Source organism: Salsuginibacillus kocurii DSM 18087 (assembly GCF_000377705.1).
Lineage (GTDB): Bacteria > Bacillota > Bacilli > Bacillales > Marinococcaceae > Salsuginibacillus > Salsuginibacillus kocurii.
In genome coordinates, this window is sequence record NZ_KB898623.1 from 346,029 (window position 1) to 402,583 (window position 56,555).

At 42.4% G+C, this 56,555-nt stretch carries 51 protein-coding genes, 1 tRNA gene and 3 other annotated features (1 of these 55 only partly in view); of the genes, 3 read left to right on the forward strand and 49 right to left on the reverse strand.

Features of this window, described 5'->3' with window-relative positions; genetic code table 11:
* The 24 genes from tig to D469_RS0101875 all read right to left on the reverse strand — a co-directional run.
* On the reverse strand, positions 1-443 hold the 5' end (the start) of the coding sequence (tig, locus tag D469_RS0101755; RefSeq protein ID WP_018921638.1) for a trigger factor. Its footprint begins 874 nt before the window's first position; 443 of the gene's 1,317 nt are visible here — the first part of the coding sequence; it begins with the start codon at positions 441-443; its stop codon lies beyond the left edge, outside the window.
* A 134-nt stretch (positions 444-577) separates the two neighbouring features.
* The gene (locus D469_RS0101760) at positions 578-1,615 is read right to left on the reverse strand and encodes a tetratricopeptide repeat protein (protein WP_018921639.1); all 1,038 of its coding nucleotides are present in this window, start codon (positions 1,613-1,615) and stop codon (positions 578-580) included.
* 324 nt (positions 1,616-1,939) lie between these two features.
* A complete protein-coding gene (gene leuD, locus D469_RS0101765) occupies positions 1,940-2,527 on the reverse strand; it encodes a 3-isopropylmalate dehydratase small subunit (protein ID WP_018921640.1) in 588 nt (195 codons plus the stop codon).
* 40 nt (positions 2,528-2,567) lie between these two features.
* Entirely contained in the window at positions 2,568-3,983 is a 1,416-nt protein-coding gene (gene leuC, locus D469_RS0101770) for a 3-isopropylmalate dehydratase large subunit (RefSeq protein WP_018921641.1), read from the reverse strand.
* A gap of 44 nt (positions 3,984-4,027) precedes the next feature.
* A complete protein-coding gene (gene leuB, locus D469_RS0101775; protein ID WP_018921642.1) occupies positions 4,028-5,119 on the reverse strand; it encodes a 3-isopropylmalate dehydrogenase in 1,092 nt (363 codons plus the stop codon).
* A 35-nt stretch (positions 5,120-5,154) separates the two neighbouring features.
* Positions 5,155-6,702 carry a 2-isopropylmalate synthase gene (locus tag D469_RS0101780; RefSeq protein ID WP_018921643.1) on the reverse strand — a complete coding sequence of 516 codons (1,548 nt, stop codon included), beginning with the start codon at positions 6,700-6,702 and terminating at the stop codon, positions 5,155-5,157.
* Positions 6,689-7,711 carry a ketol-acid reductoisomerase gene (ilvC, locus tag D469_RS0101785; RefSeq protein ID WP_018921644.1) on the reverse strand — a complete coding sequence of 341 codons (1,023 nt, stop codon included), beginning with the start codon at positions 7,709-7,711 and terminating at the stop codon, positions 6,689-6,691. The genes D469_RS0101780 and ilvC overlap by 14 nt, the downstream gene beginning before the upstream one ends.
* Positions 7,712-7,755: 44 nt before the next feature.
* A complete protein-coding gene (gene ilvN / locus D469_RS0101790) occupies positions 7,756-8,277 on the reverse strand; it encodes an acetolactate synthase small subunit (protein ID WP_018921645.1) in 522 nt (173 codons plus the stop codon).
* Entirely contained in the window at positions 8,274-10,004 is a 1,731-nt protein-coding gene (gene ilvB / locus D469_RS0101795) for an acetolactate synthase large subunit (protein ID WP_018921646.1), read from the reverse strand. Before ilvB ends, ilvN begins: the two co-directional genes overlap by 4 nt.
* A gap of 94 nt (positions 10,005-10,098) precedes the next feature.
* Positions 10,099-10,353 (reverse strand) — a binding site (T-box leader).
* A 16-nt stretch (positions 10,354-10,369) separates the two neighbouring features.
* Positions 10,370-11,272, reverse strand: a complete 903-nt coding sequence (gene ilvE, locus D469_RS0101800) for a branched-chain-amino-acid transaminase (RefSeq protein ID WP_018921647.1) — start codon at positions 11,270-11,272, stop codon at positions 10,370-10,372.
* Positions 11,273-11,966: 694 nt separating this feature from the next.
* Positions 11,967-12,042 (reverse strand) — tRNA-Arg (locus D469_RS0101805).
* 129 nt (positions 12,043-12,171) lie between these two features.
* Positions 12,172-12,684 carry a metallophosphoesterase gene (locus D469_RS0101810; RefSeq protein ID WP_018921648.1) on the reverse strand — a complete coding sequence of 171 codons (513 nt, stop codon included), beginning with the start codon at positions 12,682-12,684 and terminating at the stop codon, positions 12,172-12,174.
* Between the two features lie 58 nt (positions 12,685-12,742).
* A complete protein-coding gene (locus tag D469_RS0101815) occupies positions 12,743-13,330 on the reverse strand; it encodes an XTP/dITP diphosphatase (RefSeq protein WP_018921649.1) in 588 nt (195 codons plus the stop codon).
* The gene (rph, locus tag D469_RS0101820; protein WP_018921650.1) at positions 13,327-14,100 is read right to left on the reverse strand and encodes a ribonuclease PH; all 774 of its coding nucleotides are present in this window, start codon (positions 14,098-14,100) and stop codon (positions 13,327-13,329) included. Before rph ends, D469_RS0101815 begins: the two co-directional genes overlap by 4 nt.
* A 305-nt stretch (positions 14,101-14,405) precedes the next feature.
* Positions 14,406-15,521 (reverse strand): GerMN domain-containing protein, encoded by a 1,116-nt coding sequence (locus D469_RS0101825; RefSeq protein WP_018921651.1) that lies wholly within the window; start codon positions 15,519-15,521, stop codon positions 14,406-14,408.
* A 144-nt stretch (positions 15,522-15,665) separates the two neighbouring features.
* Positions 15,666-16,475: a glutamate racemase gene (gene racE / locus D469_RS0101830; RefSeq protein ID WP_018921652.1), complete on the reverse strand. Its 810-nt coding sequence runs from the start codon at positions 16,473-16,475 to the stop codon at positions 15,666-15,668.
* Positions 16,476-16,510: 35 nt separating this feature from the next.
* A complete protein-coding gene (locus D469_RS0101835; RefSeq protein ID WP_018921653.1) occupies positions 16,511-16,960 on the reverse strand; it encodes a MarR family winged helix-turn-helix transcriptional regulator in 450 nt (149 codons plus the stop codon).
* A 434-nt stretch (positions 16,961-17,394) separates the two neighbouring features.
* A complete protein-coding gene (ptsP, locus tag D469_RS0101845) occupies positions 17,395-19,119 on the reverse strand; it encodes a phosphoenolpyruvate--protein phosphotransferase (protein ID WP_018921655.1) in 1,725 nt (574 codons plus the stop codon).
* Positions 19,119-19,382, reverse strand: a complete 264-nt coding sequence (locus D469_RS0101850; protein WP_018921656.1) for a phosphocarrier protein HPr — start codon at positions 19,380-19,382, stop codon at positions 19,119-19,121. Before D469_RS0101850 ends, ptsP begins: the two co-directional genes overlap by 1 nt.
* 598 nt (positions 19,383-19,980) lie before the next feature.
* Positions 19,981-20,196, reverse strand: coding sequence for a helix-turn-helix domain-containing protein (locus D469_RS0101855; RefSeq protein ID WP_018921657.1), 216 nt, complete (start codon positions 20,194-20,196; stop codon positions 19,981-19,983).
* 269 nt (positions 20,197-20,465) lie between these two features.
* Complete coding sequence (gene sdhB, locus D469_RS0101860) at positions 20,466-21,224, reverse strand: succinate dehydrogenase iron-sulfur subunit (RefSeq protein WP_018921658.1); 759 nt, start codon at positions 21,222-21,224, stop codon at positions 20,466-20,468.
* Positions 21,221-23,002 (reverse strand): succinate dehydrogenase flavoprotein subunit, encoded by a 1,782-nt coding sequence (sdhA, locus tag D469_RS0101865; protein WP_018921659.1) that lies wholly within the window; start codon positions 23,000-23,002, stop codon positions 21,221-21,223. The genes sdhB and sdhA overlap by 4 nt, the downstream gene beginning before the upstream one ends.
* Before the next feature lie 14 nt (positions 23,003-23,016).
* Positions 23,017-23,646 (reverse strand): succinate dehydrogenase cytochrome b558 subunit, encoded by a 630-nt coding sequence (locus D469_RS0101870; protein ID WP_018921660.1) that lies wholly within the window; start codon positions 23,644-23,646, stop codon positions 23,017-23,019.
* A gap of 501 nt (positions 23,647-24,147) precedes the next feature.
* A complete protein-coding gene (locus D469_RS0101875; RefSeq protein WP_026286057.1) occupies positions 24,148-25,500 on the reverse strand; it encodes a TrkH family potassium uptake protein in 1,353 nt (450 codons plus the stop codon).
* A 116-nt stretch (positions 25,501-25,616) separates the two neighbouring features.
* Here D469_RS0101875 and D469_RS0101880 point away from each other — a divergent pair, with 116 nt between their 5' ends.
* Positions 25,617-26,048: a DUF2507 domain-containing protein gene (locus D469_RS0101880; RefSeq protein WP_018921662.1), complete on the forward strand. Its 432-nt coding sequence runs from the start codon at positions 25,617-25,619 to the stop codon at positions 26,046-26,048.
* A gap of 125 nt (positions 26,049-26,173) precedes the next feature.
* Here D469_RS0101880 and uvrC read toward each other — a convergent pair whose 3' ends face one another.
* The 16 genes from uvrC to D469_RS0101965 form a co-directional block, all read right to left on the reverse strand.
* A complete protein-coding gene (gene uvrC / locus D469_RS0101885) occupies positions 26,174-27,952 on the reverse strand; it encodes an excinuclease ABC subunit UvrC (protein ID WP_018921663.1) in 1,779 nt (592 codons plus the stop codon).
* A 186-nt stretch (positions 27,953-28,138) separates the two neighbouring features.
* Positions 28,139-28,453 (reverse strand): thioredoxin, encoded by a 315-nt coding sequence (gene trxA, locus D469_RS0101890; RefSeq protein ID WP_018921664.1) that lies wholly within the window; start codon positions 28,451-28,453, stop codon positions 28,139-28,141.
* 227 nt (positions 28,454-28,680) lie between these two features.
* A complete protein-coding gene (locus D469_RS0101895; RefSeq protein WP_018921665.1) occupies positions 28,681-29,658 on the reverse strand; it encodes an electron transfer flavoprotein subunit alpha/FixB family protein in 978 nt (325 codons plus the stop codon).
* 16 nt (positions 29,659-29,674) lie between these two features.
* On the reverse strand, positions 29,675-30,448 hold the full coding sequence (locus D469_RS0101900) for an electron transfer flavoprotein subunit beta/FixA family protein (RefSeq protein WP_018921666.1): 774 nt from the start codon (positions 30,446-30,448) through the stop codon (positions 29,675-29,677).
* 81 nt (positions 30,449-30,529) lie between these two features.
* The gene (locus D469_RS0101905) at positions 30,530-31,303 is read right to left on the reverse strand and encodes an enoyl-CoA hydratase (RefSeq protein WP_018921667.1); all 774 of its coding nucleotides are present in this window, start codon (positions 31,301-31,303) and stop codon (positions 30,530-30,532) included.
* Positions 31,304-31,336: 33 nt separating this feature from the next.
* The gene (locus tag D469_RS0101910) at positions 31,337-31,930 is read right to left on the reverse strand and encodes a TetR/AcrR family transcriptional regulator (RefSeq protein ID WP_018921668.1); all 594 of its coding nucleotides are present in this window, start codon (positions 31,928-31,930) and stop codon (positions 31,337-31,339) included.
* A 123-nt stretch (positions 31,931-32,053) separates the two neighbouring features.
* Positions 32,054-33,766 (reverse strand): long-chain-fatty-acid--CoA ligase, encoded by a 1,713-nt coding sequence (locus tag D469_RS0101915; RefSeq protein ID WP_018921669.1) that lies wholly within the window; start codon positions 33,764-33,766, stop codon positions 32,054-32,056.
* A gap of 464 nt (positions 33,767-34,230) precedes the next feature.
* Complete coding sequence (locus tag D469_RS0101920) at positions 34,231-35,943, reverse strand: long-chain-fatty-acid--CoA ligase (RefSeq protein WP_018921670.1); 1,713 nt, start codon at positions 35,941-35,943, stop codon at positions 34,231-34,233.
* 543 nt (positions 35,944-36,486) lie between these two features.
* Positions 36,487-36,897, reverse strand: a complete 411-nt coding sequence (locus D469_RS0101925; protein WP_018921671.1) for a DUF350 domain-containing protein — start codon at positions 36,895-36,897, stop codon at positions 36,487-36,489.
* Between the two features lie 19 nt (positions 36,898-36,916).
* A complete protein-coding gene (locus tag D469_RS0101930) occupies positions 36,917-39,277 on the reverse strand; it encodes an endonuclease MutS2 (RefSeq protein WP_018921672.1) in 2,361 nt (786 codons plus the stop codon).
* A gap of 60 nt (positions 39,278-39,337) precedes the next feature.
* Positions 39,338-41,047, reverse strand: coding sequence for a DNA polymerase/3'-5' exonuclease PolX (polX, locus tag D469_RS0101935; protein WP_018921673.1), 1,710 nt, complete (start codon positions 41,045-41,047; stop codon positions 39,338-39,340).
* Positions 41,048-41,168: 121 nt separating this feature from the next.
* Positions 41,169-41,732 carry a CvpA family protein gene (locus D469_RS0101940; RefSeq protein ID WP_018921674.1) on the reverse strand — a complete coding sequence of 188 codons (564 nt, stop codon included), beginning with the start codon at positions 41,730-41,732 and terminating at the stop codon, positions 41,169-41,171.
* Between the two features lie 3 nt (positions 41,733-41,735).
* Positions 41,736-41,999, reverse strand: coding sequence for a cell division protein ZapA (zapA, locus tag D469_RS0101945; RefSeq protein ID WP_018921675.1), 264 nt, complete (start codon positions 41,997-41,999; stop codon positions 41,736-41,738).
* Positions 42,000-42,490: 491 nt separating this feature from the next.
* Positions 42,491-44,917 (reverse strand): phenylalanine--tRNA ligase subunit beta, encoded by a 2,427-nt coding sequence (gene pheT, locus D469_RS0101955; RefSeq protein WP_018921677.1) that lies wholly within the window; start codon positions 44,915-44,917, stop codon positions 42,491-42,493.
* A gap of 14 nt (positions 44,918-44,931) precedes the next feature.
* Entirely contained in the window at positions 44,932-45,966 is a 1,035-nt protein-coding gene (pheS, locus tag D469_RS0101960) for a phenylalanine--tRNA ligase subunit alpha (protein ID WP_018921678.1), read from the reverse strand.
* Positions 45,967-46,443: 477 nt separating this feature from the next.
* Complete coding sequence (locus D469_RS0101965; protein WP_018921679.1) at positions 46,444-47,202, reverse strand: TrmH family RNA methyltransferase; 759 nt, start codon at positions 47,200-47,202, stop codon at positions 46,444-46,446.
* A gap of 117 nt (positions 47,203-47,319) precedes the next feature.
* Between D469_RS0101965 and sspI the strand changes: the two genes are divergently transcribed.
* A complete protein-coding gene (gene sspI / locus D469_RS0101970) occupies positions 47,320-47,526 on the forward strand; it encodes a small acid-soluble spore protein SspI (RefSeq protein ID WP_018921680.1) in 207 nt (68 codons plus the stop codon).
* A 308-nt stretch (positions 47,527-47,834) separates the two neighbouring features.
* Here sspI and D469_RS0101975 read toward each other — a convergent pair whose 3' ends face one another.
* Entirely contained in the window at positions 47,835-48,920 is a 1,086-nt protein-coding gene (locus tag D469_RS0101975; RefSeq protein WP_018921681.1) for a M42 family metallopeptidase, read from the reverse strand.
* A gap of 98 nt (positions 48,921-49,018) precedes the next feature.
* Positions 49,019-49,498, reverse strand: coding sequence for a dUTP diphosphatase (locus D469_RS0101980; RefSeq protein ID WP_018921682.1), 480 nt, complete (start codon positions 49,496-49,498; stop codon positions 49,019-49,021).
* A 415-nt stretch (positions 49,499-49,913) separates the two neighbouring features.
* On the opposite strand from D469_RS0101980, the gene D469_RS0101985 reads away from it, so the two are divergent.
* Complete coding sequence (locus tag D469_RS0101985) at positions 49,914-50,288, forward strand: hypothetical protein (RefSeq protein WP_018921683.1); 375 nt, start codon at positions 49,914-49,916, stop codon at positions 50,286-50,288.
* Between the two features lie 101 nt (positions 50,289-50,389).
* Here the strand turns inward: D469_RS0101985 and D469_RS0101990 are convergent, their stop codons facing one another.
* The 7 genes from D469_RS0101990 to ytxC all read right to left on the reverse strand — a co-directional run bounded on the left by D469_RS0101990 (position 50,390) and on the right by ytxC (position 56,323).
* On the reverse strand, positions 50,390-50,968 hold the full coding sequence (locus D469_RS0101990) for a TVP38/TMEM64 family protein (RefSeq protein WP_018921684.1): 579 nt from the start codon (positions 50,966-50,968) through the stop codon (positions 50,390-50,392).
* Between the two features lie 37 nt (positions 50,969-51,005).
* Positions 51,006-51,263 carry a DUF1294 domain-containing protein gene (locus D469_RS0101995; RefSeq protein ID WP_018921685.1) on the reverse strand — a complete coding sequence of 86 codons (258 nt, stop codon included), beginning with the start codon at positions 51,261-51,263 and terminating at the stop codon, positions 51,006-51,008.
* A gap of 160 nt (positions 51,264-51,423) precedes the next feature.
* Positions 51,424-51,780, reverse strand: a complete 357-nt coding sequence (gene rplT / locus D469_RS0102000) for a 50S ribosomal protein L20 (RefSeq protein ID WP_018921686.1) — start codon at positions 51,778-51,780, stop codon at positions 51,424-51,426.
* 37 nt (positions 51,781-51,817) lie between these two features.
* Entirely contained in the window at positions 51,818-52,015 is a 198-nt protein-coding gene (gene rpmI, locus D469_RS0102005; RefSeq protein ID WP_018921687.1) for a 50S ribosomal protein L35, read from the reverse strand.
* 51 nt (positions 52,016-52,066) lie between these two features.
* The gene (gene infC, locus D469_RS0102010) at positions 52,067-52,612 is read right to left on the reverse strand and encodes a translation initiation factor IF-3 (protein ID WP_018921688.1); all 546 of its coding nucleotides are present in this window, start codon (positions 52,610-52,612) and stop codon (positions 52,067-52,069) included.
* Between the two features lie 117 nt (positions 52,613-52,729).
* Positions 52,730-52,859: a sequence feature (ribosomal protein L20 leader region), on the reverse strand.
* 129 nt (positions 52,860-52,988) lie between these two features.
* On the reverse strand, positions 52,989-54,938 hold the full coding sequence (thrS, locus tag D469_RS0102015; protein ID WP_018921689.1) for a threonine--tRNA ligase: 1,950 nt from the start codon (positions 54,936-54,938) through the stop codon (positions 52,989-52,991).
* A gap of 188 nt (positions 54,939-55,126) precedes the next feature.
* Positions 55,127-55,354: a binding site (T-box leader), on the reverse strand.
* Positions 55,355-55,414: 60 nt separating this feature from the next.
* Entirely contained in the window at positions 55,415-56,323 is a 909-nt protein-coding gene (gene ytxC, locus D469_RS0102025; RefSeq protein WP_018921691.1) for a sporulation protein YtxC, read from the reverse strand.
* Between the last annotated feature and the right edge of the window lie 232 nt (positions 56,324-56,555).

Below are 56,555 nucleotides of genomic sequence, written 5' to 3' on the forward strand. Positions count from 1 at the left end.
TTTTCCTGCTGCTTTTGCAACTCTTCTTCTACTTCTTCATCAGCAACTGTAGTATCGAACTCTTCAACTTCAAGTCCTTTATACTCACCTAACTCAACTTCAGGTTTTACAGTAACTGTTGCTTTAAAAACGACACCTTTTCCTTGTTCAATTTCCTCTATGTCAATTTCTGGCTGGTCAACTGGATTAATGTCAGCTTCTTGAACAGCATTGGAATAAGCTTCTGGTAAAACAATGTCGACAGCATCCTGGTAAAGCGACTCGATACCGAAACGCTGTTCGAATAATTTACGAGGTACTTTCCCTTTCCGAAAACCAGGTACATTTACTTTTCCTCGTACTTTTTGAAAGGCTTGCTCTAGAGCCTCGTCAAGTTTCTCTGAGTCAACCGTAACGGTGAGGACTCCTTCATTGCCTTCTTTCTTTTCCCATTGTGCAGTCATTTATACGTTCCCTCCAAGTTTCATAGGTTATTAACGGGTTTCAATCTTTACAACCATTACATTATAACATACACGATTTGCTTTTCAATCAGCGGATTTTAACCCAAGCTTGACAACTGTTACTTTCGTAAAGGTTAAAATGGAAAACCAGTTTCATCAAGTGAAGTGACCATTTCTAAACATTCTTCCGTTTCCTTTTCTTCGGTTTGATGATAGCGACATAAATCATCAAAGCACGGCATCTGTCCTAAATACATTTTTGCTTCATAGTGAAGAGCCGCTCCCCAAGCTTCGACGGAATAGGCAGGAGGCTCAAATGGATAAGCGTCCAACACCACCTGCTGCCATATTTGTTTGGCTGCATCCAATAAACTCGGATCCATTTGTCCGAGTTGATCATTTAAATAGGAAGAAACACGTTTCACCGCCGGTATTTCTTCCATCGCAGGCAAATGACCGGGAGATTCTTCTGTTTTCTTTTCACCCTTTTGAATTGTGACCTTTTGGGTGATATTCCAATCCTTTAGCAAGAATAAAATAAAGGATTTCAATACTGAATTGATGTCGAGGTCAACCAACATATCTTTTAATCGTTGAATTACTGCTTCAGAGTGATAATCTTTTAGCATTGACAAAGCTTGAAACTGACGAGGGAGATCTCCAGTCTCCAGTTGATGCATAATTTCTTCAGGGAAAACAATATCTCCTTCTGGAGGAGGAGAATTTTTCTCCAAATGATACCCCTGGTCTTCCTCCTCAGCCATCGTTCTTGCCAAATGAAGTAATTCAAAAAAATGTTCGGCTAAATGAGGTGGAAATTGACTCTCTGATTGAACGGCTTCAAGCGTTTGAACTACCCCATGATAATCGCCAAGTTGGGTAAGCAAGGTAATGTACATTTGTAAAACTTCAAAGTAATCGCCTCGCCCTTCATGAAGAAGTTGCTCAGCCCATTCTTTTCCTTCATATAGACGGCCGATTTGCGTGTAAGCAACTAATAGGCCTGTTGCCGCAGGTTCATTGTCTGGAGCTCGATTAAGGGCAAGTTTAAACTTTTCAATACTTTCTTCATACTTGTTTTGTTTTAAAGCATCTAGCCCTTGTTCGATTAGCTGTTTAACAGCACCAGGAAAGGGAACAACATTATCTCTGTGATTATCTTCACTTGTCATTTGATTCACCCTCTTTCCTGTGTGCAAATTGTATGTATGATTGTTTAAGTTTAGCAAGTGAAGGTTTAAAGTACAATCCTTAACTCCATATGGACCAAATAATGGTACTCTTTTCCTTTTATATGCTGGTTAAAAGTAATGCTCCTTTAGCCTGCTACCAGCCGTATAATCTATTTATTAACCTTTTATACATTCTTTATTCCGTATAAAAAGGCCGCCTATGACTGATAGGCGACCTTTCAACACCTCTCCAGCACTCACTGCCTGGTGAACTCTTACAAGGTTGGAGCACAAGGTTGGATTTTAGAAAGGTATAGTGCCAACTTATGCTTGCACTTCTTTCTCATACGATTCAATTTCATTTTCATATTGTAGTGTTAAACTAATTTCATCCCAACCATTAAGCAGCATACCTTTTAAATAAGGATCAATTTCAAAGCTGGTTTCAAACCCACCGTCATCAGTAATTTTCTGATTTTCAAGGTCTACTGTAAGTTCATATATTGCGTCACGACCTTTCTCCATCAGTGCATACACTTCATCTTCAGGCAGACGAATTGGCAAAATCCCATTTTTAAAGCAATTGTTATAAAAGATATCAGCAAAGCTAGGAGCAATGACCACACGAAAACCGTAATCATTCAGAGCCCATGGCGCGTGTTCTCTTGATGAACCACAACCAAAATTGTGATCTGCTATTAAAATGGAGGCATCTTTTGCATGGGGCTGGTTCAATTCAAAATTTTCATTATCTGAACCATCTGCATTAAAGCGCCAATCGAAGAAAAGAAATTGCCCAAATCCTGTACGTTCTACCCGTTTTAAAAACTGCTTTGGGATGATTTGGTCCGTATCGATATTAACACGGGGAAGAACGCCTGTATTTCCTTTTAACGTAACTAGTGGTTCCATATCTATTCAACCTTTCTCATCATAGCTTTCTTGAACTCAATTACGAAACAGGGGATCTTTCTAAATCACGAACATCAGCAAACTTGCCGTTCACCGCAGCCGCAGCTGCCATTGCTGGGCTTACGAGATGCGTCCGTGCCCCTTTTCCTTGGCGTCCTTCAAAGTTTCTATTAGATGTAGAAGCACAGCGTTCGCCTTCAGGAACAAAATCAGGGTTCATACTTAAACACATACTGCAGCCTGCTTCTCTCCAATCGAATCCTGCTGCCCGAAATATATCATCCAAGCCTTCTTGTTCAGCCATTTTCTTCACGCTCATAGAACCTGGAACGACCATGGCCCGCACACCATCAGCTACTTTTTGACCCTTAGCCACAGCAGCGGCTTCACGTAAGTCACTAATTCGAGAGTTTGTGCATGAACCTATAAATACATGTTCCACTTCGATGTCAGTAATTTTCGTTCCTGGTTCTAATCCCATATACTCTAGTGATTGTTCAATCGCTTTTCTCTCTGGTCCGGACATGGCATCTTCCGGTGATGGGACTTGACCGTGTACCGATACGCCTTGTGCTGGATTAGTGCCCCAAGTAACCATGGGCTCAATTTCTGCTGCATCAATTTCCACAACTGAATCATACGTAGCATCTTTGTCCGTAGCAAAGGACATCCATTCACTTACTTTTTCCTCAAAGGCTTCTCCCTCTGGAACATTACGGCGGCCTTTCAAATAATCAACAGTGACTTGGTCAGGGCTTATTAAACCAGCTCTGGCTCCTGCTTCAATAGACATGTTACATATTGTCATACGCTCTTCCATCGTTAGTCCTTTGATTGCTTCGCCTGTATATTCCATAACATGCCCGGTACCAAAATCAACGCCAAATTTTGAAATGATGGCAAGGATAATATCTTTGGCTGTAATGCCTTCAGCCAAACGACCATTCACTCGCACTTCCATTGTTTTCGGTCGTGACTGCCAAAGGGACTGCGTGGCAAGCACATGTTCTACTTCACTTGTGCCAATTCCAAAAGCCAAAGCGCCGAAAGCACCGTGGGTTGAAGTGTGGCTGTCACCACACACAATGGTTTTTCCTGGCTGAGTAAGGCCAAGCTCTGGACCAATGACATGCACAATTCCGTTATTAGGGCTATTAATATCTGCTATTTCAACACCAAATTCTTCACAGTTTGTAGATAGAGTTTCCATTTGCTTTTTAGCCACTAAATCAGTAATTGATTCACGATTTTTAGTAGGCACATTATGGTCCATGGTAGCGAAAGTTAGATCTGGCCGACGAACCTTCCGCCCTGCTAAGCGTAATCCTTCAAACGCCTGCGGCGATGTAACTTCATGTACCATATGCAAATCAATATACATTAAATCCGGTCGGTCTGCTTCTGATTTGACGGTATGATGATCCCAGATTTTCTCAATTATTGTTTTAGGCTTCATTGTTACTCCCCCAACTTATATACTAAGTTCCTTCCCTTGACCTGTTAGCTCTTAGCAGCAGCTGTTTGAAGCGCCTTAACTACTTCAGCTGTCATTTCGTCTGTGCTCAGGATTTTCTCTCCTGGCTTTGCAATGTCACCAGTACGAAAGCCATTCGAAAGCACTTGTTGAATCGCCTCATCAATCGCCGTTGCTTCTGCAATCATCCCAAATGAATATTTCAACATCATACCCGCAGATGCAATCGTTGCAAGTGGATTGGCTTTACCTTCGCCTGCTATATCTGGTGCTGATCCGTGTACCGGTTCGTATAGTCCTGGGCTGTCACTTCCAATACTAGCCGATGGCAGCATACCCAGTGAGCCAGTTAATACAGAGGCTTCATCACTTAAAATATCTCCAAACATATTTTCGGTGACCACTACGTCAAATTGCTTAGGATCACGGATTAGTTGCATAGCAGCATTGTCCACTAACATGTGTTCTAACGTAACATCGGGATAATCTTCGCTTACTTCGTCTGCAATTTCGCGCCAAAGTCTGCTCGATTCTAAGACATTAGCTTTATCTACCGATGTAACATGTTTTTTACGGACTTTTGCAAGATCAAACGCCCGCCTCACAATCCGTTCAATTTCAGAACGCTTATAAGAGAGCGTATCAACCACAGCTTCTTCTCCACCTTCTTCACGACGCTCTTTCGGTTCTCCAAAATATAAGCCACCGGTTAATTCACGGACAATCATAAGGTCTACCCCGTTAATGACTTCTTCTTTTAAGGAAGAAGAAGTGTTCAAACTTTCGTGTCCAGCAACCGGCCTAAGGTTCGCAAACAGCTCAAGCTGTTTGCGAATACCTAACAATCCTGCTTCTGGTCGCAAATGGCCAGGATTTTCATCCCATTTTGGTCCTCCAACTGCACCAAGCAGCACACCGTCACTCTCTCGGCATGTTTCGACTGTTTTATCAGGCAGCGGTACGCCTTCCCGGTCAAGAGCAATACCGCCGATATCAGCATATTCATACGTGAATGTATGGCCGAATTGTTCAGCAACTTCATCCAAAATGTTTGTCGTTGCTTCGACCACTTCTGGACCGATCCCGTCTCCTGGCAGAACAGTAATTTTCTTTTCCATGACTACGTTCATCCTCTCGTCTCAAGTCCAAATCATTACACGTTAGCTTTTTCTGTTTTCCCAGCTTGATTTGGCTTTCGGGCTAAAATTCGATTCACTGCATTAATATAAGCTTTTGCTGAAGATTCTAGCACATCGTGCGCTGTACCTCTTCCAGATGATTCTTCACCTTGAAATTCTACAGTCACAAATACTTCTGCCAGTGCGTCTTCCCCTCCACTTATCGATTGAATACGGTAATCCTTTAAGACAATTGCTTCGCCAACGATTCGCTCGATCGTATTATAAACAGCTTCCACACTGCCAGAGCCAGTTGCAGCCTCCTCAATTGGCTCGCCTTCAGGGTCAGTCATAGTAATGGTAGCTGTCGGGATATACGTAGTACCGTAGTTCACTTGAAGCGCCTGCATTTCATAGTACGTATGGGTTGAGTCGATTTTTTCTTCGGTCATCAACGCGAAAATATCTTCATCTGTTACTTCTTTTTTCTTATCAGCTAACGATTTGAAGGCTTTAAATACTTTTGTCACTTCTTCGGCGGTGGATTCATAGCCTAGCTCTTTTAATTTCTCTGAAAAGGCATGACGCCCGGAATGTTTTCCAAGAACCATTCGATTTGAGCTTACCCCCACGAGTTCTGGGGTAATGATTTCATACGTTGATTTTTCTTTCAGCATGCCATCTTGATGAATGCCTGACTCATGAGCAAAGGCGTTGTCACCAACCACAGCTTTGTTGTTTGGTACTTGCATTCCCGTGACACGGCTGACCAGAGCACTCGTTCGTTTGATTTCATTCAAGGTAAGATTGGTATTGGCTTTATAAAAATCACTGCGAGTATGAAGAGCAACAGCAATCTCCTCCAATGAAGCATTGCCTGCCCGCTCTCCTATGCCGTTAATCGCGCACTCTACTTGGTCAGCTCCGCCTTCAATCGCTGCTAACGAGTTGGCAACTGCCATACCGAGATCATCGTGGCAGTGAGCTGATAGATTGGCATGCTCAACATTTCGAATGTTCTCTTTTAGATAACGGAAGATATGCTGTATTTCCGCTGGGGTAATATAACCCACAGTATCAGGTAAATTAACAACTTCTGCCCCTGCATCAATGACTGCTTCACTAATACGGACAAGAAAGTCAAGGTCAGAGCGACAGGCATCCTCAGCAGAGAACTGAACTTTAGGGAATCGTTCTTTCGCATATTTCACCGAGTCTACCGCTGTTTCAACAACCTGGTCTTCAGTCATATTGAGCTTATGCTTCATATGGACTGGAGAAGTAGCGAGAAAAACATGTAAGCGCGGTTCTGCACCGGCTTTTAACGCCTCCCACGACGCATCGATATCCTTTTTTAAAGATCGGGAGAGACCAGTAACGGAGCTGTCTTTTACTAACTCAGCAATACGCTTCACCGCTTGAAAATCGCCTTCTGAAGTAGCAGGGAACCCAGCCTCGATAATGTCTACACCGAGGCGTTCTAATTGGGTTCCAATTTCTACTTTTTCTTCAAAATTTAAAGTTACACCAGGCGACTGCTCTCCATCTCTAAGCGTCGTGTCAAAGACGTTAATTTTTCGCACTGCCGACCACTCCTTTAGCATTCGCTTTATTAAATGGCATCATTTCTCGAAGCTTGCGTCCCACTTCCTCAATTTGATGCGTATTTTCCTTTGCGTTAGTTGCATTAAATTCAGGGCGATTTGCCTGATTTTCTAAAATCCAGCCTTTAGCAAAGCGACCGGTTTGAATATCTTCTAAAATATCTTCCATTGCTGCTTTTGTTTCGTCTGTAATCACGCGCGGTCCTGCCTGGAAGTCTCCCCACTGTGCAGTGTCAGAGATGGAATAACGCATGCCTTCCAATCCGCCTTCATACATCAGGTCAACGATCAACTTTAATTCGTGCAAACATTCAAAGTAAGCGACTTCTGGCTGATAGCCTGCTTCTACAAGCGTTTCAAAACCGGCTTTTACTAGAGCAGAAGTTCCTCCGCAAAGTACAGCCTGCTCACCAAATAGATCTGTTTCCGTTTCTTCTTGAAATGTAGTTTCAATAATACCAGCGCGGCCCGCTCCGTTTTGTTTTGAATAAGCTAGCGCGATATCCCGAGCTTGACCGGAAGCATCTTGATAAACTGCGAACAGACCCGGCACACCTGCTCCATCTTCATATGTTCTGCGCACAATATGACCAGGGCCTTTCGGTGCTGCCATAAATACATCTACGTTTGCAGGTGGTACAATTTGGCTGAAGTGGATATTGAATCCGTGTGCAAAAGCAAGTGCTTTGCCTGCAGTTAGTTCAGGTTTAATTTCATTTTCATAAACACCTGGCTGAAGCTCATCTGGAAGCAAAATCATGATAATGTCTGCTTTTGCTGTTGCTTCTGAAACTTGAAGAACTTCAAAACCGTCTTCTTCAGCTTTTTCCCAAGACTTTCCTTTTCTAAGGCCAACTACTACGTGTACACCACTATCGCGCAAATTTTTAGCGTGCGCATGCCCTTGGGAACCATACCCTACTACTGCTACTGTCTTGTTTTGTAATACTGCCTCATTTACGTCACCATTGTAATAAACTGTTGCCATTATGAACCTCTCCTTTTTCATAGTAAAATATATTTTTTATCTTGCTAGTTAATAACAGAATACCTTGGATGATCAATTGTTGTTTTCTTAGTGCTGCGCTTAAAGGCTGTGACGCCAGTTCTGGCCAGCTCTTTAATTCCATAAGGCTTAAGCAGATCAATCATTGCTTCTACTTTGTCTTGGTCACCTGTTACTTGAACCGTTACGCTTTCTCTGCCTACATCGATAAGTGAAGCTCGAAACGGGCTCGCAACAGCTTCAATTTCTGCCCGATGCTGGGGAGCAGCCACAACTTTAATTAAAGCAAGTTCCCGAGCGACAATCGATTCGTCTGTAATATCACGAACTTTCAGCACATCCACTTGTTTATTCAACTGCTTAATGACTTGGTCAAGCCCGCGATGATTATCGACATTGACTACAAATGTCATTCTTGAAACGTCAGGGTTCTCTGTGACACCTACGGTAATACTCTCGATATTAAAATTACGTCTGGCAAACAGCCCAGTAATACGATTCATAACACCTGAGGTATTAGTAACAGTTGCTGTTATTGTTCGTTTCACGGCTTAATCCCCTCCATTTCTTGATGACCTTTGCCAGGTGCTATCATCGGATAGACATTTTCATCAGCAGTCACCCGGACATCTAATAATACTGGGCCGTTGTGCGCCAAGGCCTCTTGTAAAGCCTCTTTTACTTTTGATGGGTCCTCCACTTTTTCGCCTTTGATGTTATAAGCTTCAGCCATCTTTACGAAGTCAGGCTGGATAGGAAATAGTGAATTTGAATACCTTTCTTCGTAAAAGAGTTGCTGCCACTGTCTAACCATACCGAGTGAAGCGTTGTTAACCAGAACAATCTTTACCGGCAAGTTCAATTCCTGCAAAATCGACATTTCCTGAGCCGTCATCTGAAAGCCGGCATCGCCAATAACGGCAACCACTGGCGTTTCAGGCTCAGCAAATTGTGCGCCAATTGCTGAAGGGAACCCGAAGCCCATCGTGCCCAGGCCTCCCGAGGTGACCCAACGATTTGGTTTATTAAAGTGATAATACTGAGCTGCCCACATTTGATGCTGTCCTACATCGGTAGTCACGACAGCTTCACCATCTGTTGCTGTGAAGATATCTTCAATCAAACGCTGAGGTTTAATCGTTTCTTCATCCTTGTGATACCAAAGCGGATATTCGGTTTGTAATTCATGCAAATATTTTCTCCAAGCCGAGAAGTCGCCCCTGCTTTCACTTTTTTCAAGCAGCCCTTTCAGCGCTTCCCGGGCATCCCCTACTACTGGGATCTGAGTTTCAACAACTTTCCCAATTTCTGCTGGGTCAACATCAATATGGGCAATCTGGGCAGTCGGTGCAAAATGCTTCAAGTTGCCTGTCACTCTGTCATCAAACCTAGCTCCGATACTAATTAACAAATCACTTTCATGTAGAGCCATGTTTGCAGTATAAGTGCCATGCATACCAGCCATTCCAAGTGATAACTCATGTTGTCCAGGGAAGGCCCCAAGACCAAGCAATGTACTTGCAACTGGAATTTTCTGGGTTTCTGCATACTCAAGGAGTTCAGCAGCTCCTCCGGCGTGTAATACGCCGGCTCCAGCTAAAATCACCGGTTTTTCTGCTTGATTAACTGCATCTTGCAATTTTTTTAGTTGCAGTTTGTTTGGAACGAAGGTCGGATGATAACCTGGCAGATCCACTTCTTCATCATAATTAAATATTCCAGAAGCTACTGAGACATCTTTAGGCAGGTCGATAAGAACAGGGCCCGGACGGCCGGTTGTAGCGATATGAAATGCTTCTTTTATCACTCTTGGGAGATCACTTACCTCCCGTACTTGAAAGTTGTGTTTCGTAATAGGCATTGTTACCCCAACAACATCTGCTTCTTGAAACGCGTCCGTACCGATGACTGACGTTGCCACCTGCCCTGTAATAACGACCAATGGTAAAGAATCAATCATGGCATCTGCAATTCCAGTAACCACATTGGTGGCACCAGGGCCTGAAGTTACAACACAAACGCCCGGTTTGCCAGATACCCTTGCATATCCTTCAGCCGCATGGATAGCCCCTTGTTCATGCCTGGCTAAAATATGCCGAATACCTGTTTTATAAATTTCATCATAAGTGGGGAGAATCGCCCCGCCCGGATAGCCAAAAATGACATCAACTTTTTCCCGTGCCAAAGCTTTAATCAACATTGATGAACCTGAAACTTCTTCATAAGCATCATTTTCTTGTGTGGGGGTTTCAGCCATTTTCCCTTCCATTTTCATCTTACTAATCGCTCCTCCCGTAACCTGTTCTTATTCGTCCATATACACCAACAAAAAAATCTTTCCATCCAACATCGACTGGGGGCAATCCAGTCGAAGGGACGGAAAGATTCCGTGGTACCACCCTTCTTCGTAACATTTTTGCAAATGCTACCTCGATAACGAAATGTGTTCGTTATATTGATAACGGGCCAGCTGTGCGGGCTGCCCGGCCGTGAACTACTCAGTCTTTATTTCATCCCGGCACTCAGAGGGGAGTTCACAGCCGCCGGTGATACCGCATCTCAGCATACACGGCTCTCTGTTAAGCACCTTAACGGCTGTTACTTGACCTCTTCATCGTTTTATTATGCTTATTTTTATCTTTATCCAACTTCAGCATTTGACGAGGTTTTAACTTTCACACCATCTTCTATCACTTTTTCACGAAAAGCTTGTAGCAAGCGTCCAGTTTCTTCCCCAGGCTGACCATTACCGATTTGTCGACCATCGACTTTAACTACCGGGATAACTTCTGCTGCTGTCCCAGTTAGAAAGACTTCATCGGCAGTGTACACATCATGGCGGGTAAATGGTTCTTCTTTTAAGTTATATCCTAACTCTTCAGAAATTTCAATGATTGCTTGGCGAGTAATTCCTTCAAGAGCACCTACGTACCCAGGCGGTGTATAGATCGCATCGCCTTTAAAAATAAATATATTATCCGCCGATCCTTCAGCTACATAGCCTTGATCATTTAACATTAAAGCTTCACTGACTCCCGCCAAATTCGCTTCAATTTTCACAAGTACATTATTTAAATAATTCAATGATTTGACTTTTGGGCTCAAAACATCAGGACGATTACGACGAGTGGCAACTGTGACAATTTCCAGCCCGGTTTCATACAACTCTTTTGGGTAGATCGCTAACTTCTCGGCGATAACAATCACTTGAGGACGCTCACAGTTCTGCGGGTCCAAGCCAAGATTCCCGACTCCACGCGAAACAACAAGGCGAATGTAGGCATCTTCTAGTTCATTCTTTTGCAATGTCTCCACAATAATCGTAGTCATCTCTTTCATGTCGTAGGGGATAGACAGCATAATGGATTTGGCTGAATTATACAAGCGCTCAAGATGTTCATGCAGCTTATATACATTGCCTCCATATACTCGAATACCTTCAAATACCCCATCACCATATAAAAACCCATGATCGTAGACAGATATTTTTGCCTCTTCTTTTTTTACGAATTCGCCGTCCAGAAAAATCCACTGGTCGCCCATGTTGAATCACCCCTAGAACCGTTGTAAGTAAAGCGGGAAGCTTAGACATTTGCTGTAATGTAATATAGGCATTACCGGTTCATGTATTTCTCCGGTAGGCAAATGTGTCTTCCTTAAATACAAATCGTGTTTAAGGAATATCATACGCCGATTGTTACAGAGGGTCAACCACTTCTCGTAAAATAATTTGACGATTCCGACTTATGATTTTTTTTGAATGCGTTTACACTCAAAGATATCAGGGAATATAGCTATTTTTAATTTTTTTGACCATTTTTCTGAGTGATTGTTCACTCTTTTTTTGTAGGCGCTGCACTCGAAATTACGATATTAATCAAATGGGCATGCTTACTTTAACTTATGTAGGTTTGGTGATACGGTATGGGTGATTACACGGGCAAACCAACAGATTAAGTCTGTACTATAAAAAAAAGTATCTTTGCCCCCCGATCAGACATAGAGAAAAACCGTTGATATGTCGGGAATGGCTGACACTCTTGCGGGCCAAGTGGACCTGTCGATACCTTGCAGGTCGGGTTTCCCAAGGAGGCTCGCGACTCGCTCACTGAAGGGAGACCATAAACAACATATCAACACCATTCTCTAAACCATGTCTTTTTAAGAAGCGAGAGGGGACACTCATAAAAAACCCCCCCTTGCAAAGCAAGAGGGGGGATGGAGTCAGTATAAGTAATGGCGTCCCAGGCAGGATTCGAACCTGCGACCAACGGCTTAGAAGGCCGTTGCTCTATCCCCTGAGCTACTGGGACAATTCACGTACTGTTTTATAAATCAAAATAACGACATTTATTATATTAGCTAACTTTCGGGCCGCCGTCAACTTTAAATTTTCATGGATTTAATCTTTTTTCACCCTAGAGAGAAGAGAAGGAGGGAATTTAGACCTCTAGCCGAAGAGAGGTCATTTCTTCCCCTGAATCACGTTCAAAAAAACGAACATCCTCAATACCTTTTTCCGTTAAACGACAAATAGCATATGTCGCTTCTCTCGGTTGACGCGGTAATAGCAGACTCCCTGGGTTAACAAACACTACGCCTCGCTCATGAAAAGCAGCCACACTGTGCGAGTGCCCGAAACATACCAGGTCAGCCCCTGATTCCTCTGCTCGATACAACAGATTCAAGTGAGTCATCTTCACATTATGCAAATGACCATGTGTAACAAAGACACGCTGGCCCTCAATTTCGAGCAACGTTTCTTCAGAGAAATCCGTGCCAAAATCACAATTCCCTTTTACTATATTCACACCTTTAAGTACCTCATCAGTTCCCTCTAATTCTGAATCCCCACAATGGATTATAGCCTCCGTATCATTCGCATGCCTCGCTATTACTTTTGCAAGCTCTGTGCGGTCTCCATGAGTGTCACTAATGATTAATATATTTTTCATACGAGCCTTCCTTTCAAGCATTGTTCTTGCCAAGGATAATTCGTAGATTATATATGGACTAAAACCATTCATCCCAGCGTTGTATTAATTTTTCGAGAGCTTTACGGCGATGACTCAGCTTGTTTTTTTCCTCAGCTTCAAGTTCGGCCATCGTCCGATTCAATTCAGGCAGAAGAAACAGAGGATCATACCCAAACCCATTGTTTCCTTGTTGTTCTTTTGCAATTGTTCCTTCACAATATCCATGCACAACTTTTGTTTCCTCTTGTGGAAGAGCTACAGCCAATGCACAAACAAAACGAGCACTTCTCTTTTCTAGCGCTAGGCCCCCTAGCTGTTCCAGCAGCTTTTGATTGTTCTTTTGGTCATCCTTTTCTTTTCCAGCATAGCGGGCGGAGTAAATGCCAGGGGCTCCATCTAACGCATCGACTTCGAGCCCAGAATCATCTGCAAGCACTGGTATTTCGAAGGCTTTACAAATTGCTTCCGCTTTGATGATTGCATTTTCAGCGAAAGAAGTTCCTGTTTCTTCAACTTCTGGTATTTCCTCGAAATCTAGTAATGAATAAACCGCTGCTCGGTCGCCAAGCATCTCTTTAAATTCTTTAGCTTTTCCTTGATTTTTAGTAGCAATGACTAGCCTCATGACTCTGACACCTGCTTTGTAAGTAAAGTTGGAATTAATGTTTGCGCTTCACCTAATGATTGTTGTTGAATAAAAAACAATTGGCGAATTCCTTCTTCTGCAAGGTCTAATAATACATTCATTTCTTTTCTTGAGAAGGTTGCCTCTTCCCCTGAACCTTGCATCTCTACAAATTCTCCATTCCCGGTCATAACTACGTTCATGTCCACATCTGCATTCGCATCTTCCTTGTAACACAAATCGAGCAGTTCACCTTTTTCCGGGTCAACACCTACTGAGACTGCTGCTAAATAATCTTTAATAGGAGAAGTTTTGAGTGTTTCATTTTTCATTAGCTGATGAATCGCTAAAGTCATTGCTACAAAAGCTCCTGTAACAGAAGCTGTACGCGTGCCTCCATCGGCTTGTATAACATCACAATCGACCCATATAGTCCGTTCACCAAGAGCTTCAAGGTCGATTACTGCCCGTAATGCCCGGCCGATTAAACGTTGAATTTCCATAGTTCGACCCGTAAGCTTTCCCTTAGCAGCTTCGCGAATATTTCTTTGCTCTGTAGCCCGTGGCAGCATGGAATATTCAGCCGTGACCCAACCTTGTCCCTGCCCTCTCAAAAAAGGAGGAACCTTAGCTTCCACACTAGCTGCACAAATTACTTTAGTTTCTCCAACAGTTATTAAAACAGAACCTTCTGGGTGTTTCAAATAATCCGTTTCAATTGTTAGTGTCCGTAGTTCATCTGCTTCCGTTCGATCATCTTCACGCAGCATAAATGATATGACCACCTTTTTTTATTTTTTGTGGCTGCTGTTAATACCTAGCAGTGATAAATGTAATGCTACCTAGAATGAGCGCATTCATTACCGCTTTGTTGCTTTGTCATTACAATGGGAGCTTATCCACCTTACGATTTAACACCTTTGTATAATAAACACTCATACTAAACTTGTCGTATGATCCGGTTCAGTAATCTACCTTAAGCTAGATTATGCAACTCCTAGTGAAACTGAAAAAAAGGCAGCATAGCTGCTACCTTGTAAAATGTACTCTTCATTATAGCAAAAATAAGTCAACATTACATGTCTGCATAACCTGAGACACTCACATCATTACGATTAACAGGTTCTGCAATGACTTCGCCTGCAACACTTTTAACTTCTTCTACCCCATCCACAGCAATTGCAATATCCTCTACTTCCTCTAATTCAGTAAGTGAGAGCACGAGCATATCCAAAGAGGCTTGAGAAACACTGTCTTCTTGATTTAATAATGCTTCATTAAACTGAAGATGAAGTACTCCATCATCGAGTTCAGGCTCTGAGGTTAATTCAGTTTGAGGTACAAAGTCAGAAGCTAAATTCCAGGTAAGGTCAGGGCCATTTACAAGCTCCTCAACAATCGCTTCCACTTTATTATTGACATCCTCTATTCGGCGAGTAACTGGCACATATGAAGGCCCTTCCTCTCCATCAACAGCAAAGTACAAGGTATGCGCTTCACTTGCCGCAACATCCACTGTTCCTGCATCTTCCATGTTTATACCATTTGAACGCGTCCATCCTTCTCCAACTGGCGTTTCTGCCACAGGCATCGTCGACTGTTCATGCCCATTTATTTGGAATTTCACCTTATCAACACTATCATATTGAGTTAATGTCCACGTTACAGCTTGCAGCATGACCTCTTCTCGCTCTTCTGGATACTCTTCAATATCATTTGAAAAGTCCACCGTAGCCGTACCATCCTCATCAAGGTCTACTCCTTGAATTTCCGTACCTGGTGGCAACACTGGCTGCAGCCCATCTGGCAGCATTGGTGTAACCGGTCCATCCATGACCAGGTGTTCTAATGATTGCTTTAACACGCCTTCTTCCTCAGGAAGTTGAAAACTACGAGGTACGACCATGCCTTCATCATCTAGAAGATAAAGCTCGCGTTCAACCTGAGCACCATCGTCTAACCCCTCATCTATTTCTTCATCCTCGATTAAGTCTTCCTCATCAAACTCTAAGTCATCTTCTTCACTTGACCAATCTCCTTCTTCCCAGCTGGTCAAATCCTGTTCTTCCATACCTTCCTCATCTTCATCTAGCAGGACATTTTCCTCTTCTTCACCAAACCCACAACCTGCAATTAAGCCAGTAAAGACAAGTGAACTTGCCATAAATACTGGAATATACGTTTTTTTCACAGTCCAATCCCCCTTTAGACAGTTTGTACGACATATGTACGTGCCTAAAGAGAGAAATAGACCAGCATATTAGCATCAATTGTAGAATTTCAAGTTACGGCCCATGCTATTTTATGTTTTTAAAGAGAAAGGAAAGGATCACGCTTAGGAAGATGTCGCCAGGCTGACGCTGGTGACGACCATTTGAATATCAATACCCATCCAGCGTTTGGCAATTTGTTGAAAGTGTGTAGGAGACCCTGTCGTTAAAAACGAATGCTTTGGTTCTCCTTTTTCTGTATACAAAAGATCATGGTGATATAAAAGGGTACTAACTTCCCTGGCTGTTTCCTCACCTGAAGAAATGATATGAATATCAGGACCCACCGCTTCCCTGATCGCATCATACAAAAGCGGATAATGTGTACAGCCTAAAATAAGCGTGTCAAAATCTAAATTATTTAAAGAGGATAAGCCATTACGTACAGTTTCTAAAGCCTCAGACCCTGCAAAAACACCTTTTTCAACTAAAGGTACAAAAGCAGGACAAGCTAAAGCTTTAACTTGTATAGTTGGATGAATACTGCGGAGAGCTTCATCATAAGCTTGACTATTAATCGTACCTTCTGTGCCAATGACAGCTACTATATCCCTATCCGTAACTTTCAAAGCAGCAGTAGCTCCAGGGTGAATGACGCCAATAACAGGAATTGAAAGTTCTTCTTTCACTTCTTCTAATACAAAAGCAGTTGCTGTATTGCAGGCAATGACCAGCATTTTAATATCTGCTTTTCTCAGCTGCGCAATCATCTCCCATGTGAACCTGCGCACTTCCTCAATCGGTCGCGGTCCATAAGGACACCTAGCCGTATCCCCTATATAAATCATTTGTTCTTTTGGAAGTTGACGCGAAATTTCTTTAGCTACTGTTAATCCGCCAAGTCCTGAATCAATAACACCTATCGGTCGGTTCAATGTTGTCCCCTCAATTTCTTATGAATTAGTAACGCTTAACGCTCATATGCGTGTTCACTTTCCATTTCCCGGTGCAAAGAAGCTAATATTTTTTCTAACTGATCGACTTCTTGCTCAGAAAAGTCTTCAAGAACTTCCGATAAATAATCCTGTCTTTCCTTTACCACTTCTTGAATAATAGTTTTTCCTTTTTCAAGCAAATGAATACGGACCACGCGCCGGTCTGATTTATCTTTTATTCGTTCTACTAAATCATTTTTTTCCATACGGTCAACCAAGTCTGTTGTCGTACTACATGCTAAATACATTTTATTCGACAACTCCCCAATTGTCATATCTCCTTTTTCATGAAGCCATTGTAACGCCACAAATTGTGGGGGAGTAATCGGAAATTGATTTAGTATCTCACGTCCTCGCTGCTTTACAATGTAAGCAATTCTTCGGAGCGATTTTTCAACATTGGCCACTTGACGTTTATCTGTCATGTGAACTCCTCCCTCTTCATATCAGCATGCTTTATTATAAATGTAGGCTAACGAAACATTGCAAGTCCATCTTCATTCTGCCCGTTTTCAAAACCAAATGCAAGAAAGAAAAGCGGAGGGCGCCTGAACATTGGCGCAGGGCCCTTCTTCACCGCCGAGGAGGCTGTTGCCGCCGCAGCGCCGGGAAAAGGGATCACAAGCCAATGGCGCCCGCAGCTAGACATAGAAAAGCGGAGGCGCCTTGCTCAGAGGCGACAAGTTTTTCAGCATCTGAGCAGCGTGGCTTGCCGCGCGGAGTCAGAGGCAGAAAAATCCTCGAGCCTCTAGGCGCCCGGAGCTAGACAGAAAAGCTGAAAGCACCTTACCACTTCTTAACCGTTAAAAAAACCGCCCAGTAGCCTGGACGGCTTTTAGCAACACTGAGCGTCAATGCGCTATACGTTTAACAAACCTTGTTCCTTTATGAACTGTTCAACTTCACTAGACGTTTTTTTATTCAATACCTCATTGGCCAGTGGCTGAACGTCTTCGTAAGCTAAACCGCGAACTTGGGTACGAGCCGGAAGGATAGAAGTAGCGCTCATGCTAAATTCATCTAGTCCTAGCCCTAGAAGTATAGGGACAGCTGTTTCTTCGCCAGCCATTTCTCCGCACATCCCGACCCACTTTCCTTTTTCATGAGCTGCATCAATCACTTGTTTGACCAGGCGCAAAATCGCCGGATGATAAGGCTGATACAAATGCGATACTTTTTCACTCATGCGGTCTGCTGCCAACGTATATTGAATCAAGTCGTTAGTACCTATGCTGAAGAAATCAACTTCATCCGCAAAGAGGTCTGCCGCAACAGCTGTAGAAGGGATCTCAACCATGATGCCTAGTTCAATCTTTTCGGCAATCTCATGACCTTCTTCTTTTAAGTTGCGCCATTCCTCATCGAAGATTGCTTTTGCTTCTCTAAACTCTTCAATAGTGGCTACCATCGGGAACATGATTTTTAGGTTGCCAAAAGCACTCGCACGAAGCAAGGCTCGCAACTGTGTTTTAAACATATCGGTTTCTTCAAGGCATAAACGAATGGCTCGGAAACCTAAAAATGGGTTTAGTTCTTCCGGTAGGTCTAAATAAGGAAGGTCCTTGTCCCCACCAATATCTAAAGTCCGGATGACTACCGGCTTATTTTCCATCTCCGTTAAGACTTTTTTATAAGCTTCAAATTGCTCATCTTCACTTGGAAGCTCATTTCTTCCCATGTATAAAAATTCGGTACGGTATAACCCAATACCTTCAGCTCCGTTATTCAATACCCCTTCTAAGTCATCAGGCGTACCAATATTTGCAGCGAGTTCAACTTGATGGTTGTCTGTTGTAATTGAAGATTCGTTTACAACTTGTTTCCATTTTTCCTTTTGCTGTAAAAAACCTTCTTGTTTTTTCTCGTACTCTTCAACAACTGCACTGTCCGGATTAACAAAGACAGCTCCTTCAATTCCATCTATAATTAACAAATCGCCTGTTTTCACTTGTGCTGTGACCTCTTTTGTCCCTACAACCGCAGGGAGTTCAAGGGAACGTGCCATAATAGCAGAATGCGATGTACGTCCGCCAATATCGGTAGCAAAGCCTAGCGTGTAGTCACGGTTTAACTGAGCTGTATCAGATGGCGTTAAGTCTTCAGCAATAACGATCGATGTATCTTTAATCCCAGCTAGGCTTGTATTTTCTACGCCAAGCAAGTGCAGCATCACACGCTTAGAGACATCTTGAATGTCTGCAGCACGTTCTTGCATATATTCATTATCCATCTCTTGAAACATCGTGACAAACATATCTGTAACGTCTTTAAGTGCGCTCTCTGCATTAATCTTTTCGTCGCTTATTTTTGATTCCACTGCTTTAAGCAGCTCTGGGTCATCAAGGACGAGTAGGTGAGCTGCAAAGATTTCTGCATTTTCCTCACCTTGTTCTTCCAATGTTTTAGCTTTTATCTCTTCAAGCTCTTCTTTCGCTTTCCCAACTGCAGAACGGAAGCGCTCACTTTCAGCAGCAGGATCTTCAACGGATGTTTTTTCTACTGTCATATCTGGTTGTTCAAGAACAAAAGCTTTAGCAATTGCAATCCCTTTTGAAGCCGCAATGCCTTGCAGTTGGTTAGCCATTACTCTCCAAGCCCCTCTTTAACCACTTCTTCAATCGCGGCAATCGCTTCCTCTTCATCATTTCCTTCAACGGTAATTGTAACTTCAGCTCCTTGTCCTACACCTAATGACATAACACCCATAATTGATTTTAAGTTTACTGATTTTCCGTTATATTCCAATGTTACATCAGAAGAAAATTGGCCCGCTTTATTTACTAGTTGTGTAGCTGGTCTGGCATGAATACCTGTTTCACTTGTGATTTTGAAGTTTTTTTGTTGCATATTGTCCAACTCCTTTAGTTTTATCAATTATTGTCATCAACTTTATTCATTCCCTTACGTGTGCTTTTAATCAACATGATTTTGCTAGTTTTCATTAAAAACTGACTATCTTTCCTGTTTCCGATCGTATGATGACTTGCTTATGGTGTTTATCCCTTACCATTGCATAATTATTGTCTGCACTCTCATTAGGATTTCCCATTAAAAAAGGCACGAGTACCACAACAAGTTACTTTTGTAAGGTTTGCACTTAAAGTGCGCTCACTTACTTGTTCTTGTTTGTACTCATGCCTGATCGAGTCAGTAACACGTAAAGTTGAATGTTGTTTGTTGATGATTTATCTAGACTTAATGTAGCACACCCCTTCTGTTTAAGCAAGTGTTTTCCATGAATAGGACTTTAAAACAGTAGTCTTTTCTTTCAGTTTGTTCCCTCACTCGGACCCTATTCAATTACAGTAAAAGAACACAGGTATTTATCACCTGCCACTTACATTAAACCGGCTAAGAAACTGACCATCTGATTAGAAGGTGTAAAAGGGTTGTACCCATCAGCACATTAGGGAATGTGGTTTGCTGTTTATGATAAAACGAGCTATTAAATGCGGAGCTCCCCCATGCGGATCAATTCAATCACAGCTTGAGAACGCCCCTTTACTCCAAGCTTTTGAATGGTGTTTGATATATGGTTTCTCACCGTTTTTTCGCTGATAAATAATTTATTTGCGATATCTTTTGTTGTATGATCTTGAACGAGTAATTCAAAAACTTCACGTTCCCTTTTAGTCAATAACTGGCGCGGACTTCGCTCCATATCTGTCAACGTATTTCACCCTCTCCTCCTAGCTGAACTCACACAAAAACAAAATCATAACGCTTCCTCTTTAGCGTTCATTTCATTTTATGAGAAAAAAGGACTGACGTGACAGGAATTGGCGTACTTAGACGAATGTTGTCCATTAAATCCGGCCTAATTTTTCAAAATAAACACGCTGCCGACTTCTTTCGCCTAGAGAGTAGAAGAACGTTGGGGATAACTAAAAAAACTGAGCCACCATGAAAAAGTGACTCAGGAGCTTCTTATTATTTATCGCTACCAAAAAAGCTTTTGAATGACTGCACTGTCATTTCTCGATTTAATGCAGCAATAGACGTCGTTAATGGAATTCCTTTTGGACAGGACTGCACACAATTCTGAGAGTTACCGCAGTCTTGCAGGCCTCCCTCTCCCATTAATGATTCAATACGTTCTTCCTTGTTCATTTCCCCAGTTGGATGTGAGTTAAATAGACGGACTTGAGACACAGCTGCCGGTCCAATAAATTCTGAATTGTTGTTAACGTTAGGACATGCTTCAAGGCAAACTCCACACGTCATACATTTTGAAAGCTCGTAAGCCCATTGGCGCTTGTTTTCAGCCATTCTAGGTCCAGGCCCAAGGTCGTATGTCCCATCAATTGGAATCCAGGCTTTAACTTTTTTAAGAGAGTCAAACATACGGCTTCTGTCAACAATCAAATCGCGAACAACAGGAAATGTTTTCATTGGTTCTAGGTGAATCGGTTGTTCTAGATTATCAATCAATGCTGTACAGGATTGGCGGGGCTTTCCGTTAACCACCATCGAACAAGCTCCGCAGACTTCCTCCAAGCAGTTCATATCCCAATTGACTGGAGCCGTTTCTTTTCCTGCTGCATTCACCGGGTTGCGGCGAATTTCCATTAAAGCAGAAATCACATTCATATTGGCACGGTATGGAATCTCAAATTCTTCCGTGTAAGACTCCTCTTCTGGACTGTCTTGTCTGGTTATAATAAATTTCACTACGTTGTTTTCACTCATGATTTACCAGCTCCTTGCTTGTCACCCGCTTTTGCCTTTGAATAGTCACGTTTACGCGGTGTGATGAGTGAGACATCAACATCTTCATATTCGAATTTCGGCCCGCCTTTTTCTTGGTCAAAGCTAGCCTTAGTAGTCTTTAAGAAGTTTTCATCGTCACGGTCAGGGAATTCAGGCTTATAATGAGCGCCGCGGCTTTCGTTACGATTATAAGCACCCATTGTAATAACTCTGGCCAGGTGAAGCATTCCATCAAGTTGCCGCGTAAAGGAAGCTGCTTGGTTGTTCCAGCGGCCGGTATCATTAATATTGATATTTTCCCAACGCTCCATGAGTTCTTGAATTTTTTCATCTGTTTTTAATAAGTTTTCATTTTCACGTACTACTGTTACGTAATCCGTCATCCATTCACCGAGCTCTTTATGAAGCTGGTAGGCATTTTCTTTCCCGTCCATTTTCATAATTTTGTCGTTGAATGCTTGTTCTTCTTTCTCTTTCTCCTCAAAGATAGAAGACGACAGATCTTCAGCAAGGTAATCTAAACCTTGCATATATTCCACAGCTTTTGGTCCAGCTACCATTCCGCCATAAATGGCAGATAGTAAGGAGTTGGCTCCTAATCGGTTTCCTCCGTGCTGGGAATAATCACATTCGCCTGCAGCAAACAAGCCTGGAATATTTGTCATTTGATCGTAATCAATCCAGAGACCACCCATAGAGTAATGAACAGCAGGGAATATCTTCATTGGTACTTTGCGTGGGTCATCCCCCATAAATTTCTCATAAATCTCCATGATGCCGCCAAGTTTAATGTCCAACTCTTGTGGGTCTTTATGAGAAAGGTCAAGATACACCATATTTTCGCCGTTAATCCCTAGCTTTTGATCTACACAGACACTAAAGATTTCCCGAGTGGCAATATCACGTGGCACGAGGTTGCCGTAGGCCGGGTACTTTTCTTCTAAGAAATACCATGGCTTTCCATCTTTATATGTCCATACACGTCCGCCTTCGCCACGTGCAGATTCACTCATGAGGCGGAGTTTATCATCACCAGGAATAGCGGTTGGATGAATTTGAATAAACTCTCCATTAGCGTAGGAAGCGCCTTGCTTATAGACAGCCCCCGCTGCGTACCCTGTATTAATCATAGAATTGGTCGATTTACCAAATACAATACCTGGTCCGCCAGTTGCCATAATTACAGCATCACCGCGGAAGCTATAGGTTTCATGTGAAGATAAATTTTGCGCCGTAATTCCGCGGCAGCGTCCATCATCGTCCAGAACGGCCGAAAGAAATTCCCAATTTTCGTATTTCGTGACTAAGCCTGACACCTCATAACGGCGGACTTGTTCATCTAATGCATACAAAAGCTGCTGACCAGTGGTAGCACCAGCAAAAGCCGTACGATGGTGCTGGGTACCCCCAAAACGACGGAAGTCTAATAAGCCTTCAGGCGTCCGATTAAACATTACTCCCATTCGATCCATCAAATGAATAATTCCTGGAGCTGCCTCGGTCATTGCTTTTACAGGAGGTTGATTCGCAAGAAAGTCCCCTCCGTAAACTGTATCATCAAAGTGTTCCCACGGGGAATCCCCTTCCCCTTTTGTGTTTACCGCACCGTTAATTCCGCCCTGTGCGCACACTGAATGAGAACGTTTCACCGGAACGAGGGATAACAGGTCAACATTAACCCCTGCTTCCGCTGCTTTAATTGTTGCCATTAAACCAGCAAGCCCACCGCCGACAACAATTACTTTGCCGTTACTCATGATTTATTCACTCCTTATATATTAGCCAAATCCGGATTAATAAAAGCTAAAATCGCTCGAATACCAACAAAAGACAAGACGACGAACACACCGATGCTCACGTAAGTCATAATTAGTTGAGAACGAGGTGTAATCGTAATCCCCCAAGAAACTGCAAATGACCATAATCCATTTGCAAAATGGAACGTAGCAGAAAGAACACCGGCTATGTAGAATGCTAACATCCATGGACTACTCAAAATATCAGCCATCATATCATAGTTTACATCTACCCCAAGTGCTGCCTGTACTCGTGTCTCCCATACGTGCCAGGCAATAAAGATAAGAAGAAACACGCCAGTCACTCGCTGAAGCAAAAACATCCAGTTTCTAAAATATCCATACCTTCTCGTGTTGTTTTTTCCCTGAAATACAATATAAAGACCGTAAATGGCATGATACAAAATAGGTAAGAAAATAATAAAAATCTCAAGTGCATACCGGAAAGGTAAACTTTCCATAAAGCTTGCCGCTGCATTAAATGAGCTAGCCCCGTAGACAGCAAAATGATTCACAATGAAATGCTGAATCAAAAAGATACCAATCGGGATCACTCCCAAAAGCGAATGCAATCTTCTGTTAAAATACTCGCGATTCTCAGGCATTGCCCTGCTTCCTCCCTGTAGGTGAATTCTGTTAACTGGTTCCACTGTCCTCTTGCTATGTTGTTCCCCCAACTTCCAGGCAGCAGTGTTCTTTTGCAAAAAATGGACCCTGTCCGATTTTTGCGAAAAAAGAAAGTTGCACTGTAGAAACTCTTCTCTGTCCCGCCTGAAACGTCAACCCTCTATGGAATATGTAGAAAAAAACGTTGCAGCACCGCTATCAAGCATATGTAATCCTTGCACTGAGCAAACGCTCATCATTCTGCACATACTCCTTCATAACTTCAAAAGAGAAATACTACGTTGTTGTTCCTTTGGGCTACAATATGAAGAGTACAATTTCCCCTGTTCAACATTCCGACACATTCATTTTACTCCCCCCAGTTACCGACGTCAAGAAAACGGATTCACTATATTGGCGGGAATCATGCAATTTCCTATTCATTACATAAAGGAGAAATAGGTGTTTTCACCTATTCCCCCTGCAGCAGACGCTTGAAATCAACCAATAATCATGCGCTCTGTTGGATATTTATAATGTGTTTTTGTATCCTTTTTCTTCAACGAGAAAAGAAGCACTAAAATACCTACTCGCCCAATTAACATAAGTGTCATTAAAATAGCTAAGCTTGGGTTAGATAAATGTTCTGTTACGCCTGTAGACAGCCCGCATGTTCCAAAGGCTGAACTTGTTTCAAAAATGATATCATGTAATTCCACTTGGTCATTACCTCTTTCAAAAGCAGCAATCCCCATAACAGCAGAAAAAAGCCCGACAATGAAAAAAGACAACACGATGAAAGCTTTTTGCTTGTCTTCTGGGTGAACCTCTCGTCCAAACGCTTTAACATCGCTCTTACCTAGAGCAAAGCTTCGAATCGTTAAAAACATTACCGCAAGCGTGGTGGTCCGTATGCCACCACCCACACTAGAAGGACTGGCTCCAATGATCATCAACCCAGAGATAAATAAAACCGTAACCAGGGTAAAACCCGACACATCAAGCACAGTCAAGCCTGCACTCCTTGAGGTGGCAGAAGTAAACATTGTTTGAAAAAATTGTTCATGCCAGGCAAGTCCTGCAAAATAATATCCTCTTTCTAAAAACCAGATACCCAACCACCCTAATACAAATACGAGTCCATAGGTAGTCACCGTGATTTTGGTAAACAAACTAAATTTGAAGTTTTCATTTGAAGGACGAAAGTACTCTCGTATTTCCATAAGTACAGGAAAGCCGATGGCCCCGGCAAAAATTAAAAGAACCGTAATAAACTGCACATAATAATCATTAGCGAAAGGGAGCAACGATTCACCAGTCACATCAAATCCTGCATTTGTAAAGGCCGACAACGCACCAAATGCCCCCTGATACATAGCCTCACTAAACGTGTCAAAATACTGGGTGTAATAGGACCCTAATATTAGTGCTCCTATACCTTGGATCATCAATGCTGTAAATAAAATCCCACGCATTAATTTCACCATACCTGAGAATTGATACTGGTTATGGTCGACCATAATTAACAAGCGATGGCTTAAATTTATCTTTCGGCCTAATAACATCCACACAAAGGTCCCCAAAGTCATAATACCAATTCCACCAAGTTGAATGGCAACAGCAATGACAAGAATTCCAATCCCGTTAAAGGTTTCGGAAACTGTGATAGTTACCAGTCCGGTTACACTAACAGCAGAAACGGCCGTAAACAAAGCATCCATATATGTAAGCTCGCCCCCTGGTTGATGGGTTACAGGCAACCATAGCAAAATGCTTGCTACAAACATCGAAATTAAATACGCAACGATAATAATCCGAAATGGAGACATAAATTGGTGCAATCCACGCCGCATAAGAAACCGCCCTTTCTGAAACTCGCCATTTAGTATACCACCCATTCTTTTTCTCATCTATAGAGTTTGCTAGAAATTACCGCTATAATGGAAGGGGAAAGTGGGGGACTTACGCAATGGAAGATAAAAAAGAGATGGAAAGCCCGGGACAAAAGTATTCTGATTTTGGTTATGAGCTGGTCCGAAAAGAATTTCTGCAAGAACTTCTCGGCCAAGATGAAGGCGAGATATTATATTGGGGCGGGCGTGTATTAGCAAGAAAACACCCTGTACACTCTCTTGAAGAAGTCATTCAGTTCTTCACCACAGCAGGGTGGGGGGAACTTCAACTAATAAAAGAAAGAAAAGAAGAGATGACGTTACAATTGTTGCTTCCAGAAGAACAAAAAAAACCGTTGTTTAACCGGCAGCTTGAAGCTGGCTTCTTAGCTGAACAAATAGAAACACAAAAAAATGCAGCAACAGAGACAGTTATCGTCGAAAAGAAGTACCGCATTGAATTCCATATCCATTGGAATCTCAAAGAAACAGTACTCTCTGACCAATAATTACACGTAGCTGAATACTTCTTTTGAAGAAATGGCCTTAAATACTACCCATCGCTCGACCCTACTATTTACTTATCATCAACCTTCGTACTTAAAAACCGTCCACTCCTAAATGAGTGAGACGGTTACTTTGCTTTCTCTTGAAGATAACGGACAATTTCTTCTGCTGTATTTTTCGGAATGGACAATTTTTGAAACTCTTCTACCTCTGCTTCTTTCATGCGTTTAAGCGAACCAAAGTGTTTAAGCAGAGCCCGTTTTCTTTTTTCTCCAACGCCGGGTATATCATCAAGTACTGAGGTTGTTATACCTTTGCTTCTTGTGTTGCGGTGAAAGGTAAGTGCAAATCGGTGGACCTCATCTTGGATGCGCTGCAACAAATAAAAAGCGTGGCTATCCCTCTCTAGGTTTATTTCTTCCGGCGGGTCCCCGATAATGAGATTTGACGTTTTGTGTTTTTCATCTTTAGCTAAACCAGCTATTGGAATAGGAAGCCCTAGTTCATCTTCGACGACACTTTGCGCAGCAGTTAACTGCCCTTTTCCTCCATCAATTAAAATCAAGTCTGGTAATTCTGCCTGCTCTTTTAACAAGCGGACATAACGCCTTCGAACCACTTCTTTCATGGAAGCATAATCATCAGGACCAGCCACAGAGCGCACTTTATACTTGCGGTATTCATTTTTAGCCGGCTTGCCATCTATAAACGTTACCATGGCAGAAACCGGATCCGTTCCTTGAATATTGGAATTATCAAAAGCTTCAATGCGGTACGGGGGATCCATATCAAGCTTTTCGCCTAACGTTTCAATCGCCCGCACAGTTCGTTCTTCGTTCCGTTCAATTAGGTCAAACCGTTCTTTTAAGGCGGCATGGGCATTTTTTGCTGCAAGGTCTACAAGCTCTTTTTTCTGTCCTTTTTGAGGTTGAAAGACCGTAGCACCAGTTAATTCCTCTACCATGCTTTTATCGATCGTCTTCTCCACTACAATTTCTTTTGGCACAATGTGTTCGGCTTTTAAATAAAACTGGCCGATAAACGCCAGCACGTCCTCTTCAGCATCTTGATAAAATGGAAAAATAGAAACATCTCGTTCAATTAACGTGCCATTTCTCACAAAGAAAACTTGCACACACATCCAGCCTTTGTCATACGCATAAGCAAAAATATCCCGGTCTGTCCGGTCTTTAATCGCCATTTTTTGCTTTTCCATAACGGCGTCAATGTGTTGAATTTGGTCTCTTAATTCTTTGGCCCGTTCAAAATTCAGCGCTTCAGAAGCTTCTCCCATTTCACGGTGAAGGCGTTCTTTTACATCATGATGACCGTTTCTTAAGAAACTAGTGATCTCGCGTACAAGTTCTTTGTTCTGTTCTTCGCTTACTTCAAATTCACAGGGAGCTAAACATTGACCGATATGATAGTACAAACACACCCGGTCCGGTAGCGTGCGGCATTTGCGTAAGGGATACAAACGATCAAGCAATTTTTTTGTTTCATTAGCAGCTCCAGCGTTCGGATAAGGCCCAAAATACTTTCCGCCATCTTTTTTTACATTTCTAGTCGTAATTAAACGGGGATGCTCTTCGTTCGTAATCTTTAAATAAGGATAGGACTTATCATCCTTTAACAGCACGTTATAACGCGGTTCATGTTTCTTTATTAAATTCATCTCTAAAATAAGCGCTTCGAGATTACTGGACGTAATAATATATTCAAAATCATGAATCTCACTAACGAGGCGCTGCGTTTTCCCATCATGTGAACCTGTAAAATAAGAACGAACCCTATTTTTTAACACTTTGGCTTTGCCGACATATATAATGGTGCCATGCTTATTTTTCATTAAATAACAGCCCGGCTGTCCTGGAAGCACTGCTAGTTTTTCTTTAATGGTATCCATAACGCCCCTCCTCTCTCCACCTTTTCCTATCTTACCCTTTTTTCGAGCTTTAACGAAAACTTGGCAAAGCCAAGCCTATGACGCAGGCTGAACCTTAGTTGCACGTATACCATTTCCTTCAACTATTATACATTCTTACGGTGTAAAAAAGAGCCCCGCCGAATCGGCTGAAGGCTCACCTGCATGTTACTTATGCTTTTCAAGAAGTTCAACGAGGTTTTCTTTCGGTTGGAAACCAACCACCTGCTCTACAACTTCTCCATCTTTAAAGATCATAAGCGTTGGAATACTCATAACGCCGTACTTGCCAGCTGTTTCTTGATTTTCATCCACATCGAGCTTAGCGATTTTAATATCGTCTCCCATTTCAGAGTCGATTTCTTCTAGTACTGGTGCGATCATTTTGCAAGGTCCACACCATGGAGCCCAAAAATCCGCGAGCACAACGCCTTCAGACGTTTCATCGCCAAAATTTTGATCGGTCACATTCACAATAGCCATTGCAGATCCTCCTTAAGTTCATTCTACCCTTAGCATTATACACCCGCGATCCATAAATAGCTAACGAGTTGCACACATTCTCATACCCGCTCGCTACTTTCCTTGAAACTACAAATTCGTAGACCGGGTTAATAATAGGATAAAGGCTGATCAGTATTTATTCAACCGATCAGCCTAACCTATAGGATTCAATAAGAATTATTCTATCATTTTGGGGCAGGGTAAACTCACGCTTCTGCTGTTACTTTTTTCAGTTCTTCAGTAAGGGCAGGCACCACATCAAAGAGATCTCCGACAATCCCGTAATCAGCTACATCAAATATAGGGGCTTCCGGGTCTTTATTGATAGCTACGATCACTTTTGAATTCGACATCCCTGCTAAATGCTGAATAGCACCCGAGAGGCCTACGGCAATATATAAATCTGGCGTTACTACTTTACCCGTCTGCCCAATCTGTAGAGAGTAATCACAATACTCTGCATCACAAGCCCCTCTTGAGGCACCGACAGCGGCTCCCAACAGGTCGGCAAGCTCTTCAAGCGGTTTGAATCCTTCAGCACTTTTCACTCCCCGTCCGCCGGCTATAATCACTTTTGCTTCTGCCAAATCAACAGTTCCACTTGTTTTTTTTACGACCTCTTTTATGACTGTACGTAAATCATTTACTTCTACTTCAATGGAGGAAACATCTCCCGTATGCCCTTCATCTTTCTCCAGAGCAGGTATGTTGTTTGGACGAATAGTTACAAACAATGTGCCAGCAGTTACCGTTTTCTTTTCAAATGCTTTACCAGAGTAGATAGGACGCGTAAAGGTTGCATCTTCTTCGCTGCCTTCTATATCTACTACATCTGAAATCAGCCCGCACTTTAATTTTTCTGCGATGCGTGGAGCCATATCTTTTCCCGGAGAAGTATGGGGCATAACAATAGCTTCTGGTTCTTCTGCCTCAACCACTTGTGAAAATACTTGTGTAAACGCATCAGTTACATAATTCCCTAAATTATAATGCTCAGCTTTTACTACGCGATCAGCGCCGTAGTAAAGTAATTCATTTGAGAATTCAGAAACGTCCTCACCTAACAGAACTCCAACCACTTCTCCGTCACCTGCCACCTGTTTAGCGGCGGCAATCGTTTCAAAGGTTACATTTCTTAATTCACCGTCACGAATTTCTCCCAGCGCGAGTACTTTTTTTCCCATCTTGCCATCCCTCCGTTTATATCACTTTTGCTTCATTTTTTAATAAATCAACGAGTTCCGTCACCTGATCGTTTGTCTCTCCACTTAACACTTTACCTGCTCCTTTTTCCGGTGGTAAAAAGCGCTCAAGTGTTTTTGTTTTTGCTTCTATATCGTCTTCTTCTAGGTCCAAGTCATCGAGGTCAAGTGTTTCAAGTGGCTTCTTTTTCGCTTTCATGATGCCTGGAAGTGACGGATAACGCGGTTCATTCAGGCCTTGCTGTGCAGTCGCCAAAAGAGGAAGTTGAGCCTCTACCGTTTCAACATCTCCTTCAACATCTCGTTCAATTACCGCTTTTTCGCCGTTAATTTCTATTTTTGTAATTGTAGTCACTTGATTAATCCCTAGCTTCTCTGCCAAACGTGGTCCTACTTGGCCTGCTCCGTCATCAACGGCCACATTTCCACCAAGAATTAAATCAAATTCTTTATCCTTTAAATAAGCACTCAACATTTCTGAAACCGTATAATGGTCTGGTTCCTCGTCAAGGTCTTCTATATCTAAAAGTACTGCTTGATCTGCCCCCATAGCTAGAGCTGTACGAAGTTCTTTTTCTGCATCTTCATCCCCAACCGTTAAAACGGTTACTTCTCCACCATGTTCCTCGCGAAGAACAATCGCTTCTTCGATTGCATATTCGTCATAAGGATTGATAATAAATTCTGCACCCTCTTCATCAATCAAACCGTTGTTGATTTCAATTTTTTCTTCGGTATCAAATGTTCGTTTCATAATGACATAAATGTTCATCTTTACTTCCCTCCTAAAATGTTTAAAAGAGCCATTGGTATACCGCTTGATTAAAAGGGGTATGGCAGCAACCCTGTTCAGCTATTTATCTTTGAAAACAGGAGAACGCTTTTCCAAAAACGCTCGAATTCCTTCCTGCCCATCGTAGGAATCATACACCTGACCAAACAGTTCACTCTCTTTCATCATGCCTTCCTCAAAACTCTCGTCTGTTGAGTAGGTAAGCAGTTCTATAATCATTCGAGTGGAGACGGCACTCTTGTTGGCAATTTTTTCAGCTAGTTTTTTAGCTTCTTCGAGTAGTTCGCCTTCAGAGCAAACCCGATTAATCAAACCCCAGCGCTCTGCTTCTTCCGCTCCAATCGGCTCTGCGGTTAAAAGCATTTCTGCCGCCTTTGCACTTCCAACCAGCCTAGGCAGTCGTTGTGTTCCTGCAAATCCCGGAATAATGCCCAATGTTAACTCTGGGAGTCCCAATTTCGTTCCTTCACTAGCTAAACGCATATGACAGGCCATCGCCAGTTCTAATCCTCCGCCTAAAGCCGCTCCATGAATGGCTGCAATGATCGGTTTTGGAAACGTTTGCATTTTTGTAAATAATTCTTGCCCTTCTCTGGCAAGTGAAGAAAACTCCTTGCCAGAAGGGGCATTAGTAAATTCTTTAATATCAGCTCCGGCCGCAAAGAAGCGGCCTTCCCCAGAGATAATAACTGCTTTAAGCTTAGGATTATGTTCAATCTTCTGCAATGCTTCTTCCAACTCTTTCAATACATGTGTAGACAAAGCATTGGCTGGTGGGCGAACAATCGTAATATAAGCAATGTAGTCTTCTTCTGTGACCCGCAAAGCATCCATACCATCATCGCTCCCTTCAGGCTCTTACCACGTTTATTTATCTACGCCTTTAAATCCATTCAGTAAAAGTTTATATACTGGTTCTGAGGAAGCTACAAGATCATATTTACAATCTTTCATGACCCAATTGGTTACGACCTCATCCAAGGTGCCAAACATCATTTGACGTCCTAGCTTTTCATTCACATCGTTTGAGAATACACCTGTCCTTTTGCCTTCTATAATAATTTCTTCCATTAAGGTGAGATAGTCTTTTAATACCTCGTTAATTCTTCCCCTCAACTGACTGCTTGATTGTCGCAGTTCTAATTGTGTCACCACAGCCAATTCTTTATTTTCATTTAATTGGGAAAAATGGAGGTTAACTAATCTCTTTAATTTCTCCTCAACCGATATAGGCGCTTCAAGTTGCTGTTTTATCGTTTCAATAAAATTACCCATTTTCATTTCAAATAAGGAGATAAGAATATCTTCTTTGTTTTTAAAATAAAGGTAGATCGTTCCATCTGCAACGCCAGCTTCTTTAGCCATTTTGGAAACTTGTGCATGATGATAGCCATGTTGAGCAATCACACTTACCGCAGCATTAATAATTTGTGAATACTTTTCTGTGTTTTTCTTGTTCACCGGGGTTCTTCCTTTCTCCTAAGCAACTGCTAAACTTCAAACATCAATTAAATGAATGACTATTCACTCAGGTTTCTTTTATTGTAATGCAGCTACCGTCCCCTGTCAATTCAATATATCACATTATGAAGTTTTTTCTTCTTGTTTTTGCTCAGTCAGCTTGGCCTTCTCTTCTTCTGCTAGCACACGTTTCAATACTTTACCTACCATTGTTTTCGGGAGTTCTTTCCGGAATTCATATGCTCTTGGCACTTTATAAGAAGCTAAACGCTCTCTGCAGAAGCTGTTTAATTCCTGTTCATTGACCGTTTCACCTTCTTTAGGTACTACGAAGGCTTTTACCGTTTCCCCGCGATAAGGATCAGGCACTCCAATGACTACTGCCTCTTGAACATCATCATGTTCATAGAGCACTTCTTCGATTTCCCGAGGATAAATATTAAATCCCCCTGCTATGATCATTTCTTTTTTCCGGTCCACAATGTAAAAGAATCCATGCTTGTCCCTATAAGCCATATCCCCAGTTAACAACCAGTCTTCATGGAAACTAGCATTGGTTTCTTCAGGGCGTTTCCAGTAGCCTTTCATAACTTGTGGACCTCTCACGGCTAGTTCACCAACTTCACCCATTTCCGCTTCTCCCTGGTCGTTTTCTTTTATAATTTTGGCTTCGGTATCAGGCCATGGAATCCCGATACTACTTTCTTGCCGCTCGCCCCACAGTAAATTGCAGTGCGTAACAGGTGATGCTTCAGTTAAACCATATCCTTCGACAAGTTTCCCACCAGTCAGTGCTTCGAATTCTTGCTGGACTTCGACCGGCAAAGAAGCTGAACCGCTAATACAAGCCTTAATAGACGAGAGGTTATATTTATTGATGTCTGGATGATTAATAAGACCAATGTAAATGGTCGGCGCCCCAGGTAAAATTGAGATCTTCTCTTTCATGATCGTTTGAAGCACTTCTTTGGCATCAAAACGAGGCAAAATGACCATTTCAGAAGCGTGCATAATGGATAAATTCATAGATACTGTCATTCCATAAACATGAAAAAACGGCAAAACAGCTAACGTTTTCTCCTGGCCTTCATTTAGTTTATACATCCAGCTGAGACACTGCTGTGTATTGGCTACAAGATTCTTATGAGTCAGCATAACCCCTTTAGCAGGTCCAGTTGTGCCTCCTGTATATTGTAATAATGCTAAATCTGCAGCCGGATCAATGTCGACTTTAGGTTTGTCTTGATTCTTTGTCTTTACTAATGCAGTGAACGGATGCACCTTTTCTCCATATGTAACGTTAACCTTCATCTTGTACTGACGTTTTTGAATGAATGGATAAACGATATTTTTGGGGAAAGGTAAATAATCTTTAATACCCGTTACTATGACGTGCTCTAAGCAGGAGTCTTCTAAAACCGCCGTCACCTTTGGATACAACATATCCAAGCAAATAATTACCTTAGCCTCAGCGTCCACCAACTGATGAGATAACTCTCTCTCCACATAAAGAGGGTTGGTCTGAACAACAGTAGCTCCCGCCAATAAAACCCCATAATAGCTAATCACAGATTGAGGGGAGTTTGGCAGCATAATGGCTACCCGATCACCTTTATTCACGCCGAGATTGATTAACTGCCAAGCCAAGGCGTTAGCTTGAGAAAAAAGTTCAGCATACGTTAACGAAGCACCCTTGAAAGAAAGCGCTTTCTTATCTGGGTATGCAGTTGCTGCTTTTTCAAGAAAAGCAGGCAGTGGTTTTTCATCGTAAGATAGACTTGAAGGTATTTCCGGGGGATAGAGTCCCGCCCATGGTTTTTCTGTCGTCTGATTCAATGAAAATCCTCCCTTTTCACCTTCCCTTCTCTTGGAAATATCTCCTCTGTATATCATTGTACTGAATACTTGTTCATTTTCAAACTCTTTTTTTCTGAAATATTGACTCTGATAAATTGTAGTGTTGATAATTCACCTTTCGACGCGCGAACCGGAAGCCTCTTCAGGCTCCCCCCGGCGTAGTCTTGACCGGCTTGCTGGGACCCGGTGGTATAGTATCTACTCAACTATAATAAAACCAGCCGTGAACAAAGAGTGATCACGGCTGGTTTTCATACCGACAGTTGTTACGGACACCCTTTTGGAGTGGGTTCTCTTAAAGTGTAGTGTTGTTATTTCTTCCATATCCTCCTTGTTTGCAGGCGGTAAGTCAGCCTCTTCGAGCTAACGCCTTGCAGACACCACTTAGCTATTCAAAAAATATCAACGACCTTATTAATCACGTTCTTAACAAATTCTAAAGGTTAAGACCCTTCTTTTTCTTGTGCATTAGCAAAGGCTTTAGCTTCTTCTTCCTCTACTAACACCCGGCGCAGCACTTTACCAACCATCGTCTTAGGCAGTTCTTCTCGAAATTCCACCTGCTTTGGCACTTTAAAGGCAGCCAACTGTTTACGACAGAAATCTTCAATCTCTTTTTCCGTTGTAGCAGCTCCGTCTTTTAATACGATAAACGCTTTAACGGTTTCTCCTCTATAAGGGTCCGGCACCCCAATAACGGCAGCTTCTTGGATACTCTCATGTTCGTAAAGTACTTCTTCAATTTCACGTGGGTAAATATTAAAACCACCTGCAATGATCATATCTTTTTTACGGTCGACAATGTAAAAGAATCCATCTTCATCCATATATCCCATATCTCCACTGAAAAACCATCCATCTTTGAGCGTAGCTTGGGTCTCCTCTGGCCGGTTCCAATATCCTTGCATAACTTGAGGGCCTTTGATGACAATTTCCCCAATTTCACCAGCTGGGGCAAAACCTTCGCCTTCGCTGCTATAGATTGCCATCTCTGTATCTGGCCAAGGGATACCGATGCTGCCAGTCTTGCTTTTTGCCCAAATGGGATTCGCTGCAGCCACCGGAGACGTTTCGGTTAAGCCGTAGCCCTCTACAAGTTTGCCTCCAGTTATTTTTTCGAATGTGTCTTGGACCTCTTTTGGCAACGGGGCCGAACCGCTTAAACATGCTTTAATGGAAGATAAATCATACTTATCAATGTCTGGGTCATGTATTAAACCTATATACATAGTTGGTGCCCCTGGGAAGAGAGTAACTTTTTGTTTTTGTATCGTCTTGAGTACTTGTTTTGGCTCAAATTTTGGCAGGATAATTAAAGAAGAAGCGTACATGATTGCAATATTCATGGCTGCTGTCATACCGTAAACATGAAAGAAAGGCAGCACTGCTAAAATACGCTCGTTTCCTTTTTCCATCTTATACATCCATGCTCTGCTCTGGAGCGTATTTACTACAAGATTATAATGAGTGAGCATCACACCTTTTGCCGGACCTGTAGTGCCGCCGGTATACTGTAATAAAGCAAGGTCCTCTTTTGGATTAACAGCCACTTCAGGTTCTTTTTCTGAGCCTTGCTCGAGCCATGTTTTAAAGTGAACAGTTTGGCTATCGTACGAAACGTCAACTTTTATTCCACTGTTTTTTTTCTGCACCAATGGATAGAGAATATTTTTCGGAAAAGGCAAGAAGTCTTTAATACTAGTAACAATAACCTTCTCTAATTGGGTGTTTTGACGTACTGCATCCACGCGCGGAAAGACCAAATCCAGGCAAATCATGATCTTTGCTCCTGAATCCATTAGTTGATGCTCCACCTCTCGTTCCACATAAAGAGGGTTGGTTTGAACAACAATAGCACCCGCCAACAATGCTCCGTAGTAACAAATTACAGATTGAGGGGAGTTAGCGAGCATCAGGGCCACACGGTCCCCTTTTTGAATGCCTTCTGCCTGGAGCTGGTTCGCCACTTTTAATGAATAGGAGTATACCGTTTTGTAGGACATAGTCGTCCCCATGAAATGCAAAGCTTGTTTGTCAGGATAATTTTCCGCTGACTCTTTTAAATAAGAGTGCAATGAGCGTTCCTCATAGGTCATCGACGCAGAAATCTCATCAGGGTAACTTTCCAACCAGACTGGATTCGTTTCCGTTTGCACGAATGTCTGCCTCCTTTATTATTCGCTCCTTTCAGTTTACGATTCTCCTCTCTACTATTTATTGTAATGTAATCGCCTCCATAAATAAATATAAATATTACAACATTTAGAATTTTCATTCTTTGAATATATATTATGTTTTATTTCATGATTTTATTGCTGCTTGTTATCATGAGAACAAAAAGGCGGCAGATCAAGTTGGATAACTCTCATAGACCATCACACAGGGAGAGTGGTTGGGCCTCTGTGAAAAAGAAGAGGAAGAAGCCGATAATCAACACGACGAGTATATGGCCCCCAAATCTCTCGGTCCCTTTGCAACGATAGTGACTTGACGGTGTCTTACTTATCTCCTCACTTTTTTCGCGGTGCTCTAACCAGTATCATCTGTGCAAGCAAAAAAACGCGCCACTACGAGCGCGTTTTTACGTTTATATCCACAAGACTAGATAAATCACCCCAGCCAGCATAAAACCGGCACAACAAGCGATCAGCACCTTCCACAACGTGTCCATCGGATAAACCTCTCCCTTTATTCATTTTTCACATTAACATGCTAGCCCCTATCACAAACGATAAGGCTACTGATAAAACAAATGCTATGAATCCTACCGCTCGATTATCGGCTGCTAACTCCTTATCGACTTTAAATAACGGTGTTAAAAATTCAAATATCATATAACCCAAAATGAGAAGAGCAAATCCATAAATCCCCCACAATAACGTTAGCAGCATGCTTTCTTGAAAATAAATAGCATGGGCAAACACGACTAAAACACCTACTATTTTCCCCCCGGTTGCAAGCGCTACTGCCACATTTCCTTGGTGAACCTCTTCCCAGTTTTTATAAGGCGTAAGAAGCTCAAATAAGAACAAACATAACAACAAAGCCAATATCGCTACGCTATACTGGGCAGCAGTAAAAATGAAAGGGTTGGTTAATAAATCTTCCACAACACACACTCCTGCACATTTATTTGAGTTCGACTACGGTATTACCAATCCCACCTTCATTCATGCCTCCATCTCTAGTTGACTTTACATTGCGGTGGTTCTTTAAATACTCCTTAACTCCTTTTCGAAGGGCACCTGTGCCTTTTCCGTGAATAATATGGACTTGGGCGTAACCAGCCAGCACAGCTTCATCAATATATTTTTCGACGCGGTGCATCGCTTGGTCAAACCGTTCACCTCTTAGATCTAATTCAGGTTTTACAGGTTCATTGCTCATAACACGTGCTACTGGCTTTGTTTTTTTAGGTTCCGGTGCAGTTTTACGTTTTTCCATATCCTCTTTAGAAACGTTCATCTTCATAATACCGAGTTGGACTTGAAATTCAGACTCATTAATCTTTTCTACCACTGTTCCGATTTGGCCGAAGCTTATGACCTTTACTTCATCGCCTTCTTTTATTTCTTGGCTCTGCTTAGCTTTTTTCTTTATTTTTTGCTGTTTCTTTGATAATTCAGGTGGGGCATCTTGCAATCTCTTTTTAGCGTCAATTAACTCATGTTCTTTAACGTGATGTCCTTCTTTTTGCAGTTCTCTTAAATCATTAATGATACTTTCTGCTTCAGTACGTGCTTTTTGAACTTCTGCTTCAGCTTTTTCTTCAGCTTCCGATAGCTGTTTTTCCTTTTCTTGTTCAAACTGTTCAAGCTCTTGTTCTAATTCGGAATGAAGCTTTTCTGCTTCCCTCCGCCATTTCTCTGCTGCACGCTGCTCTTCTTCTGCTTCCTTCCGCTTCTCTTCTAAAGAAGAGATCATTTCCTCTACTTGCTGACTTTCAGCGCTCACTTCCGCTTCGGCCCCTTTTATCACTCGTTCATTTAAACCAAGCCGACGCGAAATGGCAAAAGCATTACTACGTCCAGGTACCCCTGTTAATAACCGATATGTTGGCTGCAAGGTATCAACATCAAACTCTACACTTGCATTCATTACCCCTTCCCGATTATACGCGTACCCCTTTAATTCACTATAGTGAGTGGTTGCCACCACTCTTGCTCCTCGCTGATACACTTCATCCAGTATGGAAATGGCGAGAGCCGCTCCTTCTGTTGGATCAGTGCCGGCTCCTAATTCATCAAATAAAACAAGGCTTTCGTGATCTAACTGTTCAAGAATTGAAACAATGTTTGTCATATGAGAGGAAAATGTACTTAAACTTTGTTCAATCGACTGTTCATCGCCAATGTCTGCGTAAACTGTAGCAAATACACTTGCTTCAGATTCTTCCTCCACGGGAAGAAACAAGCCGGATTGGGCCATAAGCGTAAGCAGGCCGACTGTTTTTAAAGTAACTGTTTTCCCGCCGGTGTTCGGACCGGTTATGACAAGAGAATTATAGGTATCGCCAATTTCTACATCAATGGGGACGACTTCATCTGCTTCTAGTAACGGATGTCTAGCCTGTAAAAAGCGAAGATGTCTTTCATCGTTTAAAGTGGGCAAAACCCCATCTAAAGAACGCGCGTAAAAAGCTTTTGCAAATAAGAAATCAAGTTCTGCCAAACGATTGGTGTTTTCCAATAATGCTTCCTGATGGAGCTGTACTCCTTCTGACAGTTCCATTAAAATACGTTCAATTTCCCTGCGTTCATTTACTTTAGCTTCACGAAGCTGATTATTAATTGTAACGACAGACTGAGGTTCTACAAAAACGGTAGCTCCTGAAGAAGACTGATCGTGCACAATTCCTCCAAAAGATTGGCGGTATTCTTGTTTTACCGGAATGACATAGCGGTCATTGCGAATCGTTACAACTTGGTCTGACAATTTACTTTGATGGTCTTTAGAACGTGTAATTTGATCTAACTTTGATCGTACGGCTGATTCATGGCTTTTTATTTGCTGGCGTATGGAGCGCAGAGCTGAACTCGCGCTTGTCAAAATTTCTCCATGTTCATCAATGGCTTGCGCAATTTGCTTTTCCAACTCTGCTAACACCGCAATGCCATCAACAAGGTTTTCCACATGAGGTATATCAATTAAGTCTTCTTCAAAAATCGTTTCAATAAATGACTTCAGTCGGCGTCCTGCATAGAGTGTCCCTCCAATCTCCAGCAGCTCACTTTCATTTAACATGCCACCGATCTCAGCCCGTTTTACGTGCGCTCGAATATCTTTCATTCCACCTAAAGGCACGTTGCCTTTTAAACGAAGAATTTTATGGCCTTCTTCTGTCTGCTCTAGCATTTCTTTTACATCTTCATACGTAGAAGAGGGTTTTAATTTTTCTACAAGCGCCCGCCCCAGCGATGAAGACACGTACGCTTTGAGCTGGTCCTTCATTTTATTGTACTCTAACGTTTGTAACATTCGTTCATTCATGTCTTAAGACATCCTTTCAGTCTCGCAGGCAGCCAGTTACCGAAAGTATACTCATACTACTTATATGAAATAATCACGAATCTCCGCTGGCGTCCATGTATTTATAATTTGATCTTTAGTAAGCAGTGCTTTTCGTGCGGTTCCGGTTCCTATCGTCATATGATCCAACATATTGATCCGGTGAGCGTCCGTATTGATCGCAAATTTCACCCCAGTCTCTGCTGCTTCCTTTAACAAGTCTGCAGATAAATCCAAGCGATTGGGGTTTGCATTTAATTCTAAAACCGTATGTGTTTCGGCCGCCTTTTTAAAGAAGGCAGGTAAATCAATATTAATCCCTTCCCGCCGCCCAATTAATCGGCCAGTTGGGTGAGCGATTATATCCACATGCGGATTATCTAATGCTTGCGTAAGGCGATACATTATTTCCTCTTCTGACTGAGAAAAGCCAGAATGAATAGAAGCAATTACAAGATCCAGCTTTTTTAATAGTTCATCGTCAAAATCAAGCGTTCCATCCGGACGGATGTCCATTTCTGTTCCAGCCAATACTTCTATTTCTTCATATTGTTCATTGACTCGGTTTACTTCTTCAATCTGCCTCTTTAGACGTTCTGGACTTAAGCCATTTGCTACTTGTAAATAATGAGAATGATCGGTAATAGCAATTGAACTGTAACCTTTTTCAACCGCTGCCTGGACCATTTCACCTATAGAATTAGCCCCATCACTCCAAGTGGTGTGCATGTGTAAATCACTTTGAATATCAGTGTCTTCTATCAAAGGATACGACTCTTTAAAGAGTTCCGTTTCATCCATCCCTTCTCTTGCCTCTGGTGGAATCCATTTTAACCCAAAATGAGCATAAAAGTCGCTTTCCTGCTCAAAGGTGAGAAGTTCCGCTGTCTCAATGTTTTCTACCCCGTATTCGCTCACTTTCTCCCCTTGTTCTTTTGCAAGCTGGCGCATCTTAATGTTATGGTCCTTCGATCCAGTGAAATGATGCAAGGTTGTTGCAAAATATTCGTCAGCCACTAACCGAAAGTCTACTCCTACTGGATAATCAAGTCCCAATTCCAGAGAGACTTTGGTCTCTCCATCTACAACAACAGTAGAGACATGATCAAGATTTCGAAGTTTCTCGCGGACAGCTTGGATGTCTTCTAAGTGCACAGACAAAATGTAGTCTACATCTTTTACCGTTTCCTTCATGCGCCTTAAGCTTCCTGCTCGTTCAAAACGCTGAATTTCATCAAGTTTAACTAGTTGTTCTTCCACTTGTTCTGCTGCCTCTAGCATAAAAGCAATAGGCAGACGTTCAGGACGTTTGTCTACATCTTCTAATGCTTGTAAGATCTTTTTTTCCGTTTTTGCGCCAAACCCAGCTAAGGCTTGAACTTCACCTTGTTCACATGCTTGTTTTAATGAAGCAGCATCAGTGATGTTAAGTTCTTGATAAAGCTTGCCTACCTTTTTGCCGCCCAGTCCCTGCAGCTTAAGGAGCGGAATCAAACCGGCAGGGATTTTCTCGCTTAATTCGTTTAGCACACTGGCCTCTCCAGTTGTGATTAACTCTCGAATCACCGCCGCTGTTCCCTTTCCTATTCCATTTAATTCACCAGGGTCATCAATTTCAGATAAAGCACGTTCATCCTGTTCCAAGGCTTGTGCAGCTTTACGATAAGCCGATATTTTAAAAGGGTTTTCCCCCTGAACTTCTAAGTAGACTGCTATTTTTTCCAACGCTTGGATAACAGTTTTTTTATCCATAGTTCATCACACCTTCATTGTAGTAAACTAACCGATCAACTTGGCTAAAAAAGAAAACTCGCCGTTACGACGAGTTCCACTTGAGCGGCCTTGCTTCAAACGACTTAAAAAGGAAACTCGCTTAGAACGAAGTTGCAGGCGTGTCATCAAAAGGGACATCCTGCCACAACTCTTGCAGCCACTCGGATAAAATCGGGGTATGTTCAATCATAACTCTTGCCACTGTAGAATCTGCTATCATTTCTTGTGCGAAGGGGACAGGTATGAGTGCTGTCACAATAAGCAAAATAAAAAGTAGCAGGTACGTTTCAATAAAACCTAAAATACCACCTAATAAACGGTTAACTGTATGTAAAATCGGTAGTTGTGCCAAGAAGTCAAGCATCGAGCCTATAATTTGTAAAATAATCTTGGTAGCTAAAAAAAGAACGGCAAAGGAAATGCCTGCATAATATACGGACTCCATATCAAAGTTAGCGAGAAACATGAAATCAGTTTGGTCACTAAATTGTGGATACGGAAGCCAAAGGCGCAGGAATTCCGCTACATCATCATAAAATAGAAAAGCAACGAACAAGGCAATGAATAAACTGACTAAATGTACAAGCTGTAAAATGAAACCTCTTCGTAAACCAATAAAAAAACTTCCCAATAAAATCAATAATATAAGCAGACTCAGTAGCATCGTTTATGACTCCTCGTTTAACTCATCTTCATTTTTTTGTGCAGTATCATCTTTTAATTTCACATATTCATCCATCACATTAATCGCCGTTAAAACGGCTAAACGTGTTGTATCTAAATAAGGATTCACACTTTTAATTTCACGCATTTTATCATCAACCCGATTGGCAATATCGTGGACATGATTTTTTGATTCATCCCCGACAATGGTGTAATTCTGACCATATATTGATACTGTTGTGCGGCTCTTCTCCTTGCCTTCAGCCACTAGAAAGCCCCCTATTCTAACAATTCACCATCAACTCTTTTAAACATGCTTAATCCTCATCATACCAGAAACCTAAAAAGTTGAAAATACGAGGGATAGCGACAACATTTTTAAAGTATAATTCAAATTTGCTTCTCTATCCAGATGAAGAATTAATACATGTAGAAAGCTGTATCTTACTTTCCCCTATCTACCTATTCTATAACATGACGGGCTTCAGTAAATTTTTACATTAACGGGCTGCTTCATATATCTGTCGTCGGCAAAAACAGCTGGGTTATGCTTGCTTTCACCACAAGTAAATGGGCTATAAAAAGCAGCAAGTAGCAAGGATTCTTGCCCCCTTTTTTAACTGAGATCCAAAAAAAGGAGTAGGTCCCTATTAGGACCCCTCCTTTTCATACCCCCGCTTCGCTGGGAAGTACCTCTTCATTATCAGGCTTTAATTACTTCGTTTCTTTTGTAATATTATGCTCATATCGTTTTTTTAATTATTGGCGTAAATGGGCTCCAACTTTAACTTCAAGTGCTTGTAAAACTGCTTGATGGGCATCTTGTACTTCTTCATCAGTAAGCGTGCGTTCAGGATGCAAATAAGTGAGAGAAAAAGCCAATGATTTTTTCCCTTCTTCCATGTGTTCACCTTCATATACATCAAAGAGCTGCACATGGCGAAGAATTTCTCCGCCAGCTTCTTTTATGATCTCTTCCACTTCTCCGGCCGCAACTTTATTCTCTACGACGATCGCAATATCACGGGAAGTAGAAGGGAAGCGGGGAAGCGGTGTATATTGAAGCGGTTCAGCATCCAAAGCCATAATGGTTTCCAAATCCAATTGAAACACATAGGTTTGCTTCAAATCCCATTCTTTTTGCAAGGCAGGGTGAACTTCTCCAATTATGCCGACGGTTTGGTTTTTCATTTCAATGCGCGCACTTCGGCCTGGGTGAAGTCCATCAATTGCCTGCTGGCTAAAGCGAAGCCCAACAGTAAGGCCAAGCTCTTCAGCCAACCCCTCTACAATACCTTTTACAATAAAGAAATCAACAGACTGTTTTTCACCTTTCCAGAGGTGAGTACGCCATAACCCTGTAATGGCCGCGGCCAATGTTTCTTTTTCATGCGGCTGCTTGGTGAGCTGTTCTTCTTCACTTAGAAATACAGACCCCATTTCATAAAGGGCAACATCCTCAATTTGGCGATTTTGGTTATGAACTAAGGCCTCCAGTAAATGAGGCACTAGACTTTTACGAAGCACACTGCGTTCTTCGCTCATTGGCAAGGCCATACGGACGGTCTCGTTTTTCTCCGTTTGATGTAGAAAACGATCGGCCTGTGTTTCACTTGTGAGCGAGTAAGTAATCGCTTCATTTATGCCATTTTCCTCTAAGAAACGTCTGATGTTTCTTTTCGTTTGTTGTTTCGCCGTCAAAGCACCTGGAGTGGTAGTACCTTCCGGAAGTGTGATCGGGATTTGATCATATCCATATAAACGAGCAACTTCTTCACTAATATCTTCTTCAATCAAAAGATCCGGACGCCTCGCCGGCACATGAACTTCAAATTCTTCAGCATTAACAGAAGTGACTGCAATACTTAAACGTCTAAAAATATCAGTCATTTCCTCTAGAGATAAATCCGTGCCGAGCCGGTTATTAATAGTAGTTACATTTGCGTTGATGGTTACTTCACTGTTCATGCGATGATCTGCTTCCACTGTCCCTGCCAACGGTTTTCCATCTGCAATTTGTTCTAATAAAGCTACCGCTCGTTCAGCTGCCTCCGTTACTCGCGTGACATCAATACCTTTTTCAAACCTGATGCTTGATTCACTGCGCAGGCCAAGATCTTTCGAAGCTTTGCGAACACGGGCAGGATGAAAATGCGCTGCCTCTAGTAATACCGTAGTTGTTTCACTAGTCACTTCGGCATCCGCTCCACCCATCACGCCAGCAACAGCTGTCGGCTTTTTACCATTTGTGATGACCAAGTGCTCGTTTTGCAGTCTACGTGTTTCTTCATCCAACGTACGAATCTCTTCTTCAGCCTCAGCTCTTCGTACGACTACTTCGTTCGAACCAAACGTATCAAAGTCAAAAGCATGCAATGGCTGACCATATTCAATCAATACAAAATTAGTAACATCAACTACGTTATTAATTGGGCGGATCCCTGCTGCTATCAATCGATTTTGCAGCCAAAGCGGGGAATCTTTAACTTGTACATTTTTTATTAGCTTTGCCCCATAATATGGATTGTCTTCAGGAGCTTCAATCGTAACATCAACTTGATCAATGGCATTTTCCCGTATTGCTCCATGTTCCACTTCTGGTAATTGCAGAGAACGATCTAAAAGACCAGCCATTTCATAAGCAATACCGACCATGCTCAAGCAATCTGCCCGATTTGGAGTTAAATCCAATTCAAGAATGGCGTCATCAAGATTTAATATCGGCAGAGCATCGTCACCAACCGAGCTGTCTGCTGGCAAAATAACGATCCCCTCTGCGTATTCTTTTGGGACTAATTTTTCTTGCACACCTAGCTCGTCCAATGAACAGATCATCCCGTTCGACTCTTCTCCCCGCAGCGTGGTGGCTTCAATCTTCATTCCATTTGGAAGTTCTGTCCCAGCGATGGCAACCGCAACTTTACTGCCTTCGCTAACATTTTGGGCCCCACACACAATTTGAGCATTTTCAGTACCGAGATCTACTTGACAAACGGTAAGCTTTTCTGCTTCTGGGTGAGGTTTTGTTTCCACTACCTCACCTACAACCAACCCATTGATTGTCTCCTGATAGCGGTGAATAGCGTCTACTTCTACTCCTCCACGCGTCAGCTTTTCTGCTACTTCTTCGGGGCTTAAATCCGAAACATCAATATATTCTTTCAACCAATTATAAGATACTAACATGAGTACCGCCTCCTCTACGCCCGTTTAAATTGACTAAGAAATCGTGTGTCATTGGTATAGAAATGGCGAATATCGTCAATTCCATACTTCAGCATTGCAAATCGTTCTACACCCATTCCAAACGCAAAACCGCTATATTCTTCAGGGTCAAAGCCGCTCATCTCCAACACGCTTGGATGCACCATGCCGGCACCCAATACTTCAATCCAGCCTGTGTGCTTACATACTCTACAGCCTTTTCCACCACATAAGCCACACGTTACATCTACTTCAACGGATGGTTCTGTAAATGGGAAAAAGCTTGGGCGCAGCCGGATTTCTCGTTCTTCGCCAAAATACTTCTTAACAAATGTATCCAAAACCCCTTTTAAATCACTCATGCGAACGTTTCGGTCAACGTATAACCCTTCAATCTGCATAAATTGGTGAGAATGAGTGGCATCATCTTCATCGCGTCGATATACTTTTCCGGGACAGACAATTTTAACAGGCCCTTTTCCATCCTTCTTTTCCATTGTTCTTGCTTGAACAGGTGAAGTTTGGGTGCGAAGGAGCAAGTCTTGACTTACATAAAAAGAGTCCTGCATGTCTCGGGCTGGATGGTCAGGCGGCAGATTTAATTTTTCAAAATTATAATAATCCTGCTCCACTTCTGGACCTTCTGTTACTTCAAAACCCATGCCTATAAAAATATCTTCAACTTCTTCGACAACCGAGGTTAACGGATGCTTACCTCCTCTTGGGAGCGGTTGGCCTGGAAGCGTGACATCAATTCGTTCTTCTGCTAATTTTTGTTCGAGCTCTTCTTCTTCAAGACGTTGTTGTTTCGATTCAATTGCTTCTTGAATACGGGCGCGTACTTCATTTGCTTTTTGACCGACTACAGGCCGTTCTTCTGCGGATAATTTGCCCATTCCGCGCAACACTTCTGTAATCGGACCTTTTTTCCCTAGGTAAGTTACACGTACAGTTTCCAGCTCTTTTTTTGTGGTGGCGTCCACCACCTCTTGAAGAGCTTCGTCTTCTAACCGGCTTAATTCATTAATCATTTCTGTCTCCTCCTCTAAACCATGGTTTGGAGCTGTATATCCCACTCATTTTGGTCGTTGGCTTGTTAATTATTTAAGCACATAAAAAAGCCTCCACCCCCAAAAAAGGGGCGAAGGCATCGCGGTACCACCCTTTAGTTCTTAAAAGCATGCAGGCTTTTAAGATAACTTCATTGCGTTAACGGCGTTAGCCGGGGCACCTTCAACAGCTATACTGTTGGTCCAGTGCCAGCTCCAGAGTGAATTCCGACGCTCCAATCCATAGAATGCTTCCAGTCTGCGGCATTTCCTCCCTGAATGGTGGGTGACGACGTACTACTCTCTTTCCATGCTTTTCTCCAGATTCATTTGTGTGTCTTATTATAAGGAATCTTTAGAAGATGCGCAAGGGCTGGCAGGTAGTCATATATCTGCTCTAGCACACCTGCAAATAAATGAAATGGTTATGGTCTATGTTCTGTGTTTGTTAGTTTTAGGTTACGGACGCAAGTGGTATAACAGTATACCTGTAGCAACTGTCACATTTAATGACTCCGCTTTTCCGTAGAGTGGCAAATACACATTTTGATCAGTCAGGCCCAACAATTCTCCTCTTACACCAGCGCCTTCATTGCCGACAAGCAGCGCAAATGCCGGTTGGGACCCCAAAGCAGTGTGAGAAGTACCGTCTTGAAGGCTCGAACCAAACACTGGAATACGCTGGCGCTGGCATTTCTCAATCCATTCGGTTAGTTCTCCTTTAACGACTGGCACATGAAAAATCGAGCCCTGAGTAGAACGGATGACTTTATCATTATACGGGTCAACAGTGCCTTCTCCCAACACAACTCCATCCAATCCTGCTGCATCTGCTGTACGGATCATGGTTCCTGCATTTCCAGGGTCTTGAACGGCATCTAACAGCAGGTACATTCCTTTACCAGCAGGACCCGATAATTCATGGGCAGGCATTTCAACAACGGCTAGCAGGCCAGGCGGGGTCTCAACCTGGCTCATTTCTTTCATTATGCTTTCTGTTACTGTTAACAAGCTTACATTAGCTTGATTAATTAAAGGCGAGAGTTTATTCTCATTCGTTACAAACACCCGTTCAATAGCGACTCCTGCTTCTATAGCTGTTTCAATAAGATGTTCACCTTCTATAATGAATTTATTATCACGTTCCCGGTATTTTTTGTGATGAAGACGGTTGACTTGCTTAACTTTCGGGTTTTTTGCTGATTCGATGTGTTCCATCTTTCTGTCTTTCTCCTTTCATGTATATTCCTTTTATGTATGGCTCAACGAACTTCGGGAAAGCTAATCGTGAAAAACACTCTACGTTATTATACACGAGAATTGGAGGAGAAAAACATGGATATCAACATCCGGCAAGCCGTGCTTCAAAACGTTTCTGGAAGCAGTGAAGAAGAAATTACGGCCACGATTGAGGATGCGATTTCGAGAAAAGAGGAAAAAATGCTTCCCGGTCTTGGCGTCCTGTTAGAGGTGTATTGGAATGAAGCAGAAGAACAGAAAAGAAATGAACTTGTCCAATCCATTACTCAAGGCCTTTCATAATGCAGCTTTGTTCCCCATGTCTTGACATTGATATGTAAGCAGCACCTGTGTTGTCTTCACTCAGGTGTGCACTTACCGCATGATTTATGTAAAAAAGGAGCTTATCGAACGTATCCTATACAAACGTTCGGCAAGCTCCTTTTTTTAGGCTAGTTTCTCGCAATTTGCTGCTTTTAAAGGTGAATGAGGCTCTTTAAGCTGTAGTCACAGGCTTTCACCACAGACACTAAGGGAGGAGCTGTCGTTATCGCGCTAGACGACTGCCTTGTGTTCCTTTAAATGTTGAGCGAAAACAACCTGATTAAAACTTAGTCAAGTGTGATCCGGTCAACGGTCTCGCGATCTAATTTTTTAATTACTGCTACAATTAGCTTAACCGCATGCTCGAAATCATCCCGATGCAAAATGCCTGCATGCGTGTGAATATAACGAGTAGGAACAGTAATGGAGAGAGCAGGCACACCGTTGGCTGTTAAGTGAATAGCCCCGGAGTCTGTACCTCCCGCTGACATCGCATCAAACTGATATGGAATCTCAGCTTCTTCAGCCGTCTCTAGCACAAACTCTCTTACCCCTTTATGAGAAATCATGGATGCATCATAAACGAGAATTTGCGGTCCTTCTCCAATTTTGGCGCGAGCATCATTTTCTGTAACGCCTGGTGTATCACCAGCAATACCTACATCCACGCCGAAGCCGATGTCAGGCTGGATGGCGTGCGCTGAAGTGCGTGCCCCGCGCAGCCCTACTTCTTCTTGAACGGTACCGACGCCGTAGACTTCATTCGGATGCGCCTCTCCTTCTAGCTGCTTAAGCACTTCAATTGCAATAGCACAGCCGATGCGGTTGTCCCATGCTTTGGCCATTAATAATTTTTCATTATTCATCACTTCAAAATCACAAATCGGCACAACCGAATCGCCTGGACGCACCCCGAACTCTTCTGCTTCCTCACGGCTTGAAGCACCGATGTCAATAAACATGTCTTTCTTCTCTATTGTTTTTTTCCGCTGTTCTGCAGGAAGAATATGTGGAGGCTTAGACCCAATAATGCCAGTAATATTCCCTTTTCTTGTCATCACATTTACACGCTGGGCGAGCATAACTTGTTCCCACCAGCCCCCAACAGTTTGAAACTTCAAAAACCCTTTTTCATCGATATGTGTAATCATAAAACCAATTTCGTCAAGGTGGCCTGCTACCATGATTCTTGGCCCGCCAGTTTGACCTGTCTTTTTAGCAATCAAGCTGCCAAGACCGTCTGTCGTAACTTCATCTGCATAAGGTGCAATGTATTTCTTCATCGCTTCGCGCGCTTCTTTTTCATTTCCCGGAACCCCATTAGCATCCGTTAAGTCTTTAAGCATAGTTAGTGTTTCATCATAGGCAGTCATTCAGTTTCCCCCTTATGTAGGTTAAATAGTTTCTCTAAAATCAGAAGAAATATTCTAATTTTTAGTATACCGGTAATTGTTTCGTTTCTCAAACCTTTTTAATAGCCTTCATTCTGGCGCTGATGGTTCGTTTCATTTTTTTCCCGATACGCATTGATTGTTTCTTCTTGAGCAAATCCCAGGGCCTGGCCAAGTTCAAGATAGGATTGGAACAAGCTTTGATACGTGGAATGATCTTTTGCCTCAGCAAATGTACTAATTGTTTTATTTAAAACTAAAAAAGCTTCAGTCAAGGAAGAAGGAACAGTCTCAGGAGAAGGCATGTCTTCAGTTACTCCCCTGTCAATTCCTAATGAGAGAATAAAATGCAGGCCATCCACATATTCCTCCAAAATGACATCACGGTCAGAAGCTGGTTTAGTGCTCCAGTATTTGAAGCAGCGGGTTTCATTTGCCAATTCGGCCATCTCTACCTGCAGGGCAAGTATTTTTTCTTTAAAAAGATCTTCCCTTCTTAAACCGTGCTCTTCTAAAATCCGATCATCTAATGTTTTTTGCAAGGCAAACAACTCGTTCATATAATTCATCCTTTCTTACTTAAGTATATTTTATAGGCTTAGTGAATAAATCAGCCAACTTCGCTATCTAAGCGTAAGATTATTTACTAAGTGAGACCTTTTTAAAATTCCCTTCAGGGGCATTTCCGCGCGCGCACCGCTTCAGGCTCCTCGGGAAAGCCCACCCTATGGGGAAAATGATTCTTTACTATTCATTCGTGCCAATTCACTGATCGTTCTCAGCTAAATACTGACATTTCAGCAGCGCCGTTACTTAGTCGCTGATTATGCTATGTTTCTTTTCAACAACACAAAGACTTTTTACAAAGCTGATTAAAAACAGCCTGTGTTTTGAAACGACAAATAAAGAATTTTCGTATAGAATAGAAAGAAGAACTAGATGTAATTTGTGCGTGTAGAAAGGAGGCCGCCACTATTGATACTTCGTCTTCTTATTTTCATTGCTCTCGCGATTTTGGTTTATGCTGTTATCAAATATATCATGAATCCTAAACGCAAACTTGAATTAGCTCATGAACGAAAGCATTTTTATTTTTATGATGAACGTAAAAACGTAAGGAAAAATTTTTTAGTCACATATAATGGTGTAATGTTTGAAGGAGAAAAGTATTTGGGACGGACAGAACAAGCCTTCGAAGTAGTGCGCATTTCCGTTTGGTCAAAAAGCAATCAAGAACTAAAAGGACTAGCGAAGGAAGATTTTCATTTTATTGAACAAGAAATCCTCTCTCACTATCCTCACGCAGAAATTGAGTGGAAAAGCCCAGTGAAAGAATTACTAAGAACTTAAGCACTCTAATCAGCATTCAATTTTTACTTCTTCTTTTACCACCTAGAGAACAAGAAAAGCTTGCAGGTAAAACAATACCTTGCAAGCTTTTTCTTGTTCACTCACGAGGAAGCCCGTCCCGGAAGCCACGTTCGCACCTTATATTGTAATGATTTGTTTCGAGATAGCAAAAATATAATGACAAGAATAAGTACTAATCCGATTGATACATACCATGGCAGCTCGCGAATTACATGGCCAAAAGCAGTATACATCACGGCAGGTGGAACACTGGCAATCAAGGAAAGTTTCGTGAACTCTCGTACATTCTTACTCATTTCTAGCAAATAAGCATTCATAAGATGAAAATGAATAAAAGGCATTGTACGCAAAATTAAAATTTGAGTTAAATTTAATTCTTCTTTATCTTTCATCCAGCGTGTTTTCCACATAGAGATCTTCTTTTTTAACCAAGGCACACGTTGGACGAGTCCATAGAAAACCAAACTTACAAGCGTTAATCCAATCACTGAAAAAATGGTGCCATAAAAGGTACCAAATAAAATGCCGCCTAAGATACATACAGCTACAACGGGGATAAAGAGAATCTGGCGGACGACATGAAGAACAATAAAAAGCAGTGGGGCGAGCCAACCGCTGTTTTCAATATACATAAGAAAACTTTCAAGTTCTGTTTCCATACGCGCGCGCCCCCCTTTCTTGATGAAAACCACCCTGTTAGTAGGCTATATAGAGTAATAGGCACGCTTGCAGCAAAACCATTAGAGGTACGAAGACTAAAAAAGTAAGATGCTTCGTTTTATGGCGAAATAAATACATACCCATTAATACTCCGAAGCTTCCTCCAAAGATCGTCCAACTCCATAATGTCCGTTCACGAACTCTCATGTTTTGGCGTTTTGCCTGCCTCTTATCAAAACCCATCAAGCTGAAACTCATTAGATTTAAAGTACCAAGGACAATCCATACTATCATATGCAAGGCTCTTTTCTTCTTTTCATGTTTTACAAAAGCGCGGTAAAAAACCTCTCACACGCGCATTAACCACTTTGTGATTCCATTCATTACACAGGGCAGCAAACGTTTACCATTTTCTCTTTGAAAAAGACGCCGCTAGCGGCGTCTTTTATAAACGTTATTTTAAATTTGCTTTTGCTTTTTCAGCTAGGTCAGCAAATGCTTTTTCATCATTTACTGCTAGGTCAGCCAGCATTTTGCGGTTCATGTGAATGTCCGCCTGCTTTAGTCCGTGCATAAGACGGCTGTAAGATAAGCCGTTCATGCGAGCTGCTGCATTAATACGAGTAATCCACAGCTTACGGAAGTCACGTTTACGCTGGCGACGGTCGCGATAAGCATATTCTAGGGATTTACGAACCTGGTCCTGGGCGGTACGGAACAGGCGATGCTTGGAACCATGGTACCCTTTTGCTAATTTCAATACTTTTTTACGGCGACGACGAGCGGTAAAACCACCTTTTACTCTTGGCATCGTCAAACCCTCCTTGCTTTTTATTTAAGTCAATTAATTATTTGTAAGGTAGAAGTTGTTCAATACGCTTCTGGTCAGTCTCGTGCATCACACGCTGCTTGGCAAGACGACGCTTTTGCTGCTTCGTCTTGTTACGGAACAAGTGGCTAGTAAATGCATGGTTGCGCTTGATTTTTCCTGTTCCGGTTTTTTTGAAACGCTTTTGCGCGCCTTTGTGTGTTTTCATTTTAGCCATGATACATTTCCTCCTTTTCAACGATTAACTTGCGAAGTCGCGAAAAATATATTATTTCTCGCCTTTAGAGTCAGTTTCTTTATTTTTATCTTTGTCCTTATCAGGCTTAGGCGCAAGTATTAAAAACATGCTTCGGCCTTCCATCTTAGGCTTTGTCTCTACATTCGCAAGGTCTTCACATTCTTTTGCCATACGTTCTAAAACGTCTTTGCCAATTTCAGAGTGAGTAATTGCCCGGCCCCGAAAACGGATCGCAGCTTTTACTTTATCTCCTTTAGTCAAAAACTTTCTAGCATTCCGAAGCTTTGTATTGAAGTCGTGTTCTTCAATATTCGGACTTAAACGCACTTCTTTTACATTGATCGTTTGCTGTTTCTTGCGAGCTTCTTTATCTTTTTTCTGCTGCTCATACCGATACTTGCCATAGTCCATAATCCGGCATACCGGGGGCTTGGCATTCGGCGCCACAAGAACAAGATCAAGGTCTGCGTTTTTAGCCAATTCCAATGCTTCATTCTTCGGTTTCACACCGAGTTGATCTCCATTGGCATCAATGAGGCGCACTTCTCGTGCCCGGATCCCCTCATTAAGCTTCACATCATTACGAATAATGAGCCACCTCCAACGAATTGTGAATCAAAGCTTCATAAGCACGAAGACCCTACTTTTCTCATGTTCATTCTCTGAAAGGAGCGCTGCCCTTCACACAGAATGAAAAACACAAAAAGGTGGGTACCCACACGGCACCCACCTGTATCCATCAAAAGAACATTTCGATTTCAACCAGACCAGTCAACTGCGTAAGCGTCGAACAGGTGAGAAGCGGGCGCTTCTGCTTGCTTTGGTTCTAGTAACTTGTTTTGACCTCTAATAATTTATCATACGCCTTTGTCCCTGTCAACTCATGCCTCGTTTTCACTGGCTTCTCTATTAAAATCATGTGGATATTATTCTATCAAATTTAACAATAGTGTTATTGCACATTTGAAGAGAACGTCTTGATTTCGGTCTGCAGACGTGCCACAAAATCCTGAAGTGGCTCTGTATCCGAATCCTGCGCTCCGTATTTCCGTACATTTACACTTTCTGCTTCAATTTCTTTGTCCCCAAGCACTAACATGTACGGGATTTTTTTCGTTTGTGCTTCGCGAATCTTATAACCAATTTTCTCATCTCTGACATCTGTTGTGACTCGGATTCCCGCTTCACGCAGCGTATCTTCTACTTTTTTCGCGTAATCCAAGTGAACCGAAGCAGATACAGGAATTACCCGTACTTGTTCAGGTGCCAGCCAGGTTGGGAACGCACCCTTATACTCTTCAATTAAAAATGCTACAAATCGTTCCATTGTCGAAACGATGCCGCGGTGGATCACGACTGGACGGTGTTCTCCGCCGTCTTCACCCACGTAAGTGAGATCAAAGCGGTTCGGCAAGTGGAAATCCAGCTGAACCGTGGAGAGCGTCTCATCTTTGCCCAGCGCTGTTTTCACTTGCACGTCAAGCTTCGGACCATAGAAAGCAGCCTCACCATATGCTTCAACATATGGGGCACCGAGGTCGTTCATAGCTTCTTTCAGCAACGCTTGCGCCTGCTCCCACATCTCGTCGTTATCCACGTATTTTTCTTTATCTTCTGGGTCGCGATAAGAAAGGCGGAAGTAATAATCATTCAGCCCAAAATCTTTATAAACGTTCTGCACGAGTTTTACAGCACGGAGAAATTCTTCTTTCATTTGGTCAGGGCGGCAGAAAATATGAGCGTCATTTAAGGTCATCGCTCGCACTCGCTGCAGGCCGGCTAAAGCGCCGGACATTTCATAGCGGTGCATCATCCCGAGTTCGGCAATCCGGATTGGCAGCTCCCGGTAACTGTGCAAGTCCTGCTTATAAATCATCATATGATGCGGGCAGTTCATCGGACGAAGAACCAAATCTTCATTATCCATTTCCATTGGCGGAAACATGTCGTCTTGATAATGATCCCAATGCCCTGATGTTTTATAAAGGTCTACACTCCCAAGCACCGGCGTATATACATGATCGTAGCCGAGGCGTTCTTCCAAGTCGACAATGTAGCGTTCGATCGTCCGGCGAATTGTGGCTCCGTTTGGCAGCCAAAGCGGCAGGCCTTGCCCAACCTTTTGGCTGATCGCGAAAATATCTAACTCTTTCCCAAGCTTACGATGGTCGCGCTGCTTTGCTTCTTCTAACAGGTGCAAATGCTCTTCCAATTCTTCTTTTTTCGGGAAGGCTGTTCCATAAACGCGCTGCAGCATTTGATTATCACTATCCCCGCGCCAGTAAGCTCCAGAGATATTCATTAGTTTAAACGATTTGATCTTTGCAGTACTTGGAACATGAACACCGCGACAGAGATCAAAGAACTCACCCTGTTCATAAATCGTAACATCTTCACCTTCAGGAATGTCATCGATCAATTCGAGCTTTAACTCATCCCCAATTTCAGCAAAGATTTCTTTTGCGCGCTCGCGCCCGACAGGGTTACGAACGATCTCATGGTTTTCATCTACAATCTTCTGCATCTCTTTTTCAATGGCTTCGAGATCTTCCGGGGTAATCGTGTGCGGCATTGAAATGTCATAGTAAAACCCATCTTCAATGACCGGGCCAACCCCAAGCGAAACCTCACTATACAGCCGCTTAATGGCCTGAGCCATCACATGAGCTGTACTGTGGCGGAGAACTTCTACGCCATCATCTGACTTAAGTGTCACAATTTCAATCGTCCCATCCTCTTCAATCGGCCGGCGAAAATCGATCATCTCTCCATCTAATTTTCCAGCCACTGCTTGCTTCTTTAACCCCGGGCTGATGGAAGCTGCAATTTCTTCAGTGGTTACACCTTTTGGAAAGGATTTTTGATTCCCATCCGGAAACGTAATAAGTACTTCTTCTGCCACCTGTAAACACTCCTTCTTTCTATATATCTTAAAATCCAAGCGCTCAAGCGAGGAAGATTGACTTTACAAGTTGTCTCTTTTGCAAAACTGTGCCCACTAAATACCAGGCTTCTTCCGTTCATTTATGAACATAGTCTGCAAAGCTTGTATATGTTGCTCGAACAAAAAAACATTCGCCCCTCATGTATATGAGGGACGAATGTTATCCGTGGTTCCACCCTGCTTGCTTTGCCATTCGCACTGACTAAAGCCGCTTGAAACTGGTTAACGCCCAGTCAACGTCTGTTTCTACTTTATTTTTCAAAACAGCAGTTCGGAGGTGGTAAGATATAAAAAGCCGTTTGAGAGCTTCCAGCCGCTGACTCTCTTCTCTGGGAACGCTTCCTTATACCCCATGTCCTCTTCATCACTTTTCATCGCTTGTTGTCCTGATTGATATTATAGAAAGAAGTCTCTAATAAATCAAGTCATTTCTTCTAGTTCTCATCCTGGAACTGATCCCCACGTGGCAACTGCGTTTGACCTGAAGACTGAAAAGGCAAGTCAGTAGCAGCTGGTCCTTTTAAAATCAAGCGCTCCTGGAATACCGCTTGAATCGTTTTTAGAACCGCTGTCATTTCAGTAGCGTGAATGGTTAGGGTGTGAGGGGCTATACTGACTAACGGACTAATAATCATCTCGTCAAACGGAATCCCTTGTTCAAATACAAGGGAAGGAACTAAATGCTGGTTACGCTCAGCTGCATCAATTGCAATCCCGGTTTCATTTGTAAACAACCAGGCCCCGTCATAATATCCATACACATGATTAATAACTGGGAGTGCGGTTTTCAAATACGTTCGCAGCCTCTCTACATCAGATTGATATTCCTGTTCCATTTGGTATTCCTTAAATGCTTCGGCCAGGACGCGATCAAGCACGCTTTTATACCGCGTCGTACGAAATGTAAAAAAAGAAGCTTTACTGAGCAAATTTCCTTTTCTAAGCTGTTGAAGCAATTCCATATAAAGCGCAGTTCTCCTGTCTTCGAGGTCTTGATGAATGGGAATATCCGGCCTCTGTCCTTCTAAGATAGCTATGGCAACATCCATCACTTGCCGTTGCTCCACCGGGTCGATTAAGGAGTAATCGTGTTCAAGCATCTCCTTCATCGCCTGCTTTTCTTTCTGTTTGATCCACTGGTCCGTTAATAAAGCAGCAAAAAACGGAAGAATGCTCTGTTCCCACTCCCATTCATTCCCTTGAAATTGGCAGCGCAATTCTTGGCCGACAGCTTCCATGTTCCACATATCAAGCCCATTTTGAATAAATGCTTGACGGTACCTTTCAAATACAACAAACATTCGTTGTGTATCCTCTTTACTTACACATTCAATAGCTAGCACGTGTTCTGTTCCCCCTTGCCTTAACGTCGGTAGGCTGTATACCAAAGCAAGCTGAATCAATCTGATTTATGTGTATGGGACAAACTAAACAAACATGACAAAAAGAAAAGCGGAGCGGGGTTGCTTAACGACGAAGAGCTCTTCTCTCCCACCGAGGAGGCTGTTGCCGCCGCAGGGTGGGAGAAAGAGATCTCAAGTCGTTAGCCCGCAGAGCTAGACAAGAATAGCGGAG

What these genes read in the sequence shown, in the direction of transcription:
- D469_RS0101760 (WP_018921639.1), bottom strand. Translation starts at nt 1,615, where the DNA reads ATGACAAGTGAAGATAATCACAGAGATAATGTTGTTCCCTTTCCTGGT.
- leuD (WP_018921640.1), bottom strand. Translation starts at nt 2,527, where the DNA reads ATGGAACCACTAGTTACGTTAAAAGGAAATACAGGCGTTCTTCCCCGT.
- leuC (WP_018921641.1), bottom strand. Translation starts at nt 3,983, where the DNA reads ATGAAGCCTAAAACAATAATTGAGAAAATCTGGGATCATCATACCGTC.
- leuB (WP_018921642.1), bottom strand. Translation starts at nt 5,119, where the DNA reads ATGGAAAAGAAAATTACTGTTCTGCCAGGAGACGGGATCGGTCCAGAA.
- ilvC (WP_018921644.1), bottom strand. Translation starts at nt 7,711, where the DNA reads ATGGCAACAGTTTATTACAATGGTGACGTAAATGAGGCAGTATTACAA.
- ilvB (WP_018921646.1), bottom strand. Translation starts at nt 10,004, where the DNA reads ATGAAAATGGAAGGGAAAATGGCTGAAACCCCCACACAAGAAAATGAT.
- ilvE (WP_018921647.1), bottom strand. Translation starts at nt 11,272, where the DNA reads ATGGGCGACCAGTGGATTTTTCTGGACGGCGAATTCGTAAAAAAAGAA.
- D469_RS0101810 (WP_018921648.1), bottom strand. Translation starts at nt 12,684, where the DNA reads ATGAAAAATATATTAATCATTAGTGACACTCATGGAGACCGCACAGAG.
- D469_RS0101815 (WP_018921649.1), bottom strand. Translation starts at nt 13,330, where the DNA reads ATGAGGCTAGTCATTGCTACTAAAAATCAAGGAAAAGCTAAAGAATTT.
- rph (WP_018921650.1), bottom strand. Translation starts at nt 14,100, where the DNA reads ATGCTGCGTGAAGATGATCGAACGGAAGCAGATGAACTACGGACACTA.
- D469_RS0101835 (WP_018921653.1), bottom strand. Translation starts at nt 16,960, where the DNA reads ATGACAGATAAACGTCAAGTGGCCAATGTTGAAAAATCGCTCCGAAGA.
- ptsP (WP_018921655.1), bottom strand. Translation starts at nt 19,119, where the DNA reads ATGGCTAACCAACTGCAAGGCATTGCGGCTTCAAAAGGGATTGCAATT.
- D469_RS0101850 (WP_018921656.1), bottom strand. Translation starts at nt 19,382, where the DNA reads ATGCAACAAAAAAACTTCAAAATCACAAGTGAAACAGGTATTCATGCC.
- D469_RS0101855 (WP_018921657.1), bottom strand. Translation starts at nt 20,196, where the DNA reads ATGGAGCGAAGTCCGCGCCAGTTATTGACTAAAAGGGAACGTGAAGTT.
- sdhB (WP_018921658.1), bottom strand. Translation starts at nt 21,224, where the DNA reads ATGAGTGAAAACAACGTAGTGAAATTTATTATAACCAGACAAGACAGT.
- sdhA (WP_018921659.1), bottom strand. Translation starts at nt 23,002, where the DNA reads ATGAGTAACGGCAAAGTAATTGTTGTCGGCGGTGGGCTTGCTGGTTTA.
- D469_RS0101870 (WP_018921660.1), bottom strand. Translation starts at nt 23,646, where the DNA reads ATGCCTGAGAATCGCGAGTATTTTAACAGAAGATTGCATTCGCTTTTG.
- D469_RS0101875 (WP_026286057.1), bottom strand. Translation starts at nt 25,500, where the DNA reads ATGCGGCGTGGATTGCACCAATTTATGTCTCCATTTCGGATTATTATC.
- D469_RS0101880 (WP_018921662.1), top strand. Translation starts at nt 25,617, where the DNA reads ATGGAAGATAAAAAAGAGATGGAAAGCCCGGGACAAAAGTATTCTGAT.
- uvrC (WP_018921663.1), bottom strand. Translation starts at nt 27,952, where the DNA reads ATGGATACCATTAAAGAAAAACTAGCAGTGCTTCCAGGACAGCCGGGC.
- trxA (WP_018921664.1), bottom strand. Translation starts at nt 28,453, where the DNA reads ATGGCTATTGTGAATGTGACCGATCAAAATTTTGGCGATGAAACGTCT.
- D469_RS0101895 (WP_018921665.1), bottom strand. Translation starts at nt 29,658, where the DNA reads ATGGGAAAAAAAGTACTCGCGCTGGGAGAAATTCGTGACGGTGAATTA.
- D469_RS0101900 (WP_018921666.1), bottom strand. Translation starts at nt 30,448, where the DNA reads ATGAACATTTATGTCATTATGAAACGAACATTTGATACCGAAGAAAAA.
- D469_RS0101905 (WP_018921667.1), bottom strand. Translation starts at nt 31,303, where the DNA reads ATGGATGCTTTGCGGGTCACAGAAGAAGACTACATTGCTTATATTACG.
- D469_RS0101930 (WP_018921672.1), bottom strand. Translation starts at nt 39,277, where the DNA reads ATGAATGAACGAATGTTACAAACGTTAGAGTACAATAAAATGAAGGAC.
- polX (WP_018921673.1), bottom strand. Translation starts at nt 41,047, where the DNA reads ATGGATAAAAAAACTGTTATCCAAGCGTTGGAAAAAATAGCAGTCTAC.
- D469_RS0101940 (WP_018921674.1), bottom strand. Translation starts at nt 41,732, where the DNA reads ATGCTACTGAGTCTGCTTATATTATTGATTTTATTGGGAAGTTTTTTT.
- pheT (WP_018921677.1), bottom strand. Translation starts at nt 44,917, where the DNA reads ATGTTAGTATCTTATAATTGGTTGAAAGAATATATTGATGTTTCGGAT.
- pheS (WP_018921678.1), bottom strand. Translation starts at nt 45,966, where the DNA reads ATGATTAATGAATTAAGCCGGTTAGAAGACGAAGCTCTTCAAGAGGTG.
- D469_RS0101965 (WP_018921679.1), bottom strand. Translation starts at nt 47,202, where the DNA reads ATGGAACACATCGAATCAGCAAAAAACCCGAAAGTTAAGCAAGTCAAC.
- sspI (WP_018921680.1), top strand. Translation starts at nt 47,320, where the DNA reads ATGGATATCAACATCCGGCAAGCCGTGCTTCAAAACGTTTCTGGAAGC.
- D469_RS0101975 (WP_018921681.1), bottom strand. Translation starts at nt 48,920, where the DNA reads ATGACTGCCTATGATGAAACACTAACTATGCTTAAAGACTTAACGGAT.
- D469_RS0101980 (WP_018921682.1), bottom strand. Translation starts at nt 49,498, where the DNA reads ATGAACGAGTTGTTTGCCTTGCAAAAAACATTAGATGATCGGATTTTA.
- D469_RS0101990 (WP_018921684.1), bottom strand. Translation starts at nt 50,968, where the DNA reads ATGGAAACAGAACTTGAAAGTTTTCTTATGTATATTGAAAACAGCGGT.
- D469_RS0101995 (WP_018921685.1), bottom strand. Translation starts at nt 51,263, where the DNA reads ATGATAGTATGGATTGTCCTTGGTACTTTAAATCTAATGAGTTTCAGC.
- rplT (WP_018921686.1), bottom strand. Translation starts at nt 51,780, where the DNA reads ATGCCAAGAGTAAAAGGTGGTTTTACCGCTCGTCGTCGCCGTAAAAAA.
- rpmI (WP_018921687.1), bottom strand. Translation starts at nt 52,015, where the DNA reads ATGGCTAAAATGAAAACACACAAAGGCGCGCAAAAGCGTTTCAAAAAA.